Origin of the sequence: Bradyrhizobium valentinum (assembly GCF_001440405.1) — a bacterium.
GTDB lineage: Bacteria > Pseudomonadota > Alphaproteobacteria > Rhizobiales > Xanthobacteraceae > Bradyrhizobium > Bradyrhizobium valentinum.
Genome location: NZ_LLXX01000033.1, coordinates 68,998 through 122,536 on the forward strand (window position 1 = coordinate 68,998; position 53,539 = coordinate 122,536).

A 53,539-nucleotide genomic window follows, 5' to 3' on the forward strand; every position below is an offset into this window, starting at 1 on the left:
TTACCTGGGGTTCCGCTCTCGTGCGCTGGTAAGCGCGGCCTAAAAATACCGATTAAAATTGTAGTGATGTTCCATGCGTCTGCATGATGGTCGCTGTTGACCATTGCGTGCTAACCTCCTAATTTCAGGGAATAAATTGTTCGCCGAGAGTGCGGGGCAGGCGATGACCGGGACCGGAAAAACAGTCACACGTGTGGATTTATGCGAGGCGGTCTACCAGAAGGTGGGCCTGTCGCGAACGGAATCATCTGCGTTTGTCGAGCTCGTTTTGAAAGAGATCACCGATTGCCTGGAGAAGGGCGAAACGGTGAAGCTGTCGTCGTTCGGCTCCTTCATGGTGCGCAAGAAGGGTCAGCGTATCGGACGTAACCCGAAGACCGGTACCGAAGTGCCGATCTCGCCGCGTCGAGTGATGGTGTTCAAGCCGTCAGCTATACTGAAGCAGCGGATCAACGGCCACGCGCCCGGCAATGGTGAAAGCAAGACAGACTAACGAGACCGAGTAACACGGCCGTGTAACAAGGCGAGTACTGCGTCTTCACCAACAAGATGAGTTGAGAGGAGCTGGCATTTGGACAAGGCGCCGGATGCGTTCCGCACCATCAGCGAAGTCGCTGAAGAGCTCGATATTCCCCAGCACGTGCTGCGGTTCTGGGAGACGCGGTTTGCCCAGATCAAGCCGATGAAGCGAAGCGGCGGGCGGCGTTACTACCGCCCCGACGACGTCGACCTGCTCAAAGGCATCCGTCGCCTGCTCTACGGCGAGGGCTACACCATCCGCGGCGTGCAGCGGATTCTGAAAGAGCACGGCATCAAATCGGTGCAGGGCCTCGCCGACCAGACTTCGGCCGTCACCTTCGGCGCCGTTGAGGAAGCGATCGGCCTCAGCCTGCAGGAGCCCGAGGAGGGCGAGACGCTGGCCGCCGGTGCCGACGACGAGGACTACGAGACCGAAGAAAAGGAAATCGACTACCGTTTTGTCGATACCGACGATGACGGCATTTTGCTCCCCTTCGCCAAGGGCAAGCCGGGACCTTCGGAAGCCGACCGCGAGCGGTTGGAGCGGGTCCTGCAGGAGCTGATCGCCTGCAAGCAATTGCTAGATAACGCCCTGAAGGACGGTTGAGGGGGCTGTAAGATTGGTCGGAGCGAGAGGATTTGAACCTCCGACCCCTAGTCTCCCAGACTAGTGCGCTAACCGGGCTGCGCCACGCTCCGATGCCGTTCCATTAGCTGCGATCAGCGCCCGGCGCAAGGCGCGCGAAGGGCCTCATTGAGGCGACCGGTGGCCAGTTCCACCCCTAGATGCCGAGGACCCAAACGGCAACAATCGCGCCAAGTACAGCTACTCCGCTGATGGTCCAGCCCGTGACATAAGCCGCACCATCCGATTCCGGTCGATCGACCATGGTATCGTGCCAGGGGGCCACGGGCGGTCTCCTCCGCGTTGATGCTGCCTCCAGTCAGTAGGTCGTTGGCGGGAGGCCAAAGGTTCAACATGTGCGGAGGACGCAATACTCCCCTGCAGCGCGATTGCCCGCACAAGCTGGATAACCGCGCCGCCCTTCAATAGGCTCGCTTCCAACCGGCCGAAAAAGCTGCCGGGAACGCGGGATGCAACCCGTGGATAGCGGATGGAAACGTAAGGCAAACCCATGACAGCACGTCCTACCGGCGTGATACCGCCGATGACGACGCCGTTTCGGAAAGACGGCGAGATCGATTTCAAACTCGTCGCACCGCAGGTTGACTGGCTGATCGGCGCCGGCAGCCACGGCATGGCGGCCGGCGGCTCGACCGGCGAAGGGCATACGCTTGACCACGAAGAATATCGCGACCTTGTCGCGGCGACGGTGGAAGCCGCGAAAGGGCGCGCGCCCGTCATCGCCGGCATCATCGTCGATTCCACCCGCGACGCGATCCGGCGCGGCAAGCTGGTGCGCGGCATGAATGTCGCCGCGCTACAGGTGACGCCGGTGCACTATCTGTTCAAGCCGGACGAGCAGGCGATGGTCGATCATTTCCGTCGAATGGCCGATGAAACCGGCATGCCGATCATCATCTACAATGTGGTGCCGTGGTCCTATCTCTCGCCGGCGCTGATGACGCGGATCATGAACGAGGTGCCGCTCGTTGTCGGCGTCAAGCAGAGCGCGGGCGATTTGAAACTGTTTGCCGATCTCATGATGATGGCGCCGGACAAACTGATCTACAGCGCGGTCGATGCGCTGATGTATCCATCCTATACGCTGGGCGCGCATGGATCGATCGCGGCGATCCTGAGCGCCGCGCCGCATGCTTCCGTCGAACTCTGGAACGTGGTCAAGACGGGCAACCACGACCGCGCGCTGGAGCTGCACAAGAAGCTGCTGACACTGTGGAACGCCATCGTCTCCGACAATCTTCCGGCATGCACGCGCTACGCACAGTCGCTGCAGGGGCTGCCCACGACATTCTCTCGCGCACCGATGCCGGAAGCATCGTCTGCGCAACAGGCAGCTATCAGGAAGGCACTGGAGGGATTGGGCGCGCTGCGCGGCTCTCGCGAGGCGGCTGCGTAAATTCCGCCGCGCGAAAACGTCAGCGAGACAATCGAACCGCCGTCTCACGGGCGGCTTTACCGGCAGTCGCGAGCTGTTACTGTCCCGTTCGCACGGGCTCTGTTTCCATGAGGGCCCCAACTCAAAAATTCAAAACCGAGGTGACGATCTCATGAAGGACTTTGCCGGAAGGTTTGCCGTGATCACCGGAGGCGGCACAGGCATGGGCCGCGAACTCGCGCGCCAGCTCGTCGCCGAAGGCTGCAATGTCGCGATGTGCGACGTTTCCCCGGAGGCTATGGCCGAGACCAAGCGCATGTGCGAGGCGGAGAAGTTGCCGCAGGGCCTTCGCGTCACCACGCACGTCGCCGACGTCTCGATCGAGGCTCATCTCCAGCGCTTCCGCGATGAGCTGATCGAGCAGCAGGCGACCGACAAGATCCATCTGCTGTTCAACAATGCCGGCATCGGCGGCGGCGGCAGCCTGTTCACCAACACGCGCGAGCAGTGGGAGCGCACCTTCAACATCTGCTGGGGCGGCGTCTATCTCGGCGTCCGCACTTTCCTGCCGCTCATGATGAAGGCGGACGAGGCCCATATCGTCAACACATCGAGCGTCAACGGCTTCTGGGCGTCCGTCGGCCTGGGCGCCTCGCACACCGCCTACAGCGCCGCCAAGTTCGCAGTGAAAGGGTTTACCGAAGCACTGATGACGGATCTGCGGCTCAACGCGCCGCACATCAAATGCTCAGTCGTAATGCCCGGGCATATCGGCACCTCGATCGTTTCCAATTCGCGCAAGATCCAGAGCGGATCGGAATCCGAAGAACTCAGCCCGAATGAAATTCTGGCGACGCGGCAGCGCCTGAAGGGCATGGGCATCGATACCGCGCCGATGTCGGACGACGACATTCAGAAAATCGCACTCGACCGCGCGCGCACTTTCCGCGAGGAGGCGCCGACCACGGCGGCGGCGGCGGCAAAGATCATCCTCGACGGCGTCAAGGCTGAGCGCTGGCGCATTCTCGTCGGCGACGACGCCCACAAGCTCGACGAGCGGGTGCGGCAGGCTCCCGAAAAGGCCTATACGCCGGAGTTCTACAAGAGCTTTACGGATGAGGTCGGCTGGCGGCTCGGCTAGGGCCTATCGGTTCTGATGGAATCAGAACCGAGGCTTCTCTTGCGTTAACGTGGCTTCTTCACGCGAGCCGATTGCCTGGTCCCCTCGCGACGCGCTGGCGCGAGCCGGGGCGGTAGGCGAGGCGGGTATGCCCTGAGCAATAAGGCATGCCTTCCACCGGCTTGGTGCCGCAGAAGCAGAAGTCCTCTGCGCCCGGCGTGCTGATCGGCCAGCGGCATCGTTCGTTGCTGAGTTCGAGCAGCGAGCAGCGGTACTCGCTTGTAATCGGCTCTTCCTGGAGCGGCTGCGCGTTTTCGTAGACGGCCTGCAGGATTTGATACTGCAGTCTGGGGATGGATTTCCTGGAGCGCTCCCGGGCGGCCTTGCTGGGACGCGGTTCGGCGGGGGCGGGGCCGCGTGTCAGTTGGAGGCGGGAGAGTTTGCCGATCACGGCGTTGCGGCTGACGCCGATGCTGGCCGCGATCTCGCGGCAGGTGAGGCCTGCCTCAAAATGGCTCTTCAGGAGTTCGACGCGATCGGTGGTCCAGGTCGGTACATTCGTAAGCATTTTCTCGGTTCCACATTCTGTGAAAACCGCCCCGTTCTTCCCGTCAGGACGCCTTCCCATTGTCGCGGATTGCAAGCAGCCCGTCCTTGATGGCGAGCCGAATGCCTTCCTCGATCAAAGTCCTTGCGACGCCGGGAACGCTGGTGCCGTGGGTGCCCTGTCTCACCAGTCTTTCGAGATAGTTGATGGTCGAGAGCGCCAACGTAACGGGAACGCGGTCGGTTTCGGCTTTTTCTGTAGCCATGGGGAACGCTAACTTTTAAACGATGTACTGAAAAGTTACTATTTCGACTCTATTTAGTTTTGCACACATGAGTCAAACGGCTTGTGGATAGCCTTCTATCCGTTTGAAAAAACGTGCGAAAATGTTGAACTGGTGCTGTGGACGGACAGCGCGGGTGTTGTGCCGAGCCCCTGGCGGGCCTCAACGGCTCTCGTAGCCGCGGCGAAACGATCCAGCCGCGATTCCATTTCTTGATTGCCTCACGCGGCAGGGAATGCCGATGATGTCCGGGGACTACGGCAAGGGGCGCAATGACGGTAACGAACGGTCTCTACACCATCCAGATCGAGATGACGGACGGCGGGCACGGCCGCGCCAACGGCGTGATCGTGCTCCACGACGGCAAGATCGCCGGCGGCGATTCATATTTCTATTACACGGGGTCGTATCGTGCCGATCGCGGCAAATGGCGCGGCGAATTGATCACCAACGAGCACACGAAGTCCGTAGGTAGCCTGCCGCTGTTCGGCGGGCGTGAAGTCACCTGCGGCTTTACCGGCGCCTATTCCGCCGACGCGGCGGAAGTGAACGGAACGGCGCTGGTCGGAAAAACCAGCGTGGTGTTTCACGCCAGGTTGCAGTTGCGTTCGGAGTTCTGACGACGGCGTCAGCCGTGCACGACCGTCTTCGCAATCATGCAGTGAATGCCCTTGGAGCCGTTAACGGTCTGTGTCACCCGCAGATCGGCGGCGAGGCTGCACAGCGTATAGGCGTCTTCGCGCGACAAATTGCGCTTCTCGCCGAGCAGCACGATCATGTCGCGCAACGCGCGCACCACGCATTGATCGAGATCGGGGTCCATCGCCATCGTCATGTAATGCGTTGGCGTCTCGGCACGGGGATAGGCGAGCTCAAGATCCTTGCGCAGCGTCAGGCGGAAGCGGCCTTGCAATGCCGTCTCGATCGCGGTGACGCAGACTTCGCCATCGCCCTGCACGCCGTGCCCATCGCCGCAGGAGAACAGCGCGCCCGGCACGAACACCGGCAGATACAGCTTGGCGCCGGCACCCAATTCCTTGTTGTCGAGATTGCCGCCCATCGCGCGCGGAATCAACGAGGTGATGCGGCCCCAGGCGGGTGGCGGTGCCACGCCCATCACGCCAAAGAACGGCGCCAGCGGCAAATCGAGCCCCCATGGCATCCGGCCCACCATCCGCTCGCGGTCAAGCGGGATGTTGATGATGCGTGTCTCGTGGAAATCGTCGGGCAGGGTGCCGGCCAGCGGGCGGATCAGATTGTAGCCCCAGTCCTGCCGGAGCTGGACGTCGAGAATATCGACCTGCAGCACGTCGCCGGGCTCGGCGCCGGCAACCGCGACCGGGCCGGTGAGGATGTGACCCGGGACCATGCGCTCACTCCGCGCGTGAATGTCGGCAAGCTCGGCAGGTACGTGAAACTTGGCTCGGTCCGGCATCACGTCCGGCCCGCCGGTCACGGTGTCGATGGTGACCTCGTCGCCGCTGGCGATGGTCAGGACGGGCTTCAATTTCGCTTCGAAAAAGCCCCAGTGGCAGGTTTCGGGGCTGGAATGCAGGTGATGATGGGCCATGAGGGGGACTTTTGGTTGCTGCAATGGCGTCGTATGACGCTCTATCAGACATTATCAGAGGCTTCCCCTTGTTTTTTGTCCTCTCCAAGACACTCGGCTTTCTGCTGTTGCCGACGAATCTTCTGATCGGCGTCGGCTTCGTCGGGGCCATTCTGATGTTCACGCGCTTTGCATCGCTGGGGCGCAAGCTGGTGATCGCAGCCGTTCTGCTGCTCGTGATCTGCGGTCTGTCGCCGCTCGGGAACCTGCTGCTCTATCCGTTGGAGCAGCGCTTTCCGCCATGGGACAACTCGCGCGGGGCGCCTGACGGCATCATCGTGCTCGGCGGCTCGATCCAACCCGACCTCTCCGTCGCGCACAGCACGCCGGTGGTGCTCGGCGCGCCCGATCGTCTGATCGCGGCTGCGGCGCTGGCGCACCGCTATCCTAACGCGCGCGTCGTATTTACCGGCGGCAGCGCGAAACTGATTTCGAACGACGCCAGAGAGGCCGATTTCGCCGGCGCCATTTTCGAGAGTCTCGGCATCGACAAGTCGCGGCTGGTCATGGAACGGGCTTCGCGCAATACGCAGGAGAACGCGGAATTCTCGAAGGTGCTGCTTGCGCCCAAGGAGGGCGAGCGCTGGCTGTTGGTGACGTCAGCTTCCCATATGCCGCGATCGGTCGGCTTGTTCAGGAAAGCGGGATTCGCGGTCGAACCCTATCCCGTCGATTGGCGGGTCGGCCGAGGCGGCGATGTGTGGAATTTCACCAATATCGCAATCGACGGACTAGGACGGACCGACGTCGCAGTACGCGAATGGATTGGGCTGCTCGCCTACCGCGCCACCGGCAAGATCGACGAGCTGCTGCCGGGGCCTGTGAAGTAGAAGCGGGGAGCTGGCCGGGCTACAATCGAACGACAGGTGTCCCTTCAGCGCAACGACTTGGGAGTTTACGCCATGCAACAGCAGATGCCGCCGGAAGCTTTCGATTTGGCCGGCATGGTGGCCGACCTGAACAGCCTGCTGAGGCTGAAGACGACTGTGATCGGCATCAAGATGTTTGCCAGCGTCGAAGAGATGACCGCGATCCCGAAGATCCGGCGTCCCGCGGCGGTCCATACCACCGACCAGATCGTCAGCATGGCCTCACGGCTCGGCTGGACCGTCGGCATCACCGGCGACGATCTCGTCGGCGCACAATGCCGCGCCGTGATTGGGCTGGCGCCGCAGGACGAAAAATGGCTCGCCGGGGAAAACTATGTCGGGGTCTGGCACGGCACGGCCGAGGACGCACGCAAGCGTCAGGAGGCGCTCGACGTCGTACCTTTCGGCCAGTATCAGGCGATGGCGGTGAGCCCGCTCACCAGCGGCCGGCTCAACCCTCCGGATATCTGCCTGGTCTACGCGACGCCCGGCCAGATGATCATTCTGATCAACGGCCTGCAATATACCGGTTACAAGAAGTTCGAGTGGGGCGTGGTCGGCGAGACCGCCTGCGCGGATTCCTGGGGCAGGGCGCTCAAGACCGGCGAGCCAAGCCTGTCGCTGCCGTGCTTTGCCGAGCGCCGCTACGGCGGCGTGCCGGACGAGGAGATGCTGATGGCGCTCAAGCCGGAGCATCTTGCCAAGGCCATTGTCGGGATGAAGCAATTGGCGAAGAACGGCCTGCGCTATCCGATCGCGCCCTATGGCATTCAGGCCGACGTTCGCGCCGGCATGGGCGTGTCGTACGCGAAGAAATAGGCTTGCGAAATGCGGCCGAAGCCGTCATTGCGAGCGCAGCGACAGGTCGCTGCGCTCGCAATGACGAGAAAAGGAATCGTACATGTCTTCGTCGAAATTCGACATCGTCGTCTACGGCGCCACCGGCTTCACCGGCCAGCTCATCGCCGAATATCTGGCCGAGCACTACAAGGGCGACGCCAATCTGAAGTGGGCGATGGCCGGCCGCAGCAGGGACAAGCTCGCCTCAGTTCGTGACGCGATCGGTGCGCCGGCGGATACGCCGCTGATCGTGGCTGATGCTTCCGATCCAGCCTCGTTGAAAGCGATGGTTGGACAAACCAAGTCTGTCATCTCGACCGTCGGCCCATATCAGCTTTACGGCAACGAACTGCTTGCGGCATGTGTGGCTGATGGTATCGACTACTTCGACCTCTGTGGCGAGCCGCTTTGGATGCGCCAGATGATCGAAACGCATGAGGCGCAGGCCAAAGCGACCGGCGCGCGCATCATGTTCTCGTGCGGCTACGATTCGGTGCCATTCGAACTCGGCGTCTTCTGCGTGCAGGAAGAAGCGAAGAAGGTTTTCGGAACGGCGGCGAGCCGCGTCAAGGGGCGTGTCCGAGTCATGAAAGGCACGTTGTCGGGCGGTACCGCCGCGAGCATGAAGGCGACTTTTGTCACGGCCGCCCGGGATCTCAGTTTGGTAGCGTTGTTGAGAAATCCATTCTCCTTGACGCCCGGCTTTGAAGGCCCGAAGCAACCGCCGGGCAACAAGCCGATGTTGGATGAAGAGCTGACTTCCTGGACCGCACCGTTTGTGATGGCGACCATCAACACCCGAAACGTGCATCGCTCCAACGCGCTGATGGGTTTTCCTTATGGCAAGGATTTCGTCTACGACGAGATGATGCTGACGGGCTCCGGTGAGAAGGGCGAGGAAGCCGCCAGGCGTATCGCCGCCTCGATCAATGCGGAGAAGATGGGGCCGTCCAACGTGCCGAAGCCGGGTGAGGGGCCTTCGAGGGAGGAGCGCGAGACCGGCATGTATGATCTGCTGTTCGTCGCCATCGCGCCTGACGGGAAGCAGGTCCGCGCGGTGGTCAAGGGCGACCGCGATCCCGGCTATGGGTCGACGTCAAAGATGATCTCGGAATGTGCAACCTGCCTGCTGCGCGACACGCCGGACGTTCCAGCCGGCATCTGGACGCCGGGCGCAGCGATGCAGCACAAGCTGATCAAGCGGCTTGTTGATCATGCCGGATTGACGTTCACGGTAGAGAAGTAGCTTCGCAGCGCAGGACGGCTTCGTCGGCACTATGGCCGCGGAATGGTGTCCGCCTTCCAGCGCTCGGCGGCAACGAACATGCCCCACATCGCTCCCAGCATGAGCCAGAAGTGCCGCCAATGGTCGGTATCGATGATGAAACTCTCGCCGACGGTGCCCAGGAACGCGGCGAAGATCGCCAGATAGGCCGGCTGCCAGGGCACGCGGACGAAGACATAGCGGAACCCTGTCAGCACGGTGACGCAGACCAGTACCGGATAGCAGACGCCGGAGAGCCAGCCGCCTGACATGAACGCGTTGAGGTAGGAATTGTGGGTATCCTCGGGAAAGAAGCGGTTGAACTGCAGCGGCCCGATGCCGAGTGGCAGACCAAGCGCCATCTCGGCTCCGAGAATATGCCGGCCGAAACGTCCGAAGCGGCCCCCGTCATAGCTCTGATCGAAACTGGCGCGCTGCTTGAACAGTTGCGCGATCGGATCGAGCGACAGCAGCACCGCAACCAGCGCCGCCGCCAGCACTACGGTAACGAGCGCGATCACGATGATGCGCGAGCGCTGCGACTGCGAGCGGCTGGTCAGCACCATCAACGCCAGCATGAATGCGGAAGTGATGATCAACTGGCCCCATGCGGCGCGTGAAAACGAAAGGAGGATTGCCAGTGATAGGACGCCGAACGTGATCGCACTGCGCAGCGACTTGCCGAATTTGTCGGAGACGACGCTTTGCAGCGCGAACAGCGCCGGCAGGATCAGGAACGCGCCGAGCACGTTCGGATCCTTGAAGGTGCCGCGGGCGCGGTCATACAGCGTCAGCAGGTCACGCCCGCCGGGAATGAGGTTGAAGTAACCGGCGATGCCGGCGAGCGCCGCAATCAGGGCGCCGACGATGAGGCCGCGCCGAAGCATGTCGAGCCGCGCCGCGGTATCCTCCGATATCACCATCGCGAACAGAATGACTGTTACCGCCATGTACCACGAGGTCGCGATCCAGTTCGGCACGCTGGGCCGGTCGAACACAGCGACCGAGCTGATGGTGTAGCCGACATTGATCAGGAACAGCAGCAGAAGCAGCGGCATGAACACCAGCCGCATCCGCAGGCCGGTTGCGAAAAAGATTACCGAGGCCGCAAGCGTGGCCAGTTCATAGGGGCTCGGCTCAATGAAGACGATCGCGACGGATGCTCCGACCAGCCACACCATCGCGCGCTGCAAGGCAAGCACGCCGGGCGCGGCCGTCATCGATGGTAGGGAGCCTCCGGCCGTCGCCGCATAGGTCATCGAATACTCACGCACTCACGCAACGCAACAAACAACTGAACCGTCATTGCGAGCGAGGCGAAGCAATCCATGGTGCCGCTTGGGATAGATGGATTGCTTCGTCGCTTCAGCGGGCAAAATTGCTTCGCAATTTTGTCGCGAGCTCCTCGCAATGACGACGGACGTTCAACTCAATAGGCGTTCTCGCTCTTGGTCATTAGTGCCCGCGGCGTCTTGAGCAGAATGTAAAGGTCGAACAGCACCGACCAGTTTTCGATGTAATAGAGATCGAACTCGACGCGCTTCTGTATCTTCTCGTCGGTGTCGACTTCGCCGCGCCAGCCGTTGATCTGCGCCCAGCCGGTGATGCCGGGCTTGACGCGGTGGCGCGCGAAATAACCATCGACGGCTTCATCGAACAGCCGGCTCTGCAACTTGCCTTGCACGGCGTGGGGACGGGGGCCGACCAGCGAGAGGTTGCTCTTGAACACGACGTTGAAGAGCTGCGGCAGTTCGTCGAGGCTGGTCTTGCGGATAAAGCGCCCGACGCGGGTGACGCGGGGATCGTTTTTGGTCACGACCTTGGAAGCGGTCGGATCGGCCTGATGGTGGTACATCGAACGGAACTTGAAAACGTCGATGCGCTCATTGTTGAATCCGAACCGCTTCTGGCGGAACAGCACCGGCCCGGGGCTGTCGAGCTTGACCGCGAGCGCGACCAGACCCATCACCGGCAACGCCAGCATCAGGATCACGAAGCCGACGACGTGGTCGAACAGCCACTTCATCACCAGATCCCAGTCGGTGATCGGCGCCTCGAACACGTCGAGGGTGGGCACCTCGCCGACATAGGAATAGGAGCGGGGACGGAAGCGCAGCTTGTTGGTATGGGCGGAGAGGCGGATATCCACCGGCAGCACCCACAGTTTCTTCAGCATATCGAGAATGCGCGTCTCGGCCGAGATCGGCAGCGCGAACAGCACGAGGTCGATGCGGGTACGGCGCGCCAATTCGACGATGTCGTCGACCTTGCCGAGCTTGGGACTGCCGGCGCAGGTATCCATCGCGCGATCGTCATTGCGGTCATCGAACACGCCGAGCACCTTGATGTCGGAATCATCCTGGGTCTTGAGCGCCTGGACGAGCTGTTCGCCGTTCTGGTCGGCGCCGACGATGATGGTGCGGCGATCCAGCCGGCCCTGACGGGCCCAGCCGCGTACCAGCGAGCGCAGGATCACGCGCCCGGTCACCAGCGCCGCAAGGCCGGTGAAGAAAAACGCAGTGAGCCAGAGCCGCGAGATTTCGCTGCCGAGCTTGGCGATGAAGGATGCGCCGATGAACAGCAGGAACACCAACGCCCACGATGACCCCATCTGGGTCATCTGACGGAGTTGGCCGCGGAATAGCTGCACCTGATAGATGTCTGCGGCCTGGAAGCTGATCACGGCCGTTGCAGCCACGCCAAGGATCGCCGCGAGAAACTCCCAGGAAAAACCACTGAGGGGGACGACATATCCGAAATAGATCGCGACGCCGATCGCGCTCAGCATCGCGAAATCGATGACGCGAACCACGCCCGCGATCACGATCGGCGAGTAGGCACGGCCGACTTTCTGGTTACTGATGGCAAGAGCAGCCGGAGTGAGCCTGCGGCGCCGTTCGACCTGCTGACAGTCAGCGCTGGCGGTCGCCGCGGCATCGAACATCGAGCGTGCGTTAATCGGTTCCACTGGTCCACGTCCGTTCTGGAGCACGCACGTAAGAAAAAATGTGCCTGCCGGTGCGGAATTCCCACACCCACGGCTTACGGGACAAATCGGAAGAAACGGTTACGTTGGTAAAGAACGGTTAACGATTGGCAAACGCGTCGCGGTAGCCGGCAAAAACGCCCTCGACCATCGCCTTCTGCGAAAAATGCTGGAAGGTTCGTTCGCGCAGTGATCTGGCCCGTTCCTTCAGCGCAGCCGGATCCTTGAGCGCGGTTTCGATCGCATTGGCCATGGCGGCGGCGTTGCTGGGGGCGAACAAGGCATCGCCATGCGGGCCGAAAATCTCGGGGATGCCGCCGACATTGGCGGCTATCATCGGAATGCCGGCGGCCGCCGCCTCGATCACGACATAGGGCATTGAGTCCCCGCGGGAGGGAACCACCAGCAGCGAGCCCTTGGAGAAGCCCAGACGCGCTTTGACGTGGCCGATGAACCGCACGGCGGCGCCGAGGCGGAGCTCCTGTACGTGGGCCTTCAAGCTTTCGCTCTCCTCGCCGTCGCCGGCGAGCGTGAGCGTCACCTGACGGCCGTCGGCGCGCAGCCGCGCCACAGCGTCGATCAGGAGGTCGGCGCCCTTGATGTGCCGGAACTCGCCGACATAGATCAGGTCTGTGGCGTCTTCGGCTTTCACGACCGGATCGAATTCACTGGCGGTGACGCCGTTGAACACGCATTGCACCAGTCCCTTCGGCGTGCCGATGGTGCGCTGATAGGTGTCGCGCGCAAACGCGCTTTCGAACAGGAACAGGTCGGTATTGTTCATCAGCGCGCGTTCGACACGGGCATAGATGTTGCCCTTCATCGTCGTCAGCGGATAGTGGAGCGAGCCGCCATGCGGCGTGTAGACCCGGATCCTGTCGCGGGAAGCGGTCCCCAAACGCATGAAGGTGCCGGCTTTGGCGCCGTGGCCGTGCAGCACGTCCGGCTTCAGTTGGCGGATCATGCGCTGGAATCGGGCCCACACCAGAAGATCGGTCGGAAGCGGCTCACGGCGAATGGCCGTGCGGTGAACGCCGAGCTTGAGCCGGGGGGCAATTTCCGCCAGCGCCTGCTCGGCGCGTTCACCACCGGTGAGGCTGTCCGCGATGATGCCAACGTGATGGCCGCGCTCAGCCTGGCCGTTGGCGAGATCGAGGATATGGCGGAAAATGCCGCCAACCGGCGCGCGCGTCGCGTGCAGGATACGAAGCGGCTGACCGTCAACGAGAGGCATGATCAGAACCAGCGCTCGCCGACGAGGACGGTGTCGCCGGGGCTGAGTGGGGTGCCTGATGGCACGATGAAACGCGCCGGTCCCGATGCATCGGTGTGGGTCAGCGTGACGCGGCCGCGCCACGCGCGTGGCGAAAAGCCGCCTGCAATGGCTACGGCACTCTCAACAGTCATGTTGGATACATACCATAGAATGGGGACTGCCTTCGGACGCGATGGCGATCGGCGCGGTCCGGCCCATGCAACCCGCAAGCGCCAGTGCAGCAGCCAGACATGGAACTGGGGCGAACGCGCCTCGCATCACGGGAATCCTTGAAAAGTATCCGCCGATTAAGGGCTTTGATGGTTAACAAAAAATGACCGGGCGCGTGCGGCACCCTGTTTGAGGGTGCAAGCAGGGCAAGTTAACCCAGCGGCAACCATAATGAGGCAACCATGATGAAGTGTACTCGGGCAGGGTTCGAGCGGACCAGCAGTTGCGTCCGCGGGGGTGTGCGATGCGTTTGGCGTTCTGGCGTGCGGGCAAGGACAAGCCGGCGATGCGACGGGCAATGGCAAGGCCCGCGCCTTCGGCGCAGAGGCCTGTCGCCGCGTCCGAATCCGGCGATCTCGATCTGCATGCGCTCGGTCATGCGCTGATGCGCAAGCGGAGCTGGATCATCGTTCCGACGGTGCTGGCGCTGATAGCGTCGCTGGCCGCGGTCAACATGATCACGCCCCGATACAAGTCGGAAGCGCGCATCCTGGTCGATGGGCGCGAGAACATATTCCTGCGGCCGACCGGCGAGCGCAACGATGAGCGCACCGCGCTCGACGCCGAGGCCGTTACCAGCCAGGTGCAACTGCTGCAATCGCGCGATCTGGCCCGCGAGATCATCAAAAAGAACAAGCTCGCCGAGCTCCCCGAATTCGATCCGGTGCTGCGAGGCTTCTCGCCGATCAAGTCGCTGTTGGCACTGATCGGCATCGGGCGCGATCCGTTTTCGCTGACGCCGGAAGAGCGTGTCTTGGAAGCCTATTACGAGCGCTTCACGGCCTACGCGGTCGACAAATCCCGCGTCATCGTCGTCGAATTCCAGTCGCGCGACCCAGAACTCGCCGCACGCGTCGCCAACTCGATCGCGGAAGGCTATCTGGTGCTGCAGCAGGACGCGCGGCAGGATCAGGCGAAGGCCGCGGGCCAATGGCTTTCCGGCAAGATCGACGATCTGCGCAAGAAGGTTTCGGAAGCCGAATCGCGGGTCGAGGATTTCCGTTCCAAGTCGAGTCTGTTCGTCGGCACCAACAACACCACGCTGTCCAATCAGCAGATGGGCGAGTTGAACACGCAGTTGAACAACGCCCGCGCCTTGAAGTCGGATGCGGAATCCAAGGCCCGGCTGATCAAGGAAATGCTTCAGAGCGGCAGGCCGATCGAGGCTTCCGAAATGCTCAATTCCGAATCGATCCGGCGCATGTCCGAGCAGCGGGTGACGCTGCGCGCGCAGTTGGCCGAGCAGTCGTCGACCCTGCTCGACGGCCATCCCCGCATCAAGGAACTGAAGGCGCAGCTCGGCGATCTCGATCGCCAGTTGCGCGAGGAGGCGAGCAAGATCTCGCGCTCGCTTGAGAATGACGCGCGCCTTGCCGCCAGCCGGGTCGACGGTCTGAGAGACAGCCTTGAACAGTTGAAGAAGCAGGCGACATCGAGCAACGGCCAGGACGTGCAGCTCCGCGCGCTCGAGCGGGAGGCCAAGGCGCAGCGCGAACTGCTCGAATCCTATCTCGCCAAATACCGCGAGGCGACGGCCCGTGAGAACATCGAGGCGGCACCGGCTGATGGCCGCATCATCTCGCGCGCCACTGTTTCCAATACCCCGGCATATCCGAAGAAGCTGCCGATCGTGCTGATCGCGACGCTGGCGACCTTGCTGCTCACTTCAGGCGCCATCGCGACCGGCGAACTCTTGCGCATGACCGCGCCGCAGGCCCGCGATGCGGTTTCGCCGAAAGTTGCGCCTGAGCATGCGCCCGCTATTGCCTCTGCGGCGCCTCTGGAGCCGGTGCGTGCGCCGGCGATCGTGCCCCAGCTTCCCGCGCCGTCAACTGTCGAGGCAGACGACATTGCTGCGCCGGTGTTGAGTGAGCCCTGGATAGATGCTCCCCGCATGGATCACCTGGCGGAAGCCGGTGAGATCGGGCAAGTCGCGGACGTCCTGGTGAGCGCAGGAGCTGCGGCGCGCAAGGTGACTGTGCTGGGGACGGCATCGAGCGAGACCATCACACTGACCGCGTTGACGCTGGCGCGGCTGATCGCGCAGCAGGCGAAAGTCGTGGTCGTCGATCTCGTGGGTTCTTCGTCGACGATCACGGCGGTATCGGTCGATCCGGCAGCGCCCGGGCTTGCCGATCTGATGCAGGGCGAGGCGTCATTTGCGCAAATCATCACCAAGGATCGGCACTCGCGCGTTCAGCTCGTCAGCGCCGGACGTCCCGGCTTCGACCGTGCGCAGCTCCAATCGCCGCGGCTGACGCTTGCAATCGACGCGTTGCTGCGGGTCTATGACCATGTGTTGCTGGACGCCGGTACGGCCTCCGACTTGCCGGCCGAACTATTGACGTCGCAGGGGCGGGCAGTCGTGGTGCCCGATGCGTCGATGGCGTCGGACGCGCGCAAGCTGATGTGCGACCAGCTCAAGGCGGTGGGTTTCTCCGAGGTGATAATGCTGAGCAAGCCGTGCCAGGCTCCAGACGCGGTGGAGCCGGGTGCAGGCGTCGTGGCGGCATGAGGGCATTAAATCCTCATGGTGAGGAGGCGCGAAGCGCCGTCTCGAACCATGTGGCCGCACTGGTGCCGTTCATCCTTCGAGACGCGCGCAATGCGCGCTCCTCAGGACGAGGGCTGACACCTAGCTGAACGCGTTGCGCAGCTTTTGCGCCATTTCGAGCAGCGCCGGATTGTGCTTCACCAGCCGCTTGGTGCGGTTGAGGCCCGACATGACGCCGGCGGTAAGCTTGCCGCGCTGGCCGAGCGGGATGAAGCTGTCGAAGATCGGCTCGTCGCTTTTGCAGAACAACCGCTTGTAATCATCCGATCCGATCCCGAGGTCGAGGGCGCGATAATCCTGTCCGGCATAATGATCGATGATGTCGCGCATCAGGATCAGGCCGGGGCTATATTTCGAGTTCGCAGACATCGTGTAGGTATTGAACATCATCGAGAACCGATGGCCGTCGGCGACGCCGGCGAAGATCGCGATCACTTCCTCGTCGCATTCCAGCGCATGGATATCGATGGCGTGCCTGCCGCCGGCGAGCGGCGCCGTGCAGGCGCTACGGATGAACTCCTCGATGCCGGGATCGGCGAAGACATTAGGCAGCTTCTGTTCGGCCATCCGTAGCGGCTTGACGCGGAAGAACCAGTCGAGCAGCCGCGTGATGTCGGCCTCTGAGGATGCAATGTGACTGCGGTAGCCGGGCAGCGACTGCAGCTTGCGTTCCTTGCCCTTGAGGCGGCGTCGGAACGAGTTGCTGATCAGCGCTGTGGGCGCTGCGCCGGGCTCCATCACCAAGAGCGGGCAATCATTGGCGGACGGCTGGTGCGGCAGCAAGGCAAGCGGATTGGGCAGGTCGCGCCAGCGAAGCGGCTGCTGATGCAGCGCAAGTACGTCGGCTTCGGATCGCTGCGATATCGCCGATATCAGGCCTTCGAGATCGGCCTGCGTTGCGCTCGCGGCGAAATCGCGGTCGAACAGTGCCATGTTGAAGGTGGAATGCTTGCCGCCCATGAAACTGGCGCAACGCGCGCCGTAGGCGTTCCTGAGCGCGAGCGGGAGCAGTACCAGCGGGCGGCGCTCCGCGTCGTAGGCGATCACGACAAAGGGAACGAGGCCTTCGCGCTCGCCGACCTGCCTCTGCCAGGAACTGAGGAAATCGAACCGCTGATATGGTGTGAAGAAGGTTTGCGCGCCTTCCAGGCTGCGCCACATGCCTTCCGCCGCGGCAAGATCGCGAATGATATCGATGCCAGCGATGCGGCTCATCTTCGACCACGTATTTGCATCCGCCGTGCGGTCTTCAATCGCGGCAGCCATGGTCATCGCGGAGCCCGTGCTATATGAAATTGTTTACAATTTTCGGCGTTGGCCGACCTTCGCAGGGAAATGTCAACAAAGGGTAATACAATCCGGCCGCGGCGGGGGCAGCGACCGTATGGTGGGGACGGTGGCGTTGGCGTCGGATATCGGAGTTTTGCGGCGGGCCCGGATGGAGCTCGCCTATTTCAGCGGCTACTTCAGGCTGAAGCAGCGGGAGACCGGCGGCGCAGGCGTGATTTTGCGGTTCGAGCGCGTGCGCCAGCGCGACTCCCGGCCGTTTCAGCCGAACTTGTGGCGTGAAATCACGCCGCAATTTCTCGACCGGACGATCCGTGCGCTCAAGCGCTGGAACTTCGATCTTGTCACGATGGACGAAGTGTGCCGGCGGGCGGTCACGCTGCCGAAAGCCAAGCGATTTGCCTGTGTGACCTTCGACGGCTGTTGCAAGGACGTCATCACGCAGGCCCATCCTGTGCTGTCGAAGCACGGTGTGCCCTTCACTATCTACCTGCCGACGGCGTTTCCGGACGGGATCGGCGAAGCCTGGTGGCTCGCGCTGGAGGAAATCATCGCACGCGAGGATCGCATCAGCCTGGTGATCGACCGTCAGGAGCGGCGTTTCGCAACCGGCAGTATGTCGGACAAGTATGATACCTTCGAATTTCTGACGAGCTGGATGCGGACACTGCCGCCGCCGGATCTTTCGTTCGCGATCCACGATCTCTGCAAGCGCTATTCCGTCGATCTCGCGGCGCTGTCGCGGGCAGCGTCGATGGATTGGGGCGATCTGACGAAGCTCGCCGCCGATCCGCTGGTGACGATCGGCAGCGCAACGGTGAACTATCCCGCGCTGGCCAACCTGAAAGAGGCTGACGCGCAACGTGAAATAACGATGGGCAAGCCGGTGGCGGAGGCCGCCTTGCGCTGCACCGTCAGGCATTTCGCCTATCCGTTCGGCGACCAGCAATCCTGGCGCCGGGAACATGTCGTGATGGCGCAGGAAGCAGGTTTCGCCAGCGCGGTATCGACAATCCCGGGCGTCGTCGAGGCCAAGGGATATACCAATCTGCATGCACTGCCGCGGATCGCCTGGGACGGACGGCAGCGTTCGCTGCGCATGATGCGCGTGATGTTGTCCGGAATCATGTTTCCGCCGGTCAGGCCGACCAGCGACAATTGGGTCTAGAGCTTCGGTTCTGATTGAATCAGAACCGAAGCGCTAGTTTCTTGTTTTGACGCGTTTTCTTCACGCGAACCGGTATCCACTTCGCTCGAAAACGCTATAGAGACCGCGTTCAGGTGGCGCGATCGGGCCGCGACATCCAGCTGACGATCGGCATTGCCGGCAGCACCCATCCAAGCCCCGCCACGACATAGAAGATCGCCTGCAGCACGCCGGAACTGGCCAGCCATGGCGTCTGGGCGATGGTCATTCCGAGTAGCGACCACACGACGACCAGCACCAGCAGGGCGATGGTTCCCAAGAATTTGCGGGTGCGTATCGTCATGGCGGATATGTCAGCCTCGTGGCGGGTTGCGCGCGGGAAGGGGCGGACTATAAGGGGCGCGCCAATTCAATCAAGCACGCCTTCCAGGCGAGCCAAGACGTGTTTCAAGACGGATTTTATGACCGGTAGTTCCGCACAGCAGGCCCCGCATGCCGGCGCCGTCAGATGGTGGCTGATCGTGGTCGCCGCGCTGATTGCGGTCATGGTGCTGGTCGGCGGCGCCACGCGGCTGACGGAATCCGGATTGTCGATCGTGGAGTGGAAGCCGGTCACAGGCACGTTGCCGCCGCTCAACGAGGCGCAATGGGTGCAGGCGTTCGAGGGCTACAAGGCCATCCCGCAATACCGCGAACTCAACGCCGGGATGAGCCTTTCGGAGTTCAAGACCATCTTCTGGTGGGAATGGAGCCACCGCCTGCTTGGGCGCGTGATCGGCGCGGTCTATCTGCTGCCGTTCCTGTATTTCCTGTGGCGCGGCGCGTTGAGCACTGAGCTGAAACGGCGGCTGTGGCTGATCTTCGCGCTCGGCGCGCTGCAGGGCGCGGTCGGCTGGTGGATGGTCGCGTCGGGCCTGTCGCAACGGACCGAGGTCTCCCAGTATCGTCTGGCGACGCATTTGGTGCTGGCGCTGATCATTCTTGCCTCGATCGTCTGGACGCTGCGGCGGATGAGCGCGCGTTCTCAGCCCGTTGTCCCGATGCGGCTGAAGCTCTCCGCGGTGGCTCTGCTCGCCCTGACTTTTGTCCAGCTTTATTTCGGCGCGCTGGTCGCGGGCCTGCGGGCGGGCAGGGTGTATAACACCTGGCCCGAAATCGACGGCGCCTTCATTCCGTCTGCGGCGCGGCTGTGGTTCGAGGAGCCGTGGTGGCGCAACCTGTTTGACAATACGCTCACCGTGCAGTTCGAACATCGGATGACCGCCTACGCGCTGTTGGTGCTGGCAGTCCTGCATGCGGTCGATGCGGTCCGGTCGCGGGCCGGTACGGCCGTGATCGGCGGCGCGTGGTGGCTGGTGGCGGCGATCGTCCTGCAGGCGGTGCTCGGCATTCTCACTTTGCTGCATCAGGTGCCGATCGACCTCGCGCTGGCGCATCAGGCGGTGGCTATCGTCGTCTTGAGCCTTGCGGTTCTGCAGACCGAGCGCCTGGTTGCGCGGCGCACTGAGATCGACCGGCAGAAGCTGGTGATGCCGCTCGGCCAGCACGGCTGAAATTGAGCAATTCTAATCTGACGCGATTGCTGGAAATCCCCAGTTTGCAGGGGTTTCTTCGCCTTGACGTGTTTGTGTGGCATCGGAGCGCTTTACTTGAATGGCCTGCGCGATAAAACGGGCCAAAACAGGTTCGTTCCATGTCCTCAGCATTCATCCAGGCCGCCGTCATTCTGCTCCGCGAGGGGCTCGAAGCCATGCTCGTGATCGCAGCGCTAGCGGGCTATCTGACCAAGGCCGGCGCGGGGCATCGCATTCAGGCGCTCTATGGCGGCGCGCTCGTGGCCGTGGGCGCCAGCTTCATTGCGGCCTGGCTGTTTGCGGTACTGAACTCGGGCGATCACAGCGACATCCTCGAAGGTATCATCATTCTCGTCGCCGCCGCCCTGATGCTCTATGTCAGCGGCTGGTTGATGGTGAAACAGGATCCGCGCGGCTGGCAGGAATATCTCGCCCAGAAGGCGGACCAAGCATTGTCGCAGGACACGGTGTGGGCGGTCGGCGCGCTCGCCTTTCTTGCGGTGTTCCGTGAGGGCGCCGAAACCGTGCTGTTCATCAACGCACTGGCGAGTACTGAAGGCGGCTGGAGCGCCGGCCTATTCGCCGGCCTTGCCGCTGCGACGGCAGTCCTTGCCGTGCTGTTCTATTTCATCAACCTGATTGCGCGAAAGCTTCCGCTGCGGCCGTTATTCATCGTCACCTCGGCATTCCTGTTCGTGATGGCGATCAAGTTTATCGGCGAGGCCGTGCAGGAGTTCCAGGAACAGGCGATCATTACGGTCACCGAGGTCAAGGGCTCGGCGTTCCTGAGCGCGATCGGCCTCAATCCGTCCATGGAAGCGCTGTCGATCCAGGGCCTGGTGATCCTGTTTGCGCTCGCGACCTATTCGGTGGTCCAGCGCAACAACCGCCTGATGCGCGAGGACCGGGCCGCAATGCGCGCGGCCGAGTAATCTGCGGAAAGCTACGCTGCCTGCCGATCGAGTCCGAAATAGTCGAGCCCGATATCGAGTGCGGCTGAGCTGTGGGTCAGCCAGCCGGCGGAAATCAGGTCGACACCGGTCGCTGCGATCGCTCTGGCGGTCTCGGCCGTGATGCGGCCTGAAGCTTCCGTGATCGCCCGGCCGCCCGTCATCGCCACCGCCTGCCGCAGTTCCTCGACCGTCATGTTGTCGAGCAGGACGGCATCCACGCCGATCGCAAGGGCCTGTTCGAGCTGTGACAGCGTATCGACCTCGACCTCGATCTTGACGAGATGCCCAGCATGCGCCTTTGCGCGATCGATCGCGGTCCTGACGTCGCCGGCCAGCGCAATATGGTTGTCCTTGATCAGGATGGCGTCGTCGAGGCCGAAGCGGTGATTGCTGCCGCCGCCGGCGCGGACCGCGTATTTTTCCAGCGTGCGCAAACCGGGCGTGGTCTTGCGGGTGCAGGCGATGCGCGCCTTGGTGCCTTGCGCGGCCGACACCAGCGAGGCCGTCGCGGTGGCGACGCCGCTGAGATGGCAGAGGCAGTTCAGTGCCGTCCGTTCGCCGGTCAACAGCCCGCGCGCCGGCCCCTCGATGGCGGCGATCACGTCTCCCGGCACAACGACGCTGCCGTCAGGCCGCTCCGCGGTAAGCCGGATGGCAGGATTGACGAGTTGAAACGCACACCGCGCGATATCGAGCCCGGCCACGACGCCGGGCTGGCGCGCGCGCAGCACCAGCGAGGCGTGCTTGTCGGCCGGAACGATCGCATCCGCCGTGATGTCGCCGGCGCGTCCGAGGTCTTCGAGCAGGGCGGTGCGAACCAGCGGCTCGTACATAAGAGGCAGAAGCGGGGTTAGTGTCACGGCTGGATACCCCCAACAGACAGAGATCCGGATTCGACGACGTCGCTGATGGCGCCGAGCGCGTCGGCGAGAGAGAGGGATGACGGCATTGCCGAGGGCAGGGCGGCGGGGAAGTCAGTCCGATAATGTCCGCCGCGGCTTTCCTCGCGCCGGTATGCGGCAACTGCGATCATCAATCCGATCAGCGCTGGATCGGCTGCCGCGCTGCGGCCACTTGCGATCGGGTAGAGGCTGCGGATCGCGCGTTCGATACCGTGCCGGTCGCGGAGCACGCCGAGGCCTTGCGACAGGATCGGCCGCACGGCCGAAGGATCGGACGCAGGCGCAAGCGCGTTGATCGCGCGCGCCTTCAACGCGCCGCGGCTCGCGCCCTGGACGCTCTCTGCGACCCACTGGGCGCAGACAATGGCTTCCATCAGTGAATTGCTGGCGAGCCGGTTGGCGCCATGCAGGCCGGTGCGGCTTACCTCGCCGCAGGCCCAGAGGCCGCTCACGGTGCTGCGGCCCTCGATATCAACCGATATCCCGCCCATGTGGTAGTGCACCGCCGGTCTCACGGGAATCGGATCGGTTGCGGGATCAATCCCGGCCATTCTGCAGAACGCAGAGATGACGGGATAGCGCTTGGCAAAGTCCTGTCCCGGACGTTTCCGTGCATCGAGGAAGACGCGATGTCCTTCCGCGCGGCGACGCCAGACCGCGCGCGCAACGATGTCGCGGGCCGCAAGCTCGGCACCAGGCTGGTCTGCCATGAAGCGTTGCCCGGTGTCGTCGATCAGGATCGCGCCGTCGCCGCGCACGGCCTCGGTCACCAGCGGCATCGGGCGTGACGGTCCGTCGAAGGCGGTTGGGTGAAACTGGATGAACTCGAGATCGGAGAGCAGCGCTCCCGCGCGTGCCGCCAATGCAAGTCCTTGGCCGTAACAGCCACTGGGGTTGGTACTGTCGAGAAACAGGCCGCCAATGCCGCCCGTTGCGAGTACAACGCGAGCGGTGTCGATCACGAACGGGCCCTGCGCGTTCACGGCAAGCATGCCCCTGATGGAATTGTCTTCGACGATCAGGCTTCGCGCCTCGACACCTTCAAGCAGGGTAACCGATGGACAGCGGCGCACCGCTGCGATCAGCGCGCGCATGATCTCGCGCCCGGTGCCGTCGCCGGTGGCGTGCACGATACGGTTGCGGCCATGCGCGGCCTCCAAGCCAAGCCGCCAGCCGCCATCGGGCCGGCGGTCGAAGGCAACGCCGAGTCTTGCGAGGTGCTCGACGGCCGCGGGTGCTGCATGGATGATCTTGCGTGCGACCACTTCATCGCAAAGCCCTGCGCCTGCGGCCAGCGTATCGGCGAGGTGCAGGGCAGGGTCGTCATCCCCGTCCATCGCCGCGGCAAGCCCGCCTTGCGCCCACAGGCTCGATGCTTCAGCGCCGAGCGGCGCCTTCGACAGCAGCACGACCGGCTCGGGCGCCAATTGAAGCGCAGTCATCAATCCGGCTGCGCCGCCGCCGATGATGACGGGACGGTTGCCAAGCGCTGAAATCTCCGCGCTCATATTGCCAGCATCCTTTCGACAGCACGCCGGGCTGATACCGCGATGGCGGGATCGATCGTCACCTCGTGCCGGCCAGTCTCCAGCGCATGGCGGATGTTCTTCAGCGTGATCCGCTTCATGTGCGGGCACAGATTGCAGGGCCGGATGAACTCCACGTCGGGATGGAGCACGGCTACGTTGTCGCTCATCGAGCATTCCGTCAGCAGCACGACCCGGGGCGGGCGTTTTTGGCCGACGAAGTCCGACATCGCTGCGGTTGATCCGGAGAAATCGGCTTCCGCGACCACTTCGGGCGGGCACTCCGGATGCGCGAGGATGGTCACGTCAGGGTGATTTTCGCGCAATTGCCGGACGTCGGACGCCGTAAACAGCTCGTGCACCTCGCAATGGCCTTTCCATGCGATGATCTTCACGTCCGTCTGCGCGGCGATGTTCTGCGCGAGATATTCATCCGGCAGCATGATCACGCGCTCGGCGCCGAGCGACTCCACGACCTTGCGCGCATTGCCCGAGGTGCAGCAGATGTCGGCCTCCGCCTTCACCGCGGTCGAGGTGTTGACATAGGTGACGACGGGGACGCCGGGATAGCGCTGCCGCATCAGCCGCACGTCCTGCGCGGTGATTGAATCCGCGAGCGAGCAGCCCGCGGCGAGATCGGGGATCAGCACGGTCTTTTCCGGGTTCAACAGCTTGGCCGTCTCGGCCATGAAATGCACGCCGGCCAGCACGATGATGTCGGCATCGACCTTGGTGGCTTCGCGCGCCAGCAGCAGGCTGTCGCCCACGATGTCGGCGACGCCGTGAAAGATTTCTGGCGTCTGGTAATTATGCGCGAGGACGACGGCGTTGCGGCTGCGCTTGAGTTCGAGGATGGCGTCCACGTCCTCGGCGAAAATAGCCCATTCGGGCGGCGGGATGACTCGTTTGACCCGGTCGTAAAGCTCTGCGGAACGCGCGAGTGCAGTGGAGCTGATGTTCGCCATTTATACTCTCCTTGAGTATATCTTGGCTTATACTTATCCTGAGCATAATCGATGTCAAGTGCGCGAGAGCGGGAGCTTGGTTCCAGCGACCGCCCGTTCCGCCAGCACGCCATGGCGGAACCGGAACAGTTTGGCGGGGCGACCGACGGTGTCGGCGGCGATTGCGCCAGTTTCCTCAACGAGTTGCTGCTGCTCGATCAGGCGGCGGAAATTCTGTTTATGCACCAGGCGGCCTGCAAGCGCCTCAACGCTGCGTTGCAGTTGCAGCAGGGTGAATTCCGCCGGCATCAGCTCGAACACTACGGGACGGTATTTGATCTTGGCACGCAGCCTCGCGATGCCGGTGGCGAGAATGCGGCGGTGATCTCCCGTCATTGGCTTGCCCGGAATGACGGTCGTGGCCGGTGCCCCGTCACGCAGGGCTTCCGGTATCAAGCCGGCCTCGTAGAGCAACTCGTAGCGCTGCAGCACCAGTTCCTCGTTCCATTCGCGATCGTCGAAGCCAAACGTGATGGCGGCACGTTGCCAGCGCTCGCGCTGCAGGCTGGTGGTATCAGCGGATTTTGCCCACGCCCGCAGCCGCGACGCCAATGTCTTCGCGAGCGAAGCGGGCAGGCCGGCCCGCTGATCTTCCCACGGAAAGTATTCGTACCAGCCGGACCAATGCGCCTCAAAGCCCTGGCCGACCTTGTCTTCGCGGGTGAGCCCCAGATAGCTGATCGAGATCGAATGCGGCGACTTGGCACCGCCGGCGCGTCCGCGGTCGGCGAAAGTGTAGAGCTGTTCGACATAGCCGAGCGGATGGCCGGTCTGCGCCTCGACCCACGCCCGCAATCCCATCTGCAGCGAGCGGTGCGTAAATTCGAACGGGCCGCTCGGCAGCGCGGCGGCGTTGGCGATGGTCATGATCTTTGGCTCGCCGTCGGTAACGGCGACAAGGACGGCGACCAGGTCCGCCGTGATCGTATTGGCAGCGCCCGTTCTGCTTTCTTTCCGCGGTGCCCCTGCCACGTCGGTCGTCCGTCTCCGTTATCGGCTAATGCGCGTTTAGCAATATCCGTACACGCCGCAAGCGTACGGCAGACGGTTCCAGTAGGGACCATAGGACGGGCCGCCGTAATAGGGGCCGTCGTAGCTGTAGGAATGGCTGGTCCCGTAATAGCCGGGCAGCGTCGATGAGCCCGGCAGCAGCGGTGTGCCGTAGACGCGCGGCGCATAGGGCACTACGCCCACCGGCGTGAACAGCACGTCGGGATCCTCTTCCTCGACGACCAGCGTGCGGCCGCGGCGCACGTAGAGGGGCGCAGCAGCAGGAGCAACGGTGGTCCGGTATTTGTAATGGGGACGGGGCAGGCCGGGCGGCAGTTGACTGGCGGCCCGCACCGCGGGGCGCTTGGTGGCGGCGGGATTATCGGCGGCGGCAGCGGTTCCGATCGCGAAAATCGCGACCAGAATTGGCGTCATCCAGCGCAGCATCGTTTGCTCCGAATCATCGAGGGCGGCTCAGCGCCACTGTATGCCGGAATGAGCGTTAACGAGAGACTTGTGATGGCGGCGAGGCCGGGCAGGCCGAAGGAAGCGAGCTTGGATATTGCAGGATTCCGTACGGAGTCCCGTCATTGCGAGCGCAGCGAAGCAATCCATCTGGCCGCTCGGGGATAGAATGGATTGCTTCGTCGCTTCGCTCCTCGCAATGACGGCGGACGTATCAGGCACTAAGCGCCTGCTCGAGATCCGCGATCAGATCTTCCTTGTCTTCGATGCCGATCGACAGCCGCACGACATCGGGCGCGGCGCCGGATCTCACCTTGGCGGCGTCGTCGAGTTGGCTGTGCGTGGTCGACGCGGGGTGAATCACCAGCGAACGCGTGTCGCCGACATTGGCCAGATGCGAGAACAGTTTCAGGTTCGACACCAGGTTGACGCCGGCGTCGTAGCCGCCCCTCAGGCTAAAGGTGAATACCGCACCGGCGCCCTTCGGCGCGTATTTGCGTGCGAGCTTGTTGTACTTGTCGCTGGCGAGGCCGGCATAGTTCACCGACGCCACCGCAGAATGGCCGGCAAGGAATTCCGCGACAGCCTTGGCATTCTCGCAATGCTTCTGCATGCGCAGCGGCAGCGTCTCGATGCCGGTCAGGATCATGAAGGCGTTGAACGGGGACAGCGCCGGACCGAGGTCGCGTAGGCCCAGCACGCGGCAGGCGATCGCGAAGGCGAAATTGCCGAAAGTCTCCTGGATCCTGATGCCGTGATATTCCGGCCGCGGCTCGCTCAGCATCGGATATTTGTTGTCCTTCGACCAATCGAAGGTGCCGCCATCGACGATGATGCCGCCGAGCGAATTGCCATGGCCGCCGAGAAATTTCGTGAGCGAGTGCACGACGATATCGGCGCCATGGTCGATCGGACGGATCAGATAGGGCGTCGCCAGCGTGTTGTCGACGATCAGCGGCACGCCGGCCTTGCGGGCCACTTCCGCGATTGGTTCGATGTCGGTGATGCTGCCGGCGGGGTTGGCGATCGATTCGATGAAGATCGCCTTGGTGCGCGGCGTCACGGCGCGCTCGAAACTGCCGATATCGTCGGGGTCGGCCCACGCCACGTTCCAGCCGAAGCTCTTGAACGCATGCGTAAACTGGTTGATCGAGCCGCCATAGAGTTTTCGCGCGGCGATGAACTCGTCGCCCGGCATCAGCAATTGCTGCAGCACAACGACTTGTGCCGCGTGTCCCGAGGCGACGGCAAGCGCCGCGGTGCCGCCTTCCAGCGCCGCAATGCGCTCTTCCAGCACGGCGGTGGTCGGATTGCCGATGCGGGTATAGATGTTGCCGAACGCCTGCAGCCCGAACAGCGAGGCGGCATGGTCGGCATCGTTGAACACGAAGGAAGTGGTTTGATAGATCGGCGTCACCCGCGCGCCGGTGGTGGGATCGGGCTGCGCGCCGGCATGCACGGCAAGGGTCGAAAATCCCGGGAGACGGTCGGTCATTCTTTGCGTCCTGTTCGTTTGGCTTGCTCGAAATGCGTGGGCGATGCTGATGGCAGGCGGGTCCGCCGTCAAGGCGAGGCGTTTACATGTGGCGGATTGGAAACGGGCCTGCTTCGTTAGGCCGCGACTTCGGAATAATCGTTTTTCATTGCGTTACGTCGGCTCGCTTTTGTTCTTTGCAGCGCGATCCGATGCCGCCGTCGCGCCGCCGCCGACGCTCATCCGGTTCAGCGAGAGCCGCATGCCCTGCGTCGGGATCGGCGCGCGCTTCGAACTCAGCGTGCGCGAGTTGACTCCCATCCATGAAATTTCCGACGACAGCCGTCCATACTCGATCTTCGGGCAGCGGTTCATCACGACCTTGAGGCCGGCGGCTTCGGCCTTCTCGGCGGCCGCGTCGTCGCGCGCGCCGAGCTGCATCCAGATCACTTTCGGCGGCGGCGACAATGTCAGGGCATCGTCGACAACAGGCATGATGTGGCTGGAATTGCGGAAGATGTCGATCATGTCGACGGGACGGCCGATATCCGCCAGCGACGCGACGAAGGGCTTGCCGAGCAGGCTCTTGCCGACATGGCCGGGATTGACCGGAATCATGTCGTAGCCGCGCTGCGCCAGATATTTGAAGGCGAAGTAGCTCGGCCGCACATTGACCGGCGACGCGCCGATCATTGCTATCGACTTCACGGAGCTGAGGATGCTGCGGATGTAATTGTCGTCGTAGGCGTCGTGGTTCATCTTGATCCTGCACAGTCATTCCGGGGCGATGCGTAGCATCGAACCCGGAATCTCGAGATTCCGGGTTCTCGCTTCGCGAGCCCCGGAATGACGACGCTTTGCGTCGTCACTTATCCTGCCACTTCGGCTCGCGCTTCTCGATGAAGGCGCCGATGCCTTCCTCGGCGTCGCGCGCCATCATGTTCTCGGTCATCACTTCCGCCGCATAGCGGTAGGCATCGGCAAGGCTCATTTCGGCCTGGCGGTAGAACGCCTCCTTGCCGAGCTTAACCGTATAGGCGGATTTGAGCGCGACCTTTTGCGCCAGCGCGATCGCCGCATCGCGTTCGGTGCCGGCGGCCACTACGCGGTTGACGAGGCCGATATTCTTCGCCATCGCCGCCGAAATCGGTTCGCCCGTGAGCAACATCTCCATCGCCTGCTTGCGCGGGACGTTGCGCGACAGCGCCACCATGGGCGTCGAGCAGAACAGGCCGATATCGACGCCGGGGGTGGCGAAACCGGCAGCCTCGGAGGCGACCGCGAGATCGCAGCTCGCCACGAGCTGGCAGCCGGCGGCGGTTGCGATGCCTTGCACGGCAGCGACGACGGGCTTCGGCAGATGCACGACGGCCTGCATCATTGCGCTACAGGCGTTCATGATCTGCCCGAAATAGGCACGGCCGCGATCGGCATCGCTGCGGCGCGCGGTCAGTTCCTTCATGTCGTGGCCCGCGGAGAAGGCCGGACCGTTGGCCGCGATGACGACGGCACGGACGCTGTTGTCGTCATGGATTTCGTTCAGTGCGCCGTGCAGCTCGGCGATCAGGCCCTCTGACAGGCTATTGCGCGCCGCCGGCCGGTTGAGGGTGAGCACGCGGATGCTGCCGACGTTTTCCTGCAGCAGGATCGGAGGTTGCGGCGTGGGCACGCGGGCAGTCTGGGCGGGCATCTCTGAGGTTTCCACTCCAAGATTTTCATTTTGGCTTTGATGACAACGTAATGTAACAGGCGGTCTTAATCGAGGGGCAGCGGTGGCATGGCGGCAGCGAAAATGAGCGTGGCTGAGCTGGAGAAGTTCCTCCGCGAGGAATTTCCACAAGCCTTCAGTGACGGCGATATCACCATCGAGAGCGCCGACGGCGAGACCTGCCTGTTGCGGCGGCGCTATGACGAGCGGATGCTGCGTCCGGGCGGCACGGTGTCGGGGCCGACGCTGATGGCCATGGCCGATTTTGCGATGTATGTGGTGCTGCTCTCGGCGATCGGCCCGGTGGGACTGGCGGTAACAACCAACCTCAACATCAATTTCCTGCGCAAGGGGCTGCCGGGACAGGACGTGCTGGCGGCGGCACGCCTCCTGAAGCTCGGCAAGCGGCTTGCGGTCGGCGAGGTGAACCTGCTGTCGGGCTCGTCGCCTGATCCGATCGCCCATGTGACGGCGACCTACTCCATTCCAAATACGTGAGGTTTTTAGCGGTAGTATTGCACCATATTTATAAGTTACTGTTTTTACTTACTTTATTTGTGCGCCTTGGCGTTGACGAGCGGCGCGCTGTTCTCTAGAAACCCGCCAGTTCGGCGCATCTGGCGCCGATTTCCATTTTCACGGATTTCCTCACATGAAAACCTATTCGGCAAAGCCCGCCGAGGTGACGAAGAAGTGGGTCTTGATCGACGCCAAGGGTCTGGTGGTCGGACGGCTCGCCACCCTGGTCGCCATGCGCCTGCGCGGCAAACACCTCCCGACCTACACGCCCCATGTCGACTGCGGCGACAACGTCGTCATCATCAACGCGGCGCATGTCGTGCTGACCGGTCGCAAGCGCGACAACAAGGTCTACTACAAGCACACCGGCTTCATCGGCGGCATCAAGGAACGCACCGCGAAGTCGATCCTCGAGGGGCGCTTCCCCGAGCGCGTGGTCGAGAAGGCCATCGAGCGCATGATCCCGCGTGGTCCGCTCGGCCGCGTGCAGATGGGCAATCTGCGCGTCTACCCCGGTCCTGAACATCCGCATGAAGCCCAGCAGCCCGAGAAGGTTGATATCGCTTCGATGAACCGCAAGAACATGAGGGCCGCATAAGATGTCGGATACCATGCAGTCGCTCGACCAGTTGGCGTCGCTGAAGACGGCCGCTCCGGAAGCGCCGAAATACGTCAAGAAGGTCGACAAATATGGCCGCGCCTATGCCACCGGCAAGCGCAAGGACGCGGTCGCCCGCGTCTGGATCAAGCCGGGCGCCGGCAAGATCCTGGTCAACACCCGTGAAGTCGAGGTCTACTTCGCCCGTCCGGTGCTGCGGATGCTGATCCAGCAGCCGCTGGTCGCCGCCGCACGCGCCGGCCAGTACGACGTCATCTGCACGGTTGCGGGCGGCGGTCTGTCGGGTCAAGCGGGTGCCGTGCGTCATGGCATCTCGAAGGCGCTGACGAACTTCGAGCCGGATCTGCGCGGTGTGCTGAAGAAGGGCGGCTTCCTGACTCGCGACTCCCGCACCGTGGAGCGCAAGAAGTACGGCCGGGCGAAAGCGCGCAAGTCGTTCCAGTTCTCGAAGCGCTAATTGCTTCGCTAAAATTGCAGCGATGGCTGCACCCATCGAACGAAAAAGGGCGCCGATCGGCGCCCTTTTTTGCTTACCATTTAGTGATCAGTTACCACGGGTTTTCGTGAAAACTTGCTTACCCGCACAAACGGAATTGGAACACGGCGCTTCTAGTGTCCACCGTGCGATGGCGCGAAATTGCATTTTCAGTGTGCGCCGAACAAGTTGCATCACACGCGTTCGGGTGAGCCCATGTCGTTCGATACGTCCACGCTGTATTTGTTTGCCACAATGGTTGCAGGCATGCTCGGGGCCATGCTGTTGCTGTTCGGCAAACAGGAAAATATCCCGGCTTTGAAGTGGTGGGGGGCCGCCTATCTGCTTGGCTCGGCTTCGGTGGCGATCTGGACTATCGGCGGCGCCAAACTCGGTGACACGTTGCTGCTGGCGCTGCACGCGGTCGGCTTCGTGGCCTGCGGCATGGTCTGGAACGCCTCGCGCGTATTCCACGGTCGCAAGCCGAATCTGGCGGGGCTATTGTTTGGCGCGGTCGCCTGGGTCGGCATCGCGCTGGCTCTGCCGTCGTTGAATCCTGCCATGCGACTGATCGTCGGTGCTGCGATCGTTGCGATCTACGCAACACTAACGGCTTCCGAATTGTGGAGCGAACGGCGGCGGACGATGCAGAGCCGCTGGCCGACGATTGCCGTGCCCGTGATGCATGGCTGCGTGCTGATGCTGCCGATCCTGCTCGGCACCCTGCTGCGCCCGCATGACGAAACCTTCATCAGCAGCATCTGGGTGACGGCGTTCTCGATCGAACTGGTGCTGTATGCGATCGGCACCGTGTTCGTCATCTTCATGCTGGTGTCGGACCGCGCCGTAACGGTGCACAAGACCGCGGCGTCCGTCGATCCCTTGAGCGGAATGTTGAACCGCCGCGGCTTTTCGGAAGCCTGCAACCGGGTGATCGAACGCGAGGCCGCCGCGGGGCGGCCGGTGACGGTCATGATTTTCGACATCGACCATTTCAAGAGCATCAATGACCGCTTCGGCCATCCCGCGGGCGACGAGATCCTCAAATTGTTCTCCACCGTCGTGGTCAGCAATTTGCGCATCAGCGACCTGTCGGGGCGGATCGGCGGCGAGGAGTTCGCGGCGTTGTTGTCGTGTGCGCTGGACGAGGGCGTGATCGTGGCCGAGCGTGTGCGCGAGGCGTTCGAGGCGTCCAATATCGTCTGCGAGCAAGGTCCGGTCGACACCACCGTCAGCATCGGCGTCGCCGGCGGACCAGCGGGCACGGAGCTGGAAGTGTTGCTGGCGGCGGCCGATACCGCGCTCTATCAGGCCAAGCGCGGCGGCCGTAACCGGGTCGAGGCTGCGGCGGAACTGCCGCTGTCGCTGGAGAACTGGCGGCGCAAGACCGCCGGGCGCGCGGCTTCGCAACGCCAGGTGCCGGCGACGACCTAATCGCCCTGTTCGAACAAGACGATATGTCCGGAGATTGATCCAACACTTTGGATTCGGTCTCGGCCGCAAAGGCGCGTGGTAACCGCTCGTTTACCATTCCGTCCATATCATCTGCGCCATGGATTCACTACGTAGACCAAACCCGCAGGCTGCCCTGGTGTCGCTCGAAGCGGACGCTGCCTCCGCTCGCGGTGGTTTTGCCTGCATGTTCTCGACCTCGGAAGAATTCGAGATGGCGCTCATCACCGAGCGCCGTGCGCAGGGGCATTACGGTCAGCGCAGAATGCGCTGGCCTGCCATCATGTTCGCCGGCTGTGCGCTGATGGTCGCCGGCACGGTGTTGCTGTTCGGCTAATCGCTGATCCTCACTTCGCCAGGGGGTCAGGACGTATCTGAATATGCACGGCGCGGGGTTTTGAGCCCTTGCCGCCCTCCATCAGCCAGGGTGTGCGGTCGCCGCTTGAACTCCAGAGACCGCGGCCTTTCCAGCCTGCGCCCGGATCGTCAATGCGCCCGTCGAGGCCCTTGGCAAAAAAGCCGAGCGGATAGGGGATGCGCAGCATCACCATCTGCCCATCCTTGAAGGCGACGAAGCCGTCGTTGAGGTTGGCGGTGGAGATCGGGATGTTTTCGCCGAGGCCGACCGTGTTGTGGTGATCGACCCACGTATAGTAGCTCGCCTCGGCGCTGGAGTTCTCAAAACCTTCGAAGCCGGGGCCGGGATATCTGAAGTAGGAGAAGCCTTCCGGGCAGTGATTGCCGGTGGCCTCCGGCCCGCTCAGCGGAGCCTTGCACTTGCTGCGATCGAAGCGGATCAGGCTCCCGTTCGAACCCGAGCCCCAGAGCACGCCGTTCTTGTCGATGTCACCGCCGCGAACGCCGATGCCTTCCTTCGGAATGGCATAAAACTCCGACAGTTTGGTCTTGGGATCAAAGCGCATGAAGCCGGGTGGGCCGACGAACACGTTGACGGTGTACCAGACCGAGCCGTCGGTCGGATGCGGCATCACGGCGTAGGGGCCCGAGCCTGCGACCCGCATGTCCTTGCCCGCCTCCGCAGGCTTGCCCGGGTCGGTATATTCGTCGACCTTGCCGTTGCCGTTGGTGTCGAGAACGAATGGCGCCCAGCCTTGCGCTTTGACGGCATCGCCGGTCTCGTCCCATAGCTTGGTGTTGACCCAGCCGGCGACGGGACCGCTTCCCGAGAGCCAAAGCGTATCGTCGGCGTCGTAGCCGAACTGGGGGTGATGGGTGCCGAAGCAGGTATCGATGAAGCTGTACTTCTGGGTCTTGGGATCGAACACCGAAACTTGCCGCCCCGAGCGTTCCAGCGGAAAGGCCTTGGCCGACGGATGGTCAGACCCTTTGCGGCAGTAAGCCGGATTTTCGATGCCGCGCACGGCCGCCGCGAGCCACAGGCGACCCTTCTTGTCGAACATGCTGTTGTGATTGTTGGCCCGCTGGCTCCAGATCTTCTCTTCACCCCAATAGGCCGAGGGGCTGACCGGATTGAGGACGGCCGTGCCATGCAGCGGCGGGCCGAACGATTCCGGCGCATTGGGATCAGCGACGGGCATCTTCGAGAACGTCACCTTGTGTGTCTTCGGATCAAGAATCGGCATGTCGTCGGACGAGTACTCATTCGCACCGAACAGCGGGCCGTAGGCGTTGACCGTCGGGTAGCGCCGGTCTGACGAAATCAGATCGTGCACGAAGTGCTTTTCAGTCGCCCATTCCCAGGACGAGATGACGACGTTGCGCTCGATGCCGGCCGGCCGCGGCGGCTTGGATTTCGGCAGTTCGCCCTTGGCGACCCGTTCGGTCCAGTCCCCGAAATACTTGAACGGCACGCCGCCGAGCTGGCCGGCGAGCCGGTTCACCATCAATTCCCCGGCCTGGCCCGAGGAGACGCGGCGCATCCAGGCTTCCTTGTGCGATTTGAATTCGCCGAACCCGCCCGGGATCGTGCGCGTGGATTCCTGGCCGAGCTGATGGCAGCCGATGCAGTCGACGTTGTTCATTCGCTGGCGCCATATGTCCTGCGTGATTTCCTTCGGAATCTCCGTGCTGCCGCCGAAATCCTTCGCCGGCGGAATCTTCATCATCGTGTACCAATAGATCGCCGAGTAATAATGGGCCGCCGCCGCCTCGTTTGGCGCCGGAACCGCCGTGAGGTCGAGTTGCTGGCCGGGCTTGGCGCGCAGCTTGGGCGAATCCACCAGCCCGTAGCCACGGACCCAGATTGCGTAGTTCACGTTCGGCGGCAGGTCCGGGATCACGTAGCGGCCCTGATCGTCGGTGACGACGATCTTGGCGAATTTCGTCGGCAGCTCGGTGGTCTCCGCGATGACCCAGACGCCGGTCTCCGGCCCGTTCGGTCCGCGCACCACGCCGCCGATATCGTCCTTGTCGATTGCGACGGCCGGAAGCTGCTGTGCATGCGATGGTCCGGCCGACAGGCTGAGCATGCTCATCGCCGTGGCCAAGGTGAACAGGATCCGACGGAGGTTCATCGCTTCTCTCCCCGTGACCGTGAGCTTGTCGCTTTGAGCTTGTCGCTTTTGTTTGACGCGAGCCTACACCAAACAGGCTTGAGGTGAGAGCATGTCGCCTGCACGATTTCGTCATGCTTGACGCCGCCAGCGTGCGTCGCAGCAACGCATACGCGCTGCATCTGCCTTTTGCTTTTTGGGCGGCTGGGTTAGACACGCCAGTTCTCATGAGGAGGCACAACGCGAATGATCACCGAAATCGCACAAATCGACGTCAAGCCCGGCACCGAGAAGGAGTTTGAAGCTGCGGTTGCCCAGGCGCGTCCACTGTTCCTGCGGGCCAAGGGCGGCAAGGGCTTTGAGCTGCACAAATCGATCGAGAAGCCGCAGCGTTACCGGCTGATAGCGCAATGGGAGACGCTGGAAAACCACACCGTGGATTTTCGCGGCTCAGAGGACTTCACCGCCTGGCGCGCTCTGGTCGGGCCGTATTTTGCTGCTCCCCCCGAAGTCGAGCATACCGAGACGGTGCTGACCACGGCGGACTGAAGTCATCAGCCGGTCGTGATCGCGACAGGCGTCGCTTCTGCCTTGAAATGGTCGATCATCACTTTGGCAATGGCCATTAGAGGCAGCGCGAGCGCCAACCCCCAGATGCCGAAGACGACGCCGAGCAGGATCTGGAACGCAAACAGCGTGGCCGGCGGAATATCCAGCGCCTGCCGCTGAATGACCGGGGTCAGCACGTAGCTTTCCAGCGCATGCACGCCGAGGAACAGGATGAAGGCGGAGAGGGCAGCGACCCATCCGGAAGCGAGACTCGCGAGCACCACGATCAGCCCGCCGAGGATCGCGCCGACGGTTGGGATGAAGGCGAGAAGTCCTGCCTGGATGCCGAGGATGAACGAGCTCTGGATGCCGATGATCGATAGCCCGATCCAGGTCACCAGAAACACCGCGACCATGGTGATGATCTGCGCGATCAGCCAGCGCTCGAGCGTATCGCCGATCCGGTCGACGATCATGATTGCGCGCGTGCGGTGTCTGGCCGGCGCCATGAACAACAGGCCGTTACGGTAGACGCTGGGCTGCGTCGCAAAGGCTATGCCCAGGAACAGCACGATAAAGAAGTTGCCGACCGCGCTTGCGGTACCCAGAATCAGTTTCAGGCTCTGGCTGAAAATGGCGCCGCCACTGGCCGCAATCGTGCCGGCGCTGGGAAGTGCGTGGGGCGTCGGCGTTGCGCTGGAGGCCGCCGGCGCGGAATCATCCGACGGCGACGACACGGTGCCGAAATCGAAAAAACTGGTGTCGATGCCGTTCCGTTCCAGGAAGCCCTTGACGTTGACGAGCTGCGACTTGAGCGTGTTGCTCAGCGCCGTCGTCTGCTGGGCGATCGTGGTGCCTCCGAGAAAGACAATGCCCGACAGCATGCCCGCGACCACCAGACAGACCGCCGTCAGCCGCAGCGCATGGGGCAGCCGCACCACGCGCCCGAGCAGGTTGCTCATGGCGTTGAGCGCGACACCGAGCAGCATGCCGGTAAATATCAGGAACAGCGTCGCGGCGAAGTGCCAGGTGAATGCCAGCAGCCCGGCGAACAGCACGACGCCGATGCCGCCGACCGATATCGCCCACGCCAGATCGTTGCGGGCCTGAAGGCGATTGTCAGCCGGACCTGTCACGTTGATTCCTTCTCGTGAGACATTGCTCAGCCAGTCATTCGACAGAATCGGGACGGGATCAAGCGGGCGGGTGCGCGCCGGTTTGACGCTGCCGCATCCGGCATGCCAAGCGGTGCATGAATCTGACATGGCGGCCGGCGAGGGTTGAGATGAATTTCAAATGGTTTGGCCCGATTGCGCTGCTTGCGGCGCTTGTGATCGGCGACCAGATCAGAATCAACCGGCCTGCCCACAAATATCGCCTGATGGTCGAGGTCGAGACGCCGGAGGGGCGCAAATCGGCCTCTAGCGTGGTGGCCGTCCATCCCGACCGTAGCTACACCCGCCGCGGCCAGACCCGCACCCTCGGCGACGCCATCTTCGTCGAGCTCGGGGCGGGCAAGAATCTCGTCGCGCTGCTCGCGCATGTCGACAACAATCTCGTCCTTGATGACATGAATTACGTGGCCTTGCGCGCCTATGCGGCGGCTTCCGGCAAGCGCGTGCCGTTCAGCGAGATGAGCCGGTTGGCCGGTGCCGTGCCGGTGAAGGGCGCGCTGATCCCGGTGCTCGCCACCTTTGCCGAACCGGCTGATCCCGGCAGCGCGAAGGTGGTGCCGCCGGACGATGTCGAAGCGGTGCTCGGCAAGGGCTATCGCCTCCGGGGAATTTCGGCCGAAGTGGTGCCGAATGGATACTGGCCACTCGATTTCGGCGGTGCGCTGGGCGAGCCGGTGACGCGCGGAATCCAGGCGAAACTGCCTTGGCTGACTGGGGCCGACAATTCGGCGGCTACGGCGCTCCGGGCGGCCGGTTTGCCCGGGGCCGACGGGATCGACGCCCGGGAGGCTTTCACGCGAAAATAGCAGGGCAGCTCCGCTGCGGCTCTCCGGATATTGATCCGCCGTCCCCTCGCAGGCATTATCTTCTGCAATCATGGCCCAACCCAGAAGATCTTTGCACGGGAAGATGACAGCGGAAATTTTGCGATGAGGCGGCCCGTGGTCGGTGTGATCGGGAACGCCTATCGCGTCGAAAATCGTTTCCAGACCCAGATGGTCGGAGAGCGCAACCTTCGCGCGGTCACCGACGTGGCGGGGGCGTTGCCGCTGATGTTTGCAGGCTCGCCCGAGATTACCGATATCGGCGCGCTTCTCGACGTCGTCGACGGGGTGATCCTGACAGGCGCCCGCGCCAATGTTCATCCGACGCGTTTCAAGACCGAACCGCACGAGCGGCACGAACCCTATGATATCCACCGTGACGACGTCGCGCTGGCGCTGACGGAGGCCTGCGTTGCCCGCGGTGTGCCGATCTTCGGCATCTGCCGGGGCTTGCAGGAAATGAACGTCGCCTTCGGCGGCTCGCTGCATCCGGAAATCCGTGAGATCCCCGGGCGCATGAACCACCGCATGCCGCGACTCGAAAACGGCGAGATCCATCCCGACCCGACCGTGGTGTTTGCCGACCGGCACGACGTTCACCTCACGCCCGGCGGCACGTTTGCAAACCTGCTCGGCTGCGAAACCATCCGGGTGAATTCGCTGCACGGGCAAGGCATTCTCGAACCCGGCGAGCGCGTCGTCATCGAAGGCATCGCCGAAGACGGCACCATCGAAGCGATCCGGATCGCGGACGCCGCGAGCTTTGCGCTCGGTGTCCAGTGGCACGCCGAGTACGATCCGCAGCGCAACCCGATCAACCGAAAACTGTTCGAAGCGTTCGGCGAGGCGCTGAAGGCGCACAGGCGGGCGGAGTAGGCATCGTGAACGCGCGCTTTCGTCGTCCCTGCGAATGCAGGGACCCATAGCCACAATATGCGTTGTTGAAGGAAAGCCGTCGACCAACCTTCCAAGACGACATCCGCCGCGGCGTATGGGTCCCGGATCGCGCTTCGCTTGTCCGGGACGACGGGATGGAAATAACGCGCCTCAATTTTCAAACTACCAACTGACATGATTTCGCGATCTCGCGGCTTGTCACGCCCGAGGTTTGCTGGATAACTTCCCGCCCTCTTTATCAGAGGGCGCAGGGAAGACCGGGTGCTTGCTGCACCCGCGGTCTCGCGTGCGATTTGCGCAAACAAAACTGCACACGAGCATACAGGGCAGCGGGAGCATTCCGGCCTTCCCTGCGCAATGGCTTTACGGCTTACTTCGTGCTCTCCCCGGTGAACGGCTTTCTTGCCACCGTCGCCCCCGAGAAGCTTCGCTTCTCTCGGACTTAACGCCAGCACCGCGGCGTCCGGACCACACGACTTCACCGTACGTTTCCTGCGCGTACGTCTAGCGCGCATTCAACGTCCATCGCATCTCACCGCACGTTCGTGACGATCGCGAGCGCCCCTCATCTGCCGTGAGACGGGCGGAGTTATGCAGGTGATTTGGGTAAGAACAAAAGCGGAATATCTTTGACTCCGAGGCTTGACACGATTTCTGAAAATCAGAAGTGATTTGCCCGTCGTGCCAACTGGTCGCAGTCGCTACGTGTAACTGTGCTTGCGAAGGAGGCAAATCAGTCCGTAGCCTGCATGAGCCAACGGGTCGCGCGAATGCGCGCCCGACGACGAGCGCAATGCGCTCGCGCAGTGATGACAGGCTCCGCGATATGCGGGGACGACGCGGACCTCAACCAGAGGAGTTTACTGAGCCCAGGTCGAAGCGAATGTCATAACGATGCAGCTTCGCATAGACGGTGCTCTTGGCAAGACCAAGCGCGGACGCGGTAGCCGTCACATTGCCGTTGCACGACCGGAGTGTGCGCGAGATTAGGTCGCGTTCGGAAGACTCCGCCAATGACAGGCCCTGTTTACGTCCGCATAGCCGTTCCGCCCGCCAAAACACATCGGGCAGCTCCGATGGCTCGATCGGGTCCCCGTTACTGGTCAGCATGACGCTCTCGACCAGATTGCGCAACTCGCGGACATTGCCAGGCCAGTGATAATCCTGCAGACGCGAAAGCGTATCCGAGGCGAAACGGCGATTGCCAAGAGCATAGCGCGCTCTCGCCTGTGCAACGAAATGATCGACCAGCAGCGGGATGTCGTCCGGGCGTTCGCGCAGCGGCGGTATGACTACGGGGATGACCGCCAACCGGTAGTACAGATCCTTGCGAAAGCGCCCTGCGTCCACCTCGACTTGCAGATCGCGGTTAGTCGCGGTGACGAGACGAAAATCCACCTTGCGCGCCGCGGCTTCGCCGATACGACTGATCTCGCCGTTCTCCAGCGCTCGCAGCAACATAGGCTGGAGTTCGAGCGGCAACTCGCCGATTTCATCAAGGAACAGGGTTCCGCCGGACGCGGCTTCGATTTTTCCGGCCATGCCGCCGCGACGTGCGCCGGTGAAAGCGCCGTCCACATAACCGAAGAGTTCGCTGGCAAGCAGTTCGCGCGAGACGCTACCGCAATTGATGACGACGAAAGCGCGGTCCCGGCGCGGCGACGCCACATGGATGCCGTGAGCGAATACCTCTTTTCCCACACCGGTCTCGCCAAGCAGCAGAACAGGAGCCACGGTCGTCGCGACGCGTCGGCATTTCTCGACGACCGCGTGCATTTTCGGGGCGCTATGGATGACGTTTCTGAAGGCTCGAGCCTCACCCCGGGCGAACGGCAGGAAAGCCCTGTCTGAAACTATCGGCTTTGGCGCAACCATCACGGTGCCGAGATGTTCGCCCTGATGCACCACCGGCTTCAGCCATTCCTCCTTGATCCACGCCGGACGCGAGGCGCCACAAAGCTGATCATCGCGGCTTCCGAGATGGGGAAAGCCGGACTGGCATCCCGGCGCGCCCAGATCACGCATGATCTGCGACATTTCTCCACTTGCCTTGAAAGGACGTCCCGCACTGTCGAACAGCACGGCGTGATGCCGATCCGGAGGCGGCAGCATCCAGAAGCATTGGTCGAGAAGCCGGTAGCGGGCGTCCAGCTCCATCTGAAGCAACTGGGCCTCGATGCGCGCGGCCGCCGAAATCGCCAGTGCGAGTGCCGGCCGCCCATAGGACGCGGATAGTCCGGAGATGTCGATCGCCCCGATGACGGCGCCGTCGATTGGATCGCGGATGACGCAGGCCGAGCAAGTCCAGCGGTGGATGCCGGAACAGAAATGCTCGGTGGCATGCACCTGGATGGGCTGCTCGGTTTTCAGAGCCGTGCCGATCGCGTTGGTTCCGCAGGTCGTCTCGCTCCAGTTGCTGCCGGGTAGGAGGTGTGTTTTTTCAACCGCATTGCGCAGCGCCAGCTTGGTGTCACCTTCCAGGCGCAAAACAATGCCGTCGGCATCGGTCAGCACCATCACGGTGCCGGTTTCCAGCATGTAGTCGCGCGCCAGCGCCATCGTCGAAGCACCAGCCTGGACAAGACGGCTGCGCTTTTCGAGCAAGCGCTGCAGCCTGTCATCCCTTATCGGCATCGGAGCCTGGCCACGCCGGTAGTCGACAGCCGATTTCTGGCAGCGCTGCCAGGAATCGGTAATAGCGGCGCGCACAACCTGCCGACTAGTGCTGCCGGTCCCGGACAGAAAGCGTTCCCAGCTTGTCAGGACATCACGTTCGATACCTGGATGGGCGAAAGCATCCTCTGGTGTCTGACCCAACACGTTCCCTCCCTTGACGCGCTGAGCGGTCCCAGAGCAGATGCTGGAAGCGGAGCTTGAACGTGCGATCTTGAAGCCATCCATGGAAAACCGCAACCAATAAGCCTACCCTGGTGCAAATTTATGCCGCCTCCGACCGCACTGCAGAAATGGCGTGGTCGAAGGCGGATTGCGGCGCGACGCTGGCCGAAGCTAGGCGGCCTTGCGTTGGTTCAGTGCATCGTAAAAGGCCGTTTCGAAACGCATGTATCCGGTGAATGAAGCTACATCGGCAAAGGGCAGGATCTGGGTTGCCCAATAGCCTCCGAAACCATTCTGACGGTCGATCCAGTAGAACAGGTTGGCCAAGCCAGCCCAGCCGAGCGCGCCGGCCGGCCGTCCCGTGGGCGCCTTCTCATCATTGACCATGAAGGTGAACGCCCACGACTTCGACAGGCCCGGAAAGAACTCCGCATCGTTCGAGAGGGATTTGATCACGCCCGGTAAGGCTGTCACCTTCAGATCGCCAAGCTGGTTCTTTTCGGCCGTCTTCACGGTCTCCGGCTTCAGCACCCGGCCATGCGGGCCGGCTCCATCGTTCAGCCACATGCGGATAAAGCGCATGTAGTCGCCGACCGTACTATAGAGGCCGTGTCCTCCCATATGGACCTCGGGATTCGCAGGCAATTCGAAGTCCATCGGGGTGAGCGAGCCGTCGGCGTTACGGGCGTGCACGCCGGCAAGCTTATCCCGCACCGCGTCGTTGATCTCGAAAGTCGTGTTCGTCATGCCAAGCGGCTTGAAGATGCGTTCGGCGAAGACCTCGCCAAGGCGCTTGCCGGTGATACCCTCGACAACCTGTCCGACCCAATCGATGTTTGTTCCGTACTCCCACTTCGATCCGGGATCGAAAAGAAGCGGCGTCATGATTGCGGCTTTCGACGAGGTGATCACGCTTGGCTGTCCGTGCTCGGTCGCCAGGCGCAGATAGCTTTCGTTGAAAAAGTCGTAGCCGAAACCGGCGGTGTGCAACAGCAACATGCGCGTGGTCACATCGCGCTTCGGTGCGCGAAGCCTGGGCTGTCCCTTGGCGTCGAAGCCATCGATAACCTGCAGCTTGCCGATATCAGGAGCGTATTTTTTTGCGGGAGCATCGATGTCGAGCCTGCCTTCCTCGATCAGTTGAAGTGCGGCCGTGCCGGTGATCGCCTTGGTCGTCGAAAAGATGGCGAAGCTGCTTTCGGTCGTCATCGGAGACGGCTGGTCGTTGCGACGCTTGCCGGCAGCTCCCTCGTAGATATTTCCGTTACGGTCTGTCACCATTGCCACCACTCCCGGGACACCCTGGCCCGTCGTGACGGTCTCATTGAGGATGGCGTCGGCCGCTACCTTGAATTCCTTGGACATGTGTTCCTCCGATTTTTCGTGATTATGCGGGATGCAGGGCCGCGTCCACGCAATCGGGTTGCGCGGCCCCGCATGGTGATCACTGCTTGGCGAAGCCTGGGTAGGCCGAAGTGGCGACGTCATCGCACTTCTTGCGATACGTTCCGACGCCGCCGATATAGGAAAGGAGACGGCGAGGCTTGCCATCGACGTTGGAGCCCATGTACCAGGAGTGCGTCTTGGTTACGAGGGTCGTGTTCGCGACCTCATCGTGATGCGCTACCCAGGCATCCTCCGTCTCCTTCGTTGGCTCGATGACGCTCAATTCGTTCTTTCGAAGATGCGCAATGCAATCGCTGATCCACTCGACCTGCTGCTGAAGGCATGTGGTCATGTTGCAGAGCGCCGTCGATGGCGCCAGCGGCGCGCCCGTCGTGAAGAGGTTCGGGTAACCGTGGACCTGAAGCCCCATCGTGGTCCTGATGTCGCGGCTCCATTCGTCCTTGAGCGAGCGGCCGTCGCGGCCACGGATGTCGATGCGGGTCAGCGCCCCCGAGCCGGCGTCGAAGCCGGTTGCGAGGATGATCACATCCAGTTCGTATGCCGTTCCATCGGTGAGCTCGATGCCATGAGGCGTGATCCGCTTGATTGGGTTGTTCCTGACGCTGATCAGCTCGACGTTCGGCTGGTGGTAAGCCTCCAGATAGTTGGTCTCGAGCGGGACGCGATGCGTGCCGAAGCCGTAGTCGGTCGGGATCAGTGTCTCGCACAGCTTGGGATCCTTGAGGCGCGCGCGCATCTTCTTGCGGACGAACTCGGATATCTCCTCGCTGACGTCCTCCTCGAAGAACATCTCCACGAATGAGGCGAGCCACAACCGCAGAGAGCCTTCATCCCAGATCTTCTCAAGAACGGTGTGACGCTGTTCCGGAGTGAGATCCTTCCAATTGCCGTTAGTGAAGTCGTATTCGAAGCCGGTGAACGAGTGGGGAAGGGTTTCGCGGAATTCGTTGAACCGCGCCTTGTAGGCCTCGACCTCCTTCTGTCCATATTTCGGGTTCTTCATCGGGATGATGTATTGCGGCGTGCGCACGAATACCTTCAGGCTGCCGACCTCGCCGGCGATCGTCTGGATCACCTGGATGCCCGTTGCGCCGTTGCCGACGATGCCGACGCGCTTGCCGGTGAGATCGATGTCCCCCTTCGGCCAACGCGCCGTGTGGACCAGGCTCCCCTTGAACGTCTCCTGTCCGGGAAAAACCGATGTCAGCGGCGCCGACAGCATTCCGCAGCAGGTGATCAGGAACTGCGCATCAATCACATCGCCCTTGTCGGTCGTGATCGTCCATCGCTGCGTCGCCTCGTTGAAGACTGCGCTCGTAATCGTCGTGCTGAAGCGGACATCCTTGCGCAGGTCGAGCTTGTCGGCGACGTAATTGAGCCACTTCTCGATCTCCGGCTGGCCGGGGAAGCGCTCGCTCCAGCTCCAGCCTTTGTAGAGCTCTTCAGAGAAGAGATACTGGTAGATGTAGGCTTCGGAATCGAAGCGTGCCCCCGGATAGCGATTCCAGTACCAGGTGCCGCCCACGCCGGTGGCCGTATCGACGGCCTTGACCTTGAGGCCTTGTTCGTTGCGCAGCTTGTAGAGCTGGTAAAGGCCGGCAACTCCTGTGCCGATCACCACCGCGTCCAGGCTTTCGTGCTTTCGTGCGCCGTTGGTCTTGTACTCGCTCATGCGTTCCCTCCCAGTGTCAGAACTTGTTCTCCTCCCGGCCGCAAAGACGCGAGAGTTGAAGGGGGTTACGCAGATTGCGTGCCAGATCAGTTTTCTGGCTTTAAGCGCTTGCAGTGATTGAATTTGTTGATGGTGGGATTCTTGTCGCACCCGTTCGAAATTCGAACTGGACGAGCTTGGCTAGACCGAATTTCGATCAAAGCGCTCTATGCGGGTACTCTCTCGACGTGGTCCCGGATGTCGCTGCGCTCATCCGGGCTTGCTGCATCGGAGGCCGTGGCGAAGCGCGATTGCGGTGACGCCGCGTTAACGCAGACCCAAGCTTTGCAGGAGGGACGGGGTCTGGGCATTTTGCACTGACTGCTCCTGTGCTCGGGCGTCGGGTACGGCCGGGACCTCGACCCGTGCATTTTGCTCTTCCCGGACCCTTGCTCGCTGATTCCGCTGGGTTCGGATCTCTGCTCGCGCATTATGCACGGACCGGGCCCGTCGATGCTTTTTCGTCGGCTGGGCCTGATACGTGGGCTGGGCCTGAGCAGGGGCATCTTGCGCAACCTGCACTGGGGCAGCTTGCGCGGGCTGTACGGGCACGACCTGTGCCCGCGAATCTTCCTTGGCCGCCCAGGCTTCGAATTCCTTCAGCAAGGCTTCGGCTGACGGCTGACCAATCTCGGTTTGCTTCTGATCGGCAGGTTCAGAAGCAACAGCAATTTCGTCGCGTGTCGGCGCGTCGCTTGTCGTCGTTGGCAAATCCTGAGTGTCCGCGATTGATTGAATTGATGACGTCGACGCATCGGTGCCAGGCTGAAGCGCCGGCTTGTCGACCCACGAAGCCGTGATGTCCGCGACGAGCGCGACTGGATTTTCTACCGATAGGATCGCGATACCGACCGCTGCTGTCGCCATTACCCCAAAAATACTCGCTTTGAGGATTCGCAACGAGAGAGCCGCTCTGCCCAAAGCCTTCCCGATATCCGGCTGCACGGTTTCTTCGGCTTGCTCGGTGAGAAAGAGATAACGCTCGTCCGGCGGGAAACCGTCTTTTGTCGCCATTTGGTCGATGCCGCCTCTTATTTGTTCTGCTGTACCAGTACCTCGCCAGCGAGGTCTAAAAGCGACAATCACCGCCACGATTTAGGAGAGATTTTGATTTCACTGGGATTCGGGAACCGAGGAACCGCAGGATCACGCGGGAACCCGGATTGCTTTGAGCGCGAGCGGAAATGGCCGCCACGATAATAGGAGGCGCCCCAAACGGGGGCGGCTTTCGCATCGTTGGACAGTGATACGGGCGGCGCGAACGCCGCGCGGGATCACTACGAATACATCTCGAATTCGACCGCGTGCGGGGTCATCTCGAAGCGACTTCAGTCATCCTGAACTCGATGAAGCTACAGTCAGAATGTTGCCAATGACCCAAACCCGTGTCGCGCGGCAGACATTTCGAACGTTCCCGGAAATTCGTCTCATTGGCAAGTAAGCACGATCCGGAGGGTCGCTCTGGCTGAAGGCACCTCATCCGCGGTAGGATTGTTCGCCGGCGGAGCCCGATCGCTCGCCTGCACATTGTTAGAGGGAGGTAGACATCCAGCGCTAGAGAGGAGGTAGACAATGAAAATCAGTTCGCTTACGGGGATAGCCCTGGTTGCGGCAGTCTCTGCCACATTGGCGCTCGCCGGCACGGCTCATGCCCAGCAGGCTCGAACACTAAAGGTCCAATCGGCAGTGCCGCCGTCGTCCACGGCGCAGGATGCCTTGAAGTTCTTCGCTGACCGGGTGGACAAGTTGACAGCGGGCCAGCTCAAGATCGAGGCGCTGCCGGGCGGCGCGATCGTCCCGCCGTTCGAGATTCTCGACGCAGCGCACAAGAAAGTTATCGATGGCGCCTGGGGCATCTCCTACTGGTGGTTCGGCAAGAACAAGGCTGCGACCCTGTTCGCAAATACGCCTGCCGGTATTGCCGGCATGGATCCTGTCGATTTCATCGGCTGGGTATACGAGGGCGGGGGCCTCGATCTCTGGAACGAATTCTACCAGAAGGAGCTCAAGCTCAACCTGGTCGCGTTTCCCAGCATGCCGCCGAGCCCGCAGGCGCTTGGCTGGTTCAAGCGCCCGATCAAGGACCTCAGCGACTTCAGGGGCATGAAGTGCCGCCAGACGGGTATCGTCGCCGAACTCTATTCCAAGATGGGCATGGCCGTGGTCAACATGCCGGGCGGCGAGATCCTGCCCGCCGCCGAGCGCGGCACGATCGATTGTGCCGAGTGGGTCGGCGGCATCGAGGATCAGCGGCTCGGGCTGCACACCGTGTGGAAGTACCACTATACGCCTGGCATGCACGAAAGCGCGTCGGTGGCCGAGATCGCCTTCAACAAGGACGTTTGGGACAGCCTGCCGGCTCAGAACAAGGAGGCCATCAAGTCGGCCGTTTCGGAGACGTTTCTCCGCTGGTGGGCGAGCTATCAGCGGCAGAACGCGGATGCGATTGCCGAATTCGCGGAGAAGCACGGCGTGAAGCTGCTGACCACGCCGCCCGAGATCAACCAGGCCTTCCTCAAGACCTGGGATGAATTCGCGGCCGCCGAGTCGGCCAAGAACCCCTTCTTCAAGAAGGTCTACGACTCTCAGAAGGCCTATGCCGCCAAAGTGGTGCCGGCCAAGCGCTTCATGTTCCCGCCCTACGCTTTTCAGGCCGACTACTACTGGCCGCCGAAGGAGGGCAAATAGCACCAGGGAGCACCAAACCGAGGGGCGGCGGCAGCGCCGCCCTTCTTGCTACCGCACCATATGCGGCAGCCACAGCGCGATTTGCGGCCACACCAGCAGCAGGATGAGGGCGAAGACCTGGATCACCATGTAGTCGGCCATGCCCTTGTAGATCGTGCCGAGACTCCAATTCGGCACGACGTTGCGCAGATAGTAGGCTGACATGGCGACGGGCGGACTGAGATAAGCGGTCTGCATGTTGACGGCGGTGAGCGCGCCGAACCAGATCAAGAGGTCGAGCTTGCCCAGACCCAGCTGGAGCTTTTCGACCACCGGCAGGGCGATCGGCAAGAACACCAGGATGATCACGGGCCATTCGAATGGCCATCCGAGCACGAAGAAGATCGCCATGATGAGGGCGAGCTTCCACCAGTCGCTTAGCGGAACCGCGAGCAGAAAATTGGTGATCAGATTGGCTGAGCCGAGCTTGGTGAACACGGCGCCGAACACGGTTGAGGCCACTGCCAGGAACAGCACCATGGCGGAGGTCACCATGGTGCCGATGCCTGCGTTCGTGAGCGACTGCACGTTGAGCCGGCGGTACGCCAGCGCCAGGATGGCGGCGCCGAAGGCCCCGCAGGAGGCGGCCTCAGTCGGCGTCGCCAGCCCGCCGACAATGGTGCCAAGCGTAAAGCCGATCAGTGCGCTCAGCGGTGCGATGCCCAGCACGACGGCGCGGAAATAGGCGTTACGGACATAGGCCCACGCCGCCAGCAGCGCTGGCAGCAGCGCAGCAACCGACACGTCGATCCGGCCGATCGTCACCGGGACAGCGGGGGCGCGGGCAACCCCCAGCACCAGGTCGGCCAGCAGATAGACGAGCGCCATGAGGCAGAGCAGCGCCAGGACCAGTACCGGCATTCCCACTTTCTCGGTGGTCATCTCCTTGTAGGCCGCCTCGCGCTCCTCCATCGTCATGGCCGGGCCGAGCTTGGGGTTCAGGAAGCTTCGGGTCAGCGTGTAGGCGATGTAGCAGCCGGCGAGCAGGAAGCCCGGGCCGAACGCCGCCGAGTAGAGCAGGTTGACGGGAACGCCCATGACCGGACCCATAACAACCAGCATGACGCTTGGCGGAACGAGAATTCCGAGCGTGCCGCCGGCAGCGATGGCGCCCGCGGACAGCCGGGGGTCGTAGCCGGTCTTGATCATCATCGGCGCCGCCATGATGCCGAGCACCGTGACTGCCGCGCCGACGATGCCCGTCGCCATGGCGAAGATGGTCGCGGTCAGGATCACCGCCAGATAGAGCGAGCCGCGTACCGGCGCAAGCAGGCTGCGCATGGCGCCGAACAGGCGCTCCATCAGCCCGGCCTGCTCGGTCATATAGCCCATGAAGATGAACAGCGGCACGGCCGGAAAGATCTCATCCTTCATCGTGCCCCAGATCTGCAGGTAGCTCAGATTGAAGGTCTGCTCCCAGCCTAATCCCAGGCCGCCGAAGATGATGGCGAGAAACAGCAGCGTGAAGGAGATCGGGAATCCGATGAAGATGACGGCGACCATGCAGAAGAGCATGATGAGGCCCAGAAGCTCCGAATAGCTCATGTTCAGACCTCGATCTTCTCGTGCCGGGTCAGGAACTGGCCGGTGCGCCACGCCCACAGGCTCTTCATCAGCTCTGAGATGCCCTGCAGGGACAGCATGAAGGCGGTGAGCGGGATAACCCCGCGCAGCGGCCACAATATCGGCGTCCAGGCTCCGGAGCTCGAGCGCTCGTCGATCGAGATCGAGTAAAGGAAGTCATCGATCGAGATGTAGAACAGCACGGCCATCGTCGGCAGGAAGAACAGGATGAATGCGAGGCTGTCGATCATGCCTTTGGTTCGGTCCGAGAATCCTTCCCACAGCATGTCGGTGCGCACGTGAGCGCCCTTGAGAAGCGCCAGCGTTGATCCCAGCATGAAGAGCGCCGCATACGACATCGTCGTCACGTCGAGCGCCCAGACAGTGGGGCTTCCGAGGAAGTAGCGGGCGAAAACCTCGTAAACGTTGGCGAACACCAGGGGAATGATGAGGAGCACGAAGAGGTGGCCGGTCCACTCCGTAAACTTGTCGATGGTGCGGATAACGGCCAAATAGCCCCGGGGTGGCGTCAGCTTTGGCGACGACGAGACACTGGTCATTGCAGTGGCCATCAGCTGACCCTCAGACGCAGCCCGATCGTGGACCCCGTGAAAAACTGGCCGCACCATTCAGTGCGACCGGCAGTCCCGTCGAGCGGTCCAGCGGAATGTTACTTTAGCGGCGATCTCGGCGCCAGCGGCTGGATAGCCGCCGCCCCCACGAGCGCGGACGGCCGTCCAGCCGCCAGACGAGGTGCGAACACCTCGGCGCCCACATCCGTTGGTAGAGGCATGGGTGTGGTCTTCCGGAACGACTCCGCTGAGCTAGGCGGACGCGGTTGGTCGTTGCAGTCACGCCGTTCTCAAAAGAAAGGCGCTCCGTACGGAGCGCCTTTCGCATTTTCGGGCAGTTGTGTCAGCGGGAAATACCGCCGGCACTTGCTGCAAATAGTTCATCTCGTACTCGACCGGGTGCGGGTCATTTCGAAACGCTCGACTTCGGTTATCTTGAGCTCGATGAAGCTGTCGATGAAGTCGTCGAACACGCCGCCGTGCTTGAGGAAGGCGCGGTCCTTGTCGAGATTTTCTACCAGTTCACCAGCGATGATGTCGTCACTGGGGCGCGCGGCGCGCGGGCGCAGCGGCCGCCGGCCGCAGCTCCATTGTGGATACGCCTGCCGCAATATTCACGCCTGTCTGCCCCTGCACGGATAGCGGCTGCATCATCACCGTGCGGTCCGAGCCTCCAACCAGGACGTTGGCACTCGCTCCGGCGCCGACCGTGCCGCCGGCGGTTGCACCCGTATAGGTTCCCGCCAATGCCGCCCGGCGCAGCGTGGTCGGCGCAAAAATCGCCCAGGCCAACTGGCCGCCGGTCGTGGCGCCGATGTCGAGGCCAAGCGTGCTGACGGTGCCCTCATAAGCCTCGCGCCCTCTGCCTCTCGCTGACGCATAGATACAGCTCAGTTGCCGCTGCCCTCCGACAACGAGGCCGACACCGGGCGCTATGTTGCAGGTGAGCGTGCCGACCCTCGTCCGGCCGGTGTCCTGAGCCGTGGCCGGAGCCATGGCGAGCACGAGCGCCAGGGCGGCGCATGTGGTTGCGAGACTATTCAAGGTTGTTGCTTTGTTCATGGGCGTTCCTCCGTCGACGTATTCTGATGGACCCCCTTAACGCCCAGCGACGTTCCGATGTTCCCGTTCCAGGTCTCGTTCGGGCTATAACGGCCTTACAGCGGTAAATCATGGATGTGCTGATCGGCGACGGGCCGTGGAAACATGGTCCATCGATCGCGTGCAGGCCCATATGAGCGGAATTCGCGGCGATATTCGGCCGTATGAGGTACACGAACCAGGCGGCCGAAACGCCTGACTTTCCTTCGCAAAAACAAAAGGCGCCCCGCAAGGAGCGCCTTTCGCATCGTTGGACGGTGATACTGGCGGCGCGAACGCCGCGCGGGATCACTGCGAATAATACATCTCGAACTCGACCGGGTGCGGGGTCATCTCGAAGCGCTCGACTTCGGTCATTTTCAGCTCGATGAAGCTGTCGATGAAGTCGTCGTCGAACACGCCGCCGTTCTTGAGGAAGGCGCGGTCCTTGTCGAGATTTTCCAGCGCCTCGCGCAAGGAGCCGCACACGGTCGGGATCTGCTTCAGCTCTTCCTTCGGCAGATCGTAGAGGTCCTTGTCCATCGCCGGGCCCGGATCGATCTTGTTCTTGATGCCGTCGAGGCCGGCCATCAGCATCGCGGCGAAGCCGAGATAGGGGTTGGCCATGGGATCGGGGAAGCGGACCTCGACGCGCTTGGCCTTCGGGTTTGCCGTGTAGGGAATGCGGCAGGAGGCCGAGCGGTTGCGCGCGGAGTAGGCGAGCAGCACGGGAGCTTCATAACCCGGGACCAGGCGCTTGTAGGAGTTGGTCGACGGGTTGGTGAAGGCGTTGATCGCCTTGGCGTGCTTTATGATGCCGCCAATGTATTGGAGGCAGATCTCCGAGAGGTCGGCGTATTTGTTGCCGGCGAACACCGGCTTGCCGTCCTTCCAGATCGACTGGTGGCAGTGCATGCCCGAGCCGTTATCGCCGTAGACCGGCTTCGGCATGAAGGTGGCAGTCTTGCCGTAGATATGGGCGACTTGATGGATGCAGTATTTGTAGATCTGCATCTGGTCGGCCATCAGCGTCATGGTGTCGAACTTCATGCCGAGCTCGTGCTGGGCGGAAGCGACCTCGTGGTGATGCTTCTCGACCTTGACGCCCATCTTGGCCATCGCGCCGAGCATTTCCGAGCGCATGTCCTGCACCGAGTCCTGCGGCGGGACCGGGAAGTAGCCGGCCTTGGTGCGGATGCGGTGACCGAGATTGCCGCCCTCATACTCGGTGTCCGAATTGATCGGCAGTTCCGAGGAATCGAGCTTGAAGCCGGTGTTGTAGGGGGTGGTCTGGTAGCGCACGTCGTCGAACACGAAGAACTCGGCCTCGGGGCCGAAGAACACGGTGTCGCCGACGCCCGACGATTTCACCATCGCCTCGGCCTTCTTGGCGATGCCACGGGGATCGCGGTTGTAAGGCTCGCCCGTGGTCGGCTCGAGCACGTCGCAGACGATGACCATGGTGGTCTCGGCGAAGAACGGGTCGATCGTCGCGGTCACCGGATCAGGCATCAGGCACATGTCGGATTCATTGATCGCCTTCCAGCCGGCGATCGAGGAGCCGTCGAACATCTGGCCTTCGGCAAAGGTGTCCTCTTCGATCATGCTGACGTCGAAGGTCACGTGCTGCCACTTGCCGCGCGGATCGGTGAAGCGCAGATCGACGTATTTTACGTCGTTGTCCTTGATCGACTTCAGGACGTCTTTAGCGGTCTTCATGAATACCCCTTTTGGCTACGGACGGTTTCCAGAACGCGACATTCGCAGACGATCGAGGCATCGCGAACGAAATCAGGCCGCGGAAGCAGCCCTTTTCTTGTTTTTCAGTCGCAAGTTTTCGGATAGCACCCGGCTCAGATAGCGTCCAGCCCGGATTCTCCGGTTCTGATCCGGATCGCTTCCTCGATATTGGAGACGAAGATCTTGCCGTCGCCGATGCGCCCGGTCTGGGCGGCGCGGCGGATCGCGTCGATCGCCTTCTCGACCAGCTCGTCCGAAATCACGATCTCGATTTTCACCTTGGGCAGGAAATCGACGATGTATTCCGCACCGCGATAGAGTTCGGCGTGTCCCTTCTGCCGGCCGAAGCCCTTGGCCTCGGTGACCGTGATACCCTGAAGCCCGACTTCCTGAAGCGCCTCTTTCACCTCGTCGAGCTTGAATGGCTTGATGATGGCTTCAATCTTCTTCACTGAGCGCCTCCCGGGCATTTCCGAATTCAGAGTGCAGATAGTTTCGATGTCGCGCGAGGCGCCGTCTGGTTTGATCCTTGCTTCCGGCACAGCACCGGAATGCTCATAATTGACGCGAACTGCGACGATCATGAGCCGGTTTTCTAACCGGCTTCCCCAAAAGCAGGGTCTATGCCAAGTTGTTAATGCGCCTGATTTTGGAACGTTATCAGACTTTTAACAGGCTGGTGGAAGAGGTCTGGCCGGAACGTTGCATGATAGCGAAGCTTATAAAATAGGCAAACCGATCAATTCCTATGCAGATGGGGGCTAAGCGAGGCGCGCACACGGCGGAATGTGCCTCTGGAAAAGGCTGACGGATCGAGGATTCGGCATGGAAGTTTTGACCACGACTGAGATGGAGCGTGCCGACCGGTTGACGATCGCCGCCGGCAGACCCGGCTTCGCGTTGATGATGAGCGCGGGCCAGGCGGTGGCCGAAGCCGCGATGGATCTCGTCGAGGAGGGGCCGATCGTGGTGGTCGCCGGCCGCGGCAACAATGGCGGCGACGGCTTTGTGGCAGCGGCCGAACTCGCCGCGCGCGGCCGCGAGGTTTCCGTCATCCTGCTGTGCGAGCGCGACAGCCTGCAGGGCGATGCCGCGCTCGCCGCGCGCGGCTGGAAATTTCCGGTGCTGCCGTTCAACCCGCAGGCGATCGGCAAGCCGGCCCTTATCATCGATGCGCTGTTCGGCGCCGGGCTCAATCGTCCCGTCAAGGGCGATCCGCTCGAGATGATCGAGGCGATCAACGCTAACGGCGCGCCGGTGCTCGCGGTCGACCTGCCGAGCGGGATCAACGGCACATCGGGCGCGGTGATGGGCGCTGCGATCAACGCCGTGGAGACCATGACCTTCTTCCGCCGCAAGCCGGCGCATCTGTTGATGCCGGGGCGCAAGCATTGCGGCCGCGTCCGCGTTGCCGATATCGGCATCGATCCGGGGGTGCTCGAGGAGATCCGGCCGCAGACATCAGAGAACGTCCCGCAAAGCTGGCAAAAATCCTTCCCCGTTCCCGAGATCGACGCCCACAAATATGCCCGCGGCCACGCGGTCGTGCTGTCGGGGGAACTGGCGTCGACCGGCGCCGCGCGTCTTGCGGCGCGTGGAGCATTGCGGGCAGGGGCCGGGCTGGTCACGGTGGCCTCGCCGCGCGACGCGCTCGCGGTCAACGCCGCGGCGCTGACGGCAGTGATGGTGCGCGCCGTCGATACCGTGGTCGAGTTCGCCGAGTTGGTCGGCGACAGGCGGCTCAATTCGATCGTGATCGGGCCGGGCGCCGGCATCAATGAACGCACGC

General features: G+C 62.5%; 51 protein-coding genes, 1 tRNA gene and 2 pseudogenes (1 of these 54 cut by a window edge). 23 read left to right on the forward strand and 31 right to left on the reverse strand.

All coding sequences use genetic code 11. The features are described from left to right. The 3 genes from CP49_RS06160 to CP49_RS06170 form a co-directional block, all read left to right on the forward strand. Nucleotides 1-32, forward strand: partial view of a beta-ketoacyl-ACP synthase III gene (locus CP49_RS06160; RefSeq protein ID WP_057849412.1) — the final stretch only. Its footprint begins 946 nt before the window's first position; the window shows 32 of its 978 coding nt (coding positions 947-978); its start codon lies beyond the left edge, outside the window; it ends in the stop codon at nucleotides 30-32. A 131-nt stretch (nucleotides 33-163) separates the two neighbouring features. After that, nucleotides 164-493 (forward strand): integration host factor subunit alpha, encoded by a 330-nt coding sequence (locus CP49_RS06165; protein ID WP_057845762.1) that lies wholly within the window; start codon nucleotides 164-166, stop codon nucleotides 491-493. A gap of 78 nt (nucleotides 494-571) precedes the next feature. Further along, nucleotides 572-1,126 (forward strand): MerR family transcriptional regulator, encoded by a 555-nt coding sequence (locus CP49_RS06170; protein ID WP_057849413.1) that lies wholly within the window; start codon nucleotides 572-574, stop codon nucleotides 1,124-1,126. Between the two features lie 14 nt (nucleotides 1,127-1,140). Here the strand turns inward: CP49_RS06170 and CP49_RS06175 are convergent. After that, nucleotides 1,141-1,218, reverse strand: a tRNA-Pro gene (locus CP49_RS06175). Between the two features lie 83 nt (nucleotides 1,219-1,301). Then, entirely contained in the window at nucleotides 1,302-1,430 is a 129-nt protein-coding gene (locus tag CP49_RS48565) for a hypothetical protein (RefSeq protein ID WP_275186238.1), read from the reverse strand. Between the two features lie 225 nt (nucleotides 1,431-1,655). Here CP49_RS48565 and CP49_RS06180 point away from each other — a divergent pair, with 225 nt between their 5' ends. Both CP49_RS06180 and CP49_RS06185 read left to right on the forward strand, forming a co-directional pair. Next, nucleotides 1,656-2,561 (forward strand): dihydrodipicolinate synthase family protein, encoded by a 906-nt coding sequence (locus CP49_RS06180; RefSeq protein ID WP_057849414.1) that lies wholly within the window; start codon nucleotides 1,656-1,658, stop codon nucleotides 2,559-2,561. A gap of 151 nt (nucleotides 2,562-2,712) precedes the next feature. Next, nucleotides 2,713-3,681 carry an SDR family oxidoreductase gene (locus CP49_RS06185; RefSeq protein ID WP_057849415.1) on the forward strand — a complete coding sequence of 323 codons (969 nt, stop codon included), beginning with the start codon at nucleotides 2,713-2,715 and terminating at the stop codon, nucleotides 3,679-3,681. A gap of 58 nt (nucleotides 3,682-3,739) precedes the next feature. Here CP49_RS06185 and CP49_RS06190 read toward each other — a convergent pair whose 3' ends face one another. Further along, on the reverse strand, nucleotides 3,740-4,228 hold the full coding sequence (locus CP49_RS06190; RefSeq protein WP_057849416.1) for a GcrA family cell cycle regulator: 489 nt from the start codon (nucleotides 4,226-4,228) through the stop codon (nucleotides 3,740-3,742). Between the two features lie 43 nt (nucleotides 4,229-4,271). Beyond that, nucleotides 4,272-4,472: a hypothetical protein gene (locus tag CP49_RS06195; RefSeq protein WP_057839093.1), complete on the reverse strand. Its 201-nt coding sequence runs from the start codon at nucleotides 4,470-4,472 to the stop codon at nucleotides 4,272-4,274. A 290-nt stretch (nucleotides 4,473-4,762) separates the two neighbouring features. Between CP49_RS06195 and CP49_RS06200 the strand changes: the two genes are divergently transcribed. After that, the gene (locus CP49_RS06200) at nucleotides 4,763-5,110 is read left to right on the forward strand and encodes a GrlR family regulatory protein (RefSeq protein WP_057849417.1); all 348 of its coding nucleotides are present in this window, start codon (nucleotides 4,763-4,765) and stop codon (nucleotides 5,108-5,110) included. Nucleotides 5,111-5,118: 8 nt separating this feature from the next. Here the strand turns inward: CP49_RS06200 and CP49_RS06205 are convergent, their stop codons facing one another. Next, nucleotides 5,119-6,060: an acetamidase/formamidase family protein gene (locus tag CP49_RS06205; protein WP_057849418.1), complete on the reverse strand. Its 942-nt coding sequence runs from the start codon at nucleotides 6,058-6,060 to the stop codon at nucleotides 5,119-5,121. A gap of 68 nt (nucleotides 6,061-6,128) precedes the next feature. Between CP49_RS06205 and CP49_RS06210 the strand changes: the two genes are divergently transcribed. From CP49_RS06210 to CP49_RS06220, 3 genes are all read left to right on the forward strand, one after another. Then, nucleotides 6,129-6,929 carry a YdcF family protein gene (locus CP49_RS06210; RefSeq protein ID WP_156438096.1) on the forward strand — a complete coding sequence of 267 codons (801 nt, stop codon included), beginning with the start codon at nucleotides 6,129-6,131 and terminating at the stop codon, nucleotides 6,927-6,929. A gap of 72 nt (nucleotides 6,930-7,001) precedes the next feature. After that, nucleotides 7,002-7,787, forward strand: a complete 786-nt coding sequence (locus CP49_RS06215; protein WP_057849419.1) for a DUF169 domain-containing protein — start codon at nucleotides 7,002-7,004, stop codon at nucleotides 7,785-7,787. Nucleotides 7,788-7,869: 82 nt separating this feature from the next. Then, nucleotides 7,870-9,054 (forward strand): saccharopine dehydrogenase family protein, encoded by a 1,185-nt coding sequence (locus CP49_RS06220; RefSeq protein WP_057849420.1) that lies wholly within the window; start codon nucleotides 7,870-7,872, stop codon nucleotides 9,052-9,054. Nucleotides 9,055-9,083: 29 nt separating this feature from the next. Here the strand turns inward: CP49_RS06220 and CP49_RS06225 are convergent, their stop codons facing one another. The 4 genes and pseudogenes from CP49_RS06225 to CP49_RS42305 all read right to left on the reverse strand — a co-directional run. Beyond that, the gene (locus CP49_RS06225) at nucleotides 9,084-10,331 is read right to left on the reverse strand and encodes an O-antigen ligase family protein (RefSeq protein WP_057849492.1); all 1,248 of its coding nucleotides are present in this window, start codon (nucleotides 10,329-10,331) and stop codon (nucleotides 9,084-9,086) included. A gap of 170 nt (nucleotides 10,332-10,501) precedes the next feature. Beyond that, nucleotides 10,502-12,016, reverse strand: a complete 1,515-nt coding sequence (locus CP49_RS06230; RefSeq protein WP_057849421.1) for an undecaprenyl-phosphate glucose phosphotransferase — start codon at nucleotides 12,014-12,016, stop codon at nucleotides 10,502-10,504. Between the two features lie 142 nt (nucleotides 12,017-12,158). After that, nucleotides 12,159-13,292: a glycosyltransferase family 4 protein gene (locus CP49_RS06235; RefSeq protein WP_057849422.1), complete on the reverse strand. Its 1,134-nt coding sequence runs from the start codon at nucleotides 13,290-13,292 to the stop codon at nucleotides 12,159-12,161. 2 nt (nucleotides 13,293-13,294) lie between these two features. Beyond that, nucleotides 13,295-13,477 (reverse strand): annotated as a pseudogene (locus CP49_RS42305) (polysaccharide biosynthesis/export family protein); the annotation flags it as partial. A 311-nt stretch (nucleotides 13,478-13,788) separates the two neighbouring features. On the opposite strand from CP49_RS42305, the gene CP49_RS06240 reads away from it, so the two are divergent. Then, nucleotides 13,789-16,059, forward strand: a complete 2,271-nt coding sequence (locus CP49_RS06240) for a GumC family protein (RefSeq protein WP_057849423.1) — start codon at nucleotides 13,789-13,791, stop codon at nucleotides 16,057-16,059. A 120-nt stretch (nucleotides 16,060-16,179) separates the two neighbouring features. Here the strand turns inward: CP49_RS06240 and CP49_RS06245 are convergent, their stop codons facing one another. Beyond that, nucleotides 16,180-17,370, reverse strand: coding sequence for a GNAT family N-acetyltransferase (locus CP49_RS06245; protein ID WP_057849424.1), 1,191 nt, complete (start codon nucleotides 17,368-17,370; stop codon nucleotides 16,180-16,182). 130 nt (nucleotides 17,371-17,500) lie between these two features. Between CP49_RS06245 and CP49_RS06250 the strand changes: the two genes are divergently transcribed. Continuing rightward, nucleotides 17,501-18,553: a polysaccharide deacetylase family protein gene (locus tag CP49_RS06250; protein ID WP_197423027.1), complete on the forward strand. Its 1,053-nt coding sequence runs from the start codon at nucleotides 17,501-17,503 to the stop codon at nucleotides 18,551-18,553. A gap of 109 nt (nucleotides 18,554-18,662) precedes the next feature. On the opposite strand, the gene CP49_RS06255 is transcribed toward CP49_RS06250, so the two are convergent. Further along, nucleotides 18,663-18,875, reverse strand: a complete 213-nt coding sequence (locus tag CP49_RS06255; protein WP_057849425.1) for a DUF2842 domain-containing protein — start codon at nucleotides 18,873-18,875, stop codon at nucleotides 18,663-18,665. A gap of 118 nt (nucleotides 18,876-18,993) precedes the next feature. Here CP49_RS06255 and CP49_RS06260 point away from each other — a divergent pair, with 118 nt between their 5' ends. Together CP49_RS06260 and CP49_RS06265 are read left to right on the forward strand one after the other, a co-directional pair. Beyond that, on the forward strand, nucleotides 18,994-20,085 hold the full coding sequence (locus tag CP49_RS06260; RefSeq protein WP_057849426.1) for a COX15/CtaA family protein: 1,092 nt from the start codon (nucleotides 18,994-18,996) through the stop codon (nucleotides 20,083-20,085). Between the two features lie 140 nt (nucleotides 20,086-20,225). Beyond that, on the forward strand, nucleotides 20,226-21,038 hold the full coding sequence (locus CP49_RS06265; protein ID WP_057849427.1) for an FTR1 family iron permease: 813 nt from the start codon (nucleotides 20,226-20,228) through the stop codon (nucleotides 21,036-21,038). Nucleotides 21,039-21,049: 11 nt separating this feature from the next. Here CP49_RS06265 and nadC read toward each other — a convergent pair whose 3' ends face one another. From nadC to CP49_RS06305, 8 genes are all read right to left on the reverse strand, one after another. Further along, nucleotides 21,050-21,919 (reverse strand): carboxylating nicotinate-nucleotide diphosphorylase, encoded by an 870-nt coding sequence (nadC, locus tag CP49_RS06270; protein ID WP_057849428.1) that lies wholly within the window; start codon nucleotides 21,917-21,919, stop codon nucleotides 21,050-21,052. Continuing rightward, nucleotides 21,916-23,469 carry an L-aspartate oxidase gene (locus tag CP49_RS06275; RefSeq protein ID WP_057849429.1) on the reverse strand — a complete coding sequence of 518 codons (1,554 nt, stop codon included), beginning with the start codon at nucleotides 23,467-23,469 and terminating at the stop codon, nucleotides 21,916-21,918. The genes nadC and CP49_RS06275 overlap by 4 nt, the downstream gene beginning before the upstream one ends. Beyond that, nucleotides 23,466-24,452 (reverse strand): quinolinate synthase NadA, encoded by a 987-nt coding sequence (gene nadA / locus CP49_RS06280; RefSeq protein ID WP_057849430.1) that lies wholly within the window; start codon nucleotides 24,450-24,452, stop codon nucleotides 23,466-23,468. Before nadA ends, CP49_RS06275 begins: the two co-directional genes overlap by 4 nt. A gap of 54 nt (nucleotides 24,453-24,506) precedes the next feature. Beyond that, nucleotides 24,507-25,463 (reverse strand): NUDIX hydrolase, encoded by a 957-nt coding sequence (locus tag CP49_RS06285; RefSeq protein ID WP_057849431.1) that lies wholly within the window; start codon nucleotides 25,461-25,463, stop codon nucleotides 24,507-24,509. A gap of 36 nt (nucleotides 25,464-25,499) precedes the next feature. After that, entirely contained in the window at nucleotides 25,500-25,916 is a 417-nt protein-coding gene (locus tag CP49_RS06290) for a hypothetical protein (RefSeq protein WP_245310528.1), read from the reverse strand. A 244-nt stretch (nucleotides 25,917-26,160) separates the two neighbouring features. After that, nucleotides 26,161-27,441 (reverse strand): O-acetylhomoserine aminocarboxypropyltransferase, encoded by a 1,281-nt coding sequence (locus CP49_RS06295; RefSeq protein ID WP_057849433.1) that lies wholly within the window; start codon nucleotides 27,439-27,441, stop codon nucleotides 26,161-26,163. Nucleotides 27,442-27,594: 153 nt separating this feature from the next. Further along, a complete protein-coding gene (locus CP49_RS06300) occupies nucleotides 27,595-28,179 on the reverse strand; it encodes a CoA-binding protein (RefSeq protein ID WP_057849434.1) in 585 nt (194 codons plus the stop codon). Nucleotides 28,180-28,285: 106 nt separating this feature from the next. Further along, nucleotides 28,286-29,110 carry an enoyl-CoA hydratase gene (locus CP49_RS06305; protein ID WP_057849435.1) on the reverse strand — a complete coding sequence of 275 codons (825 nt, stop codon included), beginning with the start codon at nucleotides 29,108-29,110 and terminating at the stop codon, nucleotides 28,286-28,288. 87 nt (nucleotides 29,111-29,197) lie between these two features. Here CP49_RS06305 and CP49_RS06310 point away from each other — a divergent pair, with 87 nt between their 5' ends. From CP49_RS06310 to CP49_RS06330, 5 genes are all read left to right on the forward strand, one after another. Continuing rightward, entirely contained in the window at nucleotides 29,198-29,626 is a 429-nt protein-coding gene (locus tag CP49_RS06310) for a PaaI family thioesterase (RefSeq protein WP_057849436.1), read from the forward strand. A gap of 154 nt (nucleotides 29,627-29,780) precedes the next feature. Then, the gene (rplM, locus tag CP49_RS06315; RefSeq protein WP_057849437.1) at nucleotides 29,781-30,245 is read left to right on the forward strand and encodes a 50S ribosomal protein L13; all 465 of its coding nucleotides are present in this window, start codon (nucleotides 29,781-29,783) and stop codon (nucleotides 30,243-30,245) included. Between the two features lies 1 nt (nucleotide 30,246). Next, nucleotides 30,247-30,723 (forward strand): 30S ribosomal protein S9, encoded by a 477-nt coding sequence (gene rpsI, locus CP49_RS06320; protein WP_057849438.1) that lies wholly within the window; start codon nucleotides 30,247-30,249, stop codon nucleotides 30,721-30,723. Between the two features lie 234 nt (nucleotides 30,724-30,957). Further along, nucleotides 30,958-32,175: a GGDEF domain-containing protein gene (locus CP49_RS06325; RefSeq protein ID WP_057849439.1), complete on the forward strand. Its 1,218-nt coding sequence runs from the start codon at nucleotides 30,958-30,960 to the stop codon at nucleotides 32,173-32,175. 118 nt (nucleotides 32,176-32,293) lie between these two features. Then, entirely contained in the window at nucleotides 32,294-32,530 is a 237-nt protein-coding gene (locus CP49_RS06330) for a hypothetical protein (RefSeq protein ID WP_057849440.1), read from the forward strand. Between the two features lie 10 nt (nucleotides 32,531-32,540). On the opposite strand, the gene CP49_RS06335 is transcribed toward CP49_RS06330, so the two are convergent. After that, nucleotides 32,541-34,688: a carboxypeptidase-like regulatory domain-containing protein gene (locus CP49_RS06335; protein ID WP_057849441.1), complete on the reverse strand. Its 2,148-nt coding sequence runs from the start codon at nucleotides 34,686-34,688 to the stop codon at nucleotides 32,541-32,543. A 225-nt stretch (nucleotides 34,689-34,913) separates the two neighbouring features. On the opposite strand from CP49_RS06335, the gene CP49_RS06340 reads away from it, so the two are divergent. Continuing rightward, nucleotides 34,914-35,216 carry an antibiotic biosynthesis monooxygenase family protein gene (locus CP49_RS06340; protein WP_057849442.1) on the forward strand — a complete coding sequence of 101 codons (303 nt, stop codon included), beginning with the start codon at nucleotides 34,914-34,916 and terminating at the stop codon, nucleotides 35,214-35,216. Nucleotides 35,217-35,221: 5 nt separating this feature from the next. Here the strand turns inward: CP49_RS06340 and CP49_RS06345 are convergent, their stop codons facing one another. Continuing rightward, a complete protein-coding gene (locus tag CP49_RS06345; RefSeq protein ID WP_057849494.1) occupies nucleotides 35,222-36,352 on the reverse strand; it encodes an AI-2E family transporter in 1,131 nt (376 codons plus the stop codon). Between the two features lie 149 nt (nucleotides 36,353-36,501). Here CP49_RS06345 and CP49_RS06350 point away from each other — a divergent pair, with 149 nt between their 5' ends. Together CP49_RS06350 and CP49_RS06355 are read left to right on the forward strand one after the other, a co-directional pair. Further along, the gene (locus CP49_RS06350; RefSeq protein WP_057849443.1) at nucleotides 36,502-37,197 is read left to right on the forward strand and encodes a hypothetical protein; all 696 of its coding nucleotides are present in this window, start codon (nucleotides 36,502-36,504) and stop codon (nucleotides 37,195-37,197) included. 123 nt (nucleotides 37,198-37,320) lie between these two features. Then, complete coding sequence (locus CP49_RS06355; RefSeq protein ID WP_057849495.1) at nucleotides 37,321-38,091, forward strand: gamma-glutamyl-gamma-aminobutyrate hydrolase family protein; 771 nt, start codon at nucleotides 37,321-37,323, stop codon at nucleotides 38,089-38,091. Between the two features lie 867 nt (nucleotides 38,092-38,958). Here CP49_RS06355 and CP49_RS06360 read toward each other — a convergent pair. The 4 genes from CP49_RS06360 to CP49_RS06375 all read right to left on the reverse strand — a co-directional run bounded on the left by CP49_RS06360 (nucleotide 38,959) and on the right by CP49_RS06375 (nucleotide 45,082). Beyond that, nucleotides 38,959-40,932, reverse strand: coding sequence for a sigma-54-dependent Fis family transcriptional regulator (locus CP49_RS06360; protein WP_057849496.1), 1,974 nt, complete (start codon nucleotides 40,930-40,932; stop codon nucleotides 38,959-38,961). A gap of 189 nt (nucleotides 40,933-41,121) precedes the next feature. Continuing rightward, nucleotides 41,122-42,315 carry a methyl acetate hydrolase AcmB gene (gene acmB, locus CP49_RS06365; RefSeq protein WP_057849444.1) on the reverse strand — a complete coding sequence of 398 codons (1,194 nt, stop codon included), beginning with the start codon at nucleotides 42,313-42,315 and terminating at the stop codon, nucleotides 41,122-41,124. Between the two features lie 79 nt (nucleotides 42,316-42,394). Beyond that, a complete protein-coding gene (locus CP49_RS06370) occupies nucleotides 42,395-44,029 on the reverse strand; it encodes a flavin-containing monooxygenase (protein WP_057849445.1) in 1,635 nt (544 codons plus the stop codon). 306 nt (nucleotides 44,030-44,335) lie between these two features. Further along, entirely contained in the window at nucleotides 44,336-45,082 is a 747-nt protein-coding gene (locus tag CP49_RS06375; protein WP_057849446.1) for a hypothetical protein, read from the reverse strand. A gap of 558 nt (nucleotides 45,083-45,640) precedes the next feature. On the opposite strand from CP49_RS06375, the gene CP49_RS06380 reads away from it, so the two are divergent. Further along, nucleotides 45,641-46,756 (forward strand): TRAP transporter substrate-binding protein, encoded by a 1,116-nt coding sequence (locus CP49_RS06380; RefSeq protein WP_082645883.1) that lies wholly within the window; start codon nucleotides 45,641-45,643, stop codon nucleotides 46,754-46,756. A gap of 48 nt (nucleotides 46,757-46,804) precedes the next feature. Here the strand turns inward: CP49_RS06380 and CP49_RS06385 are convergent, their stop codons facing one another. The 6 genes and pseudogenes from CP49_RS06385 to CP49_RS06410 all read right to left on the reverse strand — a co-directional run bounded on the left by CP49_RS06385 (nucleotide 46,805) and on the right by CP49_RS06410 (nucleotide 52,202). After that, complete coding sequence (locus tag CP49_RS06385; RefSeq protein ID WP_057849448.1) at nucleotides 46,805-48,340, reverse strand: TRAP transporter large permease; 1,536 nt, start codon at nucleotides 48,338-48,340, stop codon at nucleotides 46,805-46,807. Between the two features lie 2 nt (nucleotides 48,341-48,342). Next, a complete protein-coding gene (locus CP49_RS06390; protein WP_057849449.1) occupies nucleotides 48,343-48,930 on the reverse strand; it encodes a TRAP transporter small permease subunit in 588 nt (195 codons plus the stop codon). A gap of 375 nt (nucleotides 48,931-49,305) precedes the next feature. After that, a pseudogene (gene glnA, locus CP49_RS46970) lies at nucleotides 49,306-49,454 on the reverse strand (glutamine synthetase); the annotation flags it as partial. 16 nt (nucleotides 49,455-49,470) lie between these two features. Continuing rightward, entirely contained in the window at nucleotides 49,471-49,992 is a 522-nt protein-coding gene (locus CP49_RS06400) for a DUF992 domain-containing protein (protein WP_057849451.1), read from the reverse strand. A gap of 327 nt (nucleotides 49,993-50,319) precedes the next feature. Continuing rightward, complete coding sequence (gene glnA / locus CP49_RS06405) at nucleotides 50,320-51,729, reverse strand: type I glutamate--ammonia ligase (protein WP_057849452.1); 1,410 nt, start codon at nucleotides 51,727-51,729, stop codon at nucleotides 50,320-50,322. Between the two features lie 134 nt (nucleotides 51,730-51,863). Continuing rightward, nucleotides 51,864-52,202: a P-II family nitrogen regulator gene (locus tag CP49_RS06410; RefSeq protein WP_027537227.1), complete on the reverse strand. Its 339-nt coding sequence runs from the start codon at nucleotides 52,200-52,202 to the stop codon at nucleotides 51,864-51,866. Between the two features lie 373 nt (nucleotides 52,203-52,575). On the opposite strand from CP49_RS06410, the gene CP49_RS06415 reads away from it, so the two are divergent. Then, on the forward strand, nucleotides 52,576-53,539 hold a 964-nt coding region (locus tag CP49_RS06415), incomplete at its 3' end, for an NAD(P)H-hydrate epimerase (protein WP_063791636.1).

Excerpts from the sequence above, each read along its gene's own strand:
- CP49_RS06380 (WP_082645883.1), top strand. The coding sequence starts at position 45,641 with ATGAAAATCAGTTCGCTTACGGGGATAGCCCTGGTTGCGGCAGTCTCT.
- CP49_RS06230 (WP_057849421.1), bottom strand. The coding sequence starts at position 12,016 with ATGTTCGATGCCGCGGCGACCGCCAGCGCTGACTGTCAGCAGGTCGAA.
- CP49_RS06265 (WP_057849427.1), top strand. The coding sequence starts at position 20,226 with ATGTCCTCAGCATTCATCCAGGCCGCCGTCATTCTGCTCCGCGAGGGG.
- CP49_RS06165 (WP_057845762.1), top strand. The coding sequence starts at position 164 with ATGACCGGGACCGGAAAAACAGTCACACGTGTGGATTTATGCGAGGCG.
- CP49_RS06195 (WP_057839093.1), bottom strand. The coding sequence starts at position 4,472 with ATGGCTACAGAAAAAGCCGAAACCGACCGCGTTCCCGTTACGTTGGCG.
- CP49_RS06325 (WP_057849439.1), top strand. The coding sequence starts at position 30,958 with ATGTCGTTCGATACGTCCACGCTGTATTTGTTTGCCACAATGGTTGCA.
- CP49_RS06350 (WP_057849443.1), top strand. The coding sequence starts at position 36,502 with ATGAATTTCAAATGGTTTGGCCCGATTGCGCTGCTTGCGGCGCTTGTG.
- CP49_RS06190 (WP_057849416.1), bottom strand. The coding sequence starts at position 4,228 with ATGCTTACGAATGTACCGACCTGGACCACCGATCGCGTCGAACTCCTG.
- rplM (WP_057849437.1), top strand. The coding sequence starts at position 29,781 with ATGAAAACCTATTCGGCAAAGCCCGCCGAGGTGACGAAGAAGTGGGTC.
- CP49_RS06300 (WP_057849434.1), bottom strand. The coding sequence starts at position 28,179 with ATGAACCACGACGCCTACGACGACAATTACATCCGCAGCATCCTCAGC.
- CP49_RS06330 (WP_057849440.1), top strand. The coding sequence starts at position 32,294 with ATGGATTCACTACGTAGACCAAACCCGCAGGCTGCCCTGGTGTCGCTC.
- nadA (WP_057849430.1), bottom strand. The coding sequence starts at position 24,452 with ATGGCGAACATCAGCTCCACTGCACTCGCGCGTTCCGCAGAGCTTTAC.
- CP49_RS06240 (WP_057849423.1), top strand. The coding sequence starts at position 13,789 with ATGCGTTTGGCGTTCTGGCGTGCGGGCAAGGACAAGCCGGCGATGCGA.
- CP49_RS06215 (WP_057849419.1), top strand. The coding sequence starts at position 7,002 with ATGCAACAGCAGATGCCGCCGGAAGCTTTCGATTTGGCCGGCATGGTG.
- CP49_RS06225 (WP_057849492.1), bottom strand. The coding sequence starts at position 10,331 with ATGACCTATGCGGCGACGGCCGGAGGCTCCCTACCATCGATGACGGCC.
- CP49_RS06245 (WP_057849424.1), bottom strand. The coding sequence starts at position 17,370 with ATGACCATGGCTGCCGCGATTGAAGACCGCACGGCGGATGCAAATACG.
- CP49_RS06335 (WP_057849441.1), bottom strand. The coding sequence starts at position 34,688 with ATGAACCTCCGTCGGATCCTGTTCACCTTGGCCACGGCGATGAGCATG.
- CP49_RS06180 (WP_057849414.1), top strand. The coding sequence starts at position 1,656 with ATGACAGCACGTCCTACCGGCGTGATACCGCCGATGACGACGCCGTTT.
- CP49_RS06255 (WP_057849425.1), bottom strand. The coding sequence starts at position 18,875 with ATGACGATACGCACCCGCAAATTCTTGGGAACCATCGCCCTGCTGGTG.
- CP49_RS06200 (WP_057849417.1), top strand. The coding sequence starts at position 4,763 with ATGACGGTAACGAACGGTCTCTACACCATCCAGATCGAGATGACGGAC.
- acmB (WP_057849444.1), bottom strand. The coding sequence starts at position 42,315 with ATGTCCAAGGAATTCAAGGTAGCGGCCGACGCCATCCTCAATGAGACC.
- CP49_RS06275 (WP_057849429.1), bottom strand. The coding sequence starts at position 23,469 with ATGAGCGCGGAGATTTCAGCGCTTGGCAACCGTCCCGTCATCATCGGC.
- CP49_RS06295 (WP_057849433.1), bottom strand. The coding sequence starts at position 27,441 with ATGACCGACCGTCTCCCGGGATTTTCGACCCTTGCCGTGCATGCCGGC.
- CP49_RS06340 (WP_057849442.1), top strand. The coding sequence starts at position 34,914 with ATGATCACCGAAATCGCACAAATCGACGTCAAGCCCGGCACCGAGAAG.
- CP49_RS06375 (WP_057849446.1), bottom strand. The coding sequence starts at position 45,082 with ATGGCGACAAAAGACGGTTTCCCGCCGGACGAGCGTTATCTCTTTCTC.
- CP49_RS06390 (WP_057849449.1), bottom strand. The coding sequence starts at position 48,930 with ATGGCCACTGCAATGACCAGTGTCTCGTCGTCGCCAAAGCTGACGCCA.
- CP49_RS06400 (WP_057849451.1), bottom strand. The coding sequence starts at position 49,992 with ATGAACAAAGCAACAACCTTGAATAGTCTCGCAACCACATGCGCCGCC.
- CP49_RS06370 (WP_057849445.1), bottom strand. The coding sequence starts at position 44,029 with ATGAGCGAGTACAAGACCAACGGCGCACGAAAGCACGAAAGCCTGGAC.
- CP49_RS06385 (WP_057849448.1), bottom strand. The coding sequence starts at position 48,340 with ATGAGCTATTCGGAGCTTCTGGGCCTCATCATGCTCTTCTGCATGGTC.
- glnA (WP_057849452.1), bottom strand. The coding sequence starts at position 51,729 with ATGAAGACCGCTAAAGACGTCCTGAAGTCGATCAAGGACAACGACGTA.
- CP49_RS06220 (WP_057849420.1), top strand. The coding sequence starts at position 7,870 with ATGTCTTCGTCGAAATTCGACATCGTCGTCTACGGCGCCACCGGCTTC.
- CP49_RS06185 (WP_057849415.1), top strand. The coding sequence starts at position 2,713 with ATGAAGGACTTTGCCGGAAGGTTTGCCGTGATCACCGGAGGCGGCACA.
- CP49_RS06205 (WP_057849418.1), bottom strand. The coding sequence starts at position 6,060 with ATGGCCCATCATCACCTGCATTCCAGCCCCGAAACCTGCCACTGGGGC.
- CP49_RS06260 (WP_057849426.1), top strand. The coding sequence starts at position 18,994 with ATGACCGGTAGTTCCGCACAGCAGGCCCCGCATGCCGGCGCCGTCAGA.
- CP49_RS06305 (WP_057849435.1), bottom strand. The coding sequence starts at position 29,110 with ATGCCCGCCCAGACTGCCCGCGTGCCCACGCCGCAACCTCCGATCCTG.
- CP49_RS06235 (WP_057849422.1), bottom strand. The coding sequence starts at position 13,292 with ATGCCTCTCGTTGACGGTCAGCCGCTTCGTATCCTGCACGCGACGCGC.
- rpsI (WP_057849438.1), top strand. The coding sequence starts at position 30,247 with ATGTCGGATACCATGCAGTCGCTCGACCAGTTGGCGTCGCTGAAGACG.
- CP49_RS06310 (WP_057849436.1), top strand. The coding sequence starts at position 29,198 with ATGGCGGCAGCGAAAATGAGCGTGGCTGAGCTGGAGAAGTTCCTCCGC.
- CP49_RS06355 (WP_057849495.1), top strand. The coding sequence starts at position 37,321 with ATGAGGCGGCCCGTGGTCGGTGTGATCGGGAACGCCTATCGCGTCGAA.
- CP49_RS06290 (WP_245310528.1), bottom strand. The coding sequence starts at position 25,916 with ATGACGCCAATTCTGGTCGCGATTTTCGCGATCGGAACCGCTGCCGCC.